This window comes from Aureitalea marina, from assembly GCF_002943755.1.
Lineage (GTDB): Bacteria > Bacteroidota > Bacteroidia > Flavobacteriales > Flavobacteriaceae > Aureitalea > Aureitalea marina.
Map to the genome: position 1 here is coordinate 230686 of NZ_MQUB01000001.1, position 57671 is coordinate 288356.

The following is a 57671-nucleotide window of genomic DNA, read 5'->3' on the forward strand; positions in this document are numbered from 1 at the left end:
AACCCGGATATCAATCATTTGATCATTGGCCACCCAACCGGTTTTATCCTGAGTTATAACCGAAAGACCTATGGTTATAATGATTGGGAGGGTCGTTATAATTACCCGGATTGGGGTATCACCTTTGCTTACCAGGACATGAAGAATCCGATCCTGGGTAAGAACTACGGACTTTACGGACATTATAACTTTTACTTCTTTAACAGAAATCTTCAACTTGGATTGGGGCAAGGATTGGCCTTCAACACCAATCCATACGACCCGGAGACCAACTTCGAGAACAATGCTTATGGGAGTACCTTACTCAGTACCACCTGGATAAGAGGAAACTATGTGCGTGAGAATCTCTTTGGTGGATTTGGGGTTAATGTGGGGCTAGGTTTCATTCACTATTCCAATGCGAATTTTAAGGCCCCTAACAACAGTACCAATACCATTTATTTCAGTGCCGGAGCCAGTTATCAGTTTGATCATATGGCCATGCCCTATCGCATCCCACCATCTGAGCGGATCAGTGGTGGTTCCGAATATGCGGAACGGATCAAGTACAATCTGGTCTTTAGGACTGGTATCAACGAGGCCGATGTCAATGGTCTGGGGCAACATCCGTTTTATGTGATCTCAGCATATGCAGACAAGCGGCTGAACTATAAGAGTAAGATACAGGCAGGTGCAGAAGTGTTCTGGTCGGAGTTCCTGATCGACCTGATCCGCTATCGATCCATAGCTTTTCCAACTGATGGACTCACCGGTGATGAGGATTACAGAAGGGTTGGAGTATTTGTAGGGCATGAGTTATTGCTGAACAAATTAGCGTTTGAAGTACAGGTGGGTTATTATGTGTATTGGCCTTACGAATTTGAGAATCGGGTGTATAACCGCCTGGGTATTAAATGGTATTTTTACGAGGATATTCTACATGCAGGAGTATCGGTCAAGGCCCACTACGCCAAGGCAGAAGCGGCAGAATTTAGCATAGGAGTACGATTGTGGTAAAGAATTGGATCAACATATTAGTATTAATAGCTGTCACAACTATCTACATAGGTTGTGACGTAGTGGAGGCGCCCGGTTGTCTCAGTACCGAGGGTGATCTGGTCGAAGTAGAAGTGGAAGTACCCGATTTTAAAAGTATCATGGTCTTTAAACGAGTCAAATTGTTCGTCTCCCAGGGACCAGAGACCAAAGTTGTTGTTCGCACGGGAGAGAACCTGATCGATGAGGTCAATGTGCGTGTAGAGGACAGCATACTGAAACTGAGTGATAGGAACAGCTGTAATTTGTTCAGGGATTACGATGTGACCCGGATCTATGTGACTGCGCCCAATGTAGAGGAGATCCGGAACAGTTCGGGTCTGACCATAGAGAATATAGGGCCTATCCGTTGGCCCAGGCTAACTTTATTAGCCGAGGATCGGGAAGCTGAAGATATCTTCCAGACCGATGGCGATTTTACCTTCACCGATCTGCAAGTCGTAACGTTCCGACTGGAAGCCAATGGGGTCTCAACTTTTCGTTTGGAGGGTGTGGCGGACAATGCAACTTTTATACTTGCCGATGGAGACGTTAGAGTTGAATCCCCGGATTTCCTGGTGGACAAGATCTTCTTTATTCACCGAGGGACCAATAAACTGATCATCCATCCAATCAGTTCTTTGAGGGGAAGCATACGGGGAATAGGTGATGTGATCTCCAAGAACGAACCGCCTATAGTAGAAGTGGAAGAACTCTTCCGAGGTCGGCTTATTTTCGACTAGTCAATTCTACGAAAAGCTTTTCCAACGACTGATGTTTTTGATGGAGTTCCAGGATCTTCAGACCATTTTCCTGGGCAAAGTCAAATACCCGAGACCGCATATCGGTGCCGGAATCGACAGTGAGTTGATACACAAAATCGTGGACGTTTTTAGCCTCTTTTACCCAGTCCATTCTGCTTAGAAGAACTTCTTCCACCCGGTAATCAAACTCGACCTCTATCACTTGGGTCTCACTTTCCCTTAGCTCACTCATGGGTTGATCCAGGACGATCTCTCCCTGGTGTATGATGATCACCCGGTCGCAAATGGCCTCTACTTCCTGCATGATATGCGTAGAGAGCAGCACCGTCTTTTTTTCTCCAACAGAGCGGATCAACTGGCGAATCTCCATCAGCTGATTCGGGTCCAGCCCGGTGGTGGGTTCATCGAGTATCAAAACCTCCGGATCGTGAAGCAGGGCTCCGGCCAAGCCAACCCGCTGTCTGTACCCTTTAGATAATTGGCCGATGCGCTTGAAGGACTGATCCTGCAGTCCGGTCTGATCAATGACCAATTGAATCCGGTCTCGGTCCGTATGGTAGATCCTGGCCTGAAATTCCAGGTACTCCCTTACGTACATATCCTCGTACAAGGGATTGTGCTCCGGCAGATATCCGATACTTTTTTGCACCTGTTTTTGTTGGGTCTCAGTAGAGAATCCGTTCACAAGTGCTTTTCCGGAACTAGGTGTCCAAAAGGTGGTCAGCATCTTCATGGTGGTCGATTTGCCAGCACCATTTGGGCCGAGGAAACCGACGATTTCACCTTTTTCAATTTCAAAGTTCAAATCGTTCACCACGACCTGATCCCCGAATTGCTTACTGATATGTTCTACCTGAATGGACATAGAGAGAAAGCATCAAATCTAATTAAATTAAAAGGAAAATATTTTGTTTTTTAAATCCTTTGCTTACTTTAGCCTCATAATCAGCAACGATGCAAAACGTATTTACTTATTCCTTTTTTTGGTTTTTCTATTTTACCGATAGGACCGGGAAGATTTTGTAGATATGTCAACATATTGAATTGAAGATCCCGGAATTGTTTTCCGGGATTTTTTTTAGGGTGAATTGTTAACACGACAAAAGAAAGAATTATGACTAAGGTAGCCATACAAGGGATAGAAGGTTCCTTTCACGCAGAAGCAGTCTCCAAGTTCTTCCCGGAGAGGGAAATCGAATTGCTCATGTGCGATTCCTTCGAGAAGGTGACCAACCAGGTAGGGGCTGGCAAAGCCGATTTTGGTGTCCTGGCCATTGAGAACAGTATCGCAGGCTCTATATTACCGAATTACAACCTGATCGATACAGGCGATTTTGAGATCTATGACGAAGTCTATCTGAATATCCAGATGTACCTGATGGCCCTGGAAAGTGAATCCATCATCGACATCTTTGAAGTGCATTCTCACCCGGTAGCCCTTTTGCAGTGTAGAGATTATCTCAAGCGGTTTCCGCCTCAGTTCAAAGTGATAGAAGGTAAGGATACGGCTTCGGAGGCTAAAAGGATCAGGGAGAATAATCTCAAGGGGGTGGCAGCCATCGCTGGCAAGCAGGTCGCAGAAATGTATCATCTGAAGATCTTGGATAGCCATATCCAGGATATCAAGGAGAATCAAACTCGCTTTGTGCTCTTTGGAATGAAGGGTTCTAATCTCAATTCCAAGACCACCAACAAGGCAACCATTAAATTTGTATTGGGAAGTGAGGTAGGAAGTTTGTCCGAGGCTCTGCAGGTATTGGCCGATCACAAGATCAACCTGACCAAGATACAGTCCTTACCCATAGTGGGCAGACCCTGGAAGTACGCCTTCTTTGTGGACGTCATCTTTAAGAAGCCTGACGACTTCTTCGACGCCATGGATGCCTTGCAGGACAAAGTAAAAGAGTTAAAACTGGTGGGAACCTACACCAGCAACAAAGAGAATGTACCAAGTAAACTAACAAATGTGATCAGCAATGGAGAATAAAAAAGAATTGCGTACCTGGCTCAACAAGATGGAGCTGGATCACCCATTGGTGATCGCGGGTCCCTGTAGTGCCGAAACAGAAGATCAATTACTCAATATAGCCCATCAATTAAAGGATTCTGACGCTACTGTCCTGCGGGCTGGTATCTGGAAACCCAGGACCCGACCCGGAAATTTTGAAGGTGTGGGTGCCCTTGGGTTGAAGTGGTTGCAGCGCGCTAAGGAAGAAACGGGGATGAAGACCACTACGGAAGTGGCTAATGCCAACCACGTGGACCTGGCCATGGAACACGATGTGGACATCCTATGGATAGGAGCCCGAACAACAGTGTCTCCATTCATTGTTCAGGAGATAGCCGAAGCATTGAGGGGAACGGACAAGCCTGTTCTGATCAAAAACCCGGTCAATCCTGATCTCTCACTTTGGTTGGGAGCGGTGGAACGCATGTACAAAGCGGATATCCCTAACCTGGGGGTGATCCACCGAGGCTTCTCTACTTACGAAAAGACACGCTACAGGAATAATCCGGAATGGCAGATCCCTATCGATCTGCAAAACCGATTCCCGGACCTGCCCCTTATCTTGGATCCTTCCCATATTGCCGGTAAGCGGGATATCATCTTTGACCTCTGTCAAACGGCATTGGATCTGAATTTTGATGGCCTGATGGTAGAAACACATCACGATCCGGAAAATGCATGGAGCGATGCCGCTCAGCAGATCACACCAGACAGTCTTAAGCAAATGACCATCGATCTGCGTATCCGAAAGCAGGAAGGCGATGAGGTCGAATTTAGAAACCGCTTGTCCACCCAACGGACCCAGATCGATGTGCTGGACCACAAATTGATCGAACTCTTGGGTAAAAGGATGAAGATCTCTGATGAGATCGGACGTTTAAAACGAGAGAACAATGTGGCAATTCTTCAGAGCCGACGATGGAACGAAATTTTGGGTAAAATGATACTCGAAGGGGAGGACCATAATCTCAGTGAGGAGTTCGTGCTCCGGATCTACAAAGCGATCCACCAGGAATCCATCAATCACCAGAAAAAGGTTGTGAATGAGGTCTAAGGGTTTATAGGTCGACGAAAAATAAATCGGGTAATAAATATCCCATTTCCATCTTTCTGACCCGCATCGCTTTCGACCGCACTAGTGACAAAAGCCAGGTCCCAGCCCTCTGCCAGCATGGCATTGATCTTTGATTCGATCACTGCGTCATTGGCCGCGATGTTTTGAAATCGAATACCACCAACATTATAGAAGTTAAGAAGCTTGGTTTCATCGAAATTCTTTAGTCGAATTTCACCGCGATCAGATTTGTTCCGATCCTTTCCTTCATCGGTTCGGGTAGTGGTGAATTCATTGTAATCACGTGTTTCGTTGGCATCGATCAGTCGAGATCGTCCAAGTCCGGCAGGGACTACAGATTCAACACTGGTTATCACTTTGACCTCATAGGTCTGAGCGGATAATTCGAATATGCAAATGAAGCAAACAGTACAGAAAAAGAATAGTGGTTTCATAGGATTAGATTGAATGATTAAAGTAGATAAAACCCTGTATTTTTGCAACATCAATGACAGGGGTTGTATACAAATCGACGGGTAGCTGGTATTCGGTCAAATCCGAAACCGGAGAATTCTATGAATGCCGTATAAAAGGCAAATTTCGCCTGGACGGTATTAAGAGTACCAATCCCGTGGCAGTTGGGGATCATGTTGAATTTGATATAGAGACTAAAGGCGATGAGACCATTGGAATCATCAGGGCGATAGCGGATCGGAAGAACTATATCGTCCGGCGTTCCGTCAAATTATCCAAGCAAACTCATATCATCGCAGCCAATATAGATCAGGCATTTTTATTGGTTACCTTGAATAACCCAACCACTTTTCCTGCCTTTATAGACCGCTTCCTGGTAACAGCAGAGGCCTATGATGTGCCTGCCGTACTGTTATTCAATAAGATGGATACCTATTCTGACCAGGACATGGAAGAGATGCAATACCTGATTGCCGTCTACCGGTCCATTGGTTACCTCTGCCTGGAGATCACCGCCAAGGATGGAACCGGCGTGGATCAGGTCAAAGATCTGATGCGAAATAAAGTGAGTATGTTTTCCGGCCATAGCGGGGTAGGCAAGAGTACTTTGATCAATACATTGGAACCCGGACTGGAGCTCAAGACCAAGGAGATCTCAGATCAGCACCAACAGGGACAGCATACGACCACCTTTGCCGAGATGTTTGACCTCTCATTTGATGCCAGGATCATTGATACTCCTGGTATCCGAGGATTTGGTGTAGTGGAGATGGAAAAGGAGGAAGTGGGAGATTATTTTCCGGAATTCTTCAAGCTGAAGTCCGAATGTAAATTCAACAATTGTCTCCACCTGGAAGAACCTAAATGTGCGGTTAAGGCTGCCCTGGAAGCAGGGGAGATCCCTTGGTCCCGGTATCGCAGTTATCTACAGATCCTGGAAGGGGAAGATGAAAGTTATAGGAAGGATATTTACGCCGAACCATGAGAGTTGTGATCCAACGAGTTAGTGAGGCCTCGGTCGAGGTGGATGGTAAGATCACCGGACAGATCGATCGGGGCTTGTTGGTTCTCTTAGGAATTGAAACCTCCGATACGGAGGAGGACGCGCTTTGGTTGGCCGGAAAGATTGTCCGGATGCGAATTTTTGGTGATGAATCAGGCCATATGAACTTGTCTGTTGCCGATGTACAGGGTAATATTTTAGTGGTTAGTCAATTTACTTTACACGCCCAGACCAAGAAAGGGAACAGGCCCTCTTTTATTAAAGCTGCCCGGCCGGAGCAAGCTAAACCTATTTATAACTATTTCATTCACAGATTGGAAGATCAAATGGGTAAAAAAATCTCCACGGGAGAGTTTGGAGCCATGATGAATGTTCAGTTGATCAACGACGGCCCGGTTACCATCACTATGGATTCCAAATTACGGGAATAGGGTTTTATTTTGTAAGAAAAAAGCCTAGATTGTTGGCCGTTTACCATTTAGTTTATTTCTCCATGAGAAAACATCTGCTATTGATGGCCCTACTTGTTGCGCTACCAAGTAAGGCTCAATCCGACTTCATCGTAGCCCTACTCGATCCTGTTCTCAAGGAGAAGTCCAACAGTGTTCTTCTTTACGAAAATACCCTGATCGATATCCCAAATCAAAATTCCATTACGATCAGAACGCAGAGAAAAATGATGGTTTTGAATAAAGCGGGTATGTCCGATCTCAAGGCTTTTGTCCATTACGATGATAGCAGAAAAGTGAAGGTGGCCGAAGCAATTGTTTATGACGCTCTCGGTAAGGAAATAGAGCGTTTCAGGCGGAAGGATTTCTTGGATATGAGTGCAGTAGATGGCGGAACACTCTATTCCGACGATCGGGTGATGGTCATGAACTATTCACCTAAAAGTTATCCTTTCTCAGTAGAATTTGTCTTCGAAGTGGTGAGTGATAACACGGCCTTTATTCCGCCTTGGTATTTACACACCTCGTATTACAGCAGTATCAAAAACAAGAGTCTTGAGATTCGCTATCAACAGGAGTTGGAATTGCGGAACAAAGTACATGATCCGGATGGCGTGATGAACATTACTGAGCAGCCCGGACTTTTTAAGATAGCCGTAGAACAGATCCCTTCAATTGAACCAGAACCCTATGGCCCTATTCTGGAAGAGATGGTGCCCAATGTCAAATTTGCCATGACTCGTTTTAACCTGGAAGGAATCCGAGGTGAAGCAGGAGACTGGAGTGCTTTTGGTGCCTGGGAATACGAAAACCTGCTAAAGGGTCTGGATGAGCTTCCGGATGATACCAGGCAAAAGATTGCGCAGCTGATCGCTGATGCTCCCTCCGAAAAGGAGAAGGTAAAGCGCATCTATCAATATGTGCAGGACAACACTCGCTATATCAGTGTTCAATTAGGAATAGGTGGTTTACGTCCTTACCCGGCCAGTGAGGTACAAGAAATGGGTTATGGAGATTGCAAGGGCCTGACCAATTACACCATGGCCTTGCTCAAGCTAGCTGGTATTAAGGCCTATTATGCTGAAGTTTATGCAGGCCCGGAAAAAAGGGACATCGATCCGGAATTTGCCTCGATTCAGGGAAACCACGTCATCTTGAATGTACCTTTGGAGGAAGAGGAGATCTGGTTGGAATGCACCAGTCAGACCATGCCGTTCAACTTCTTAGGAGACTTTACGGACGACCGCAATGTGCTGTTGTTGACCCCGGAAGGCGGCATCATGAAACGCACCCCGAAATATAGTGAAGCGGACAACGTACTGGTAACCAAAGGAGAGAGCTATCTGGCGGCCGATGGAGGGCTGCAAGGCGCTGTAAGCATGAGCGCAACGGGTATACAATACGACAGCCGACAAGGGATCGAACGGTTGGACATGGAGGATAAGATCAAGATGTATAAGCGTTATTGGGGCTACATCAACAACTTGAGCTTGCAGGATATTCAGGTTGAGAACAACCGGGATTCCATCCAATTTTCGGAAGACATGAAAGTGGCGGTGAGGGACTACGGCAGTTTTGCCGGCGACAAGATGATCGTTCCGCTCAACTCCTTTAACCGCTACACCAACAGCCCCAAGCGGGATAAGGACAGACAGCAGGATGTGGTCCGCGACCGCGGATTCCTGGATATCGACGAGTTTGTCTTGCACCTTCCAGAAGGGTATAAGATCGAATCTGTCCCAAATGACATTTCGGAAAAGACCACATATGGAATTTACGAAACGTCCGTTGAGGTGTCAGAAGATGGCGGTATCGTGACATTCCGAAGAAAGTTCCAGTTAAACCAGGGTAAGTACCCAGCGGCAGAATACAATGCCTACCGCAGCTTTATTCGGAAAGTGGCCCGGGGCGATAATCAGAAGATGGTACTCATTCCAAATTAGAACTTTATGCGCTCCTTACTGATCGTATTGTTACTGTTGTTGTGCTTTAAAGGCCAGGCTCAAAAGTTTAAGACTGACCTCATTCAGGATGATGAGGTTCGGATGACCACAGATCCCGATTTCCCCGATGCTTCGGCTGTCATCCTCTTCAAAGAGGTCATTACCAGCGTCACCTCTCACGTCGAAGTCTATCAGCGGATCAAGATATTGAATGAAGATGGCCTGGATTACGGAACCATCAGTATACCTTATCCGGAACCCTATAAGATCAGGGGGAAGATCCACAACTGGAACGGTACAGCAGTAGAGACCATCGAATTGGAAAAGGAATTCATCTTTGAAGAGGAGGTAATCGATGGGGTCGAATTTGTTACCCTGACCTTTCCCAAAGTACAGAGTGGCAGTGTGATCGAACTGAGTTACCGTTCCAAGTACGGGACCACCGCCGACATCGACCTGCAGCATGACATACCCGTTAAGAGAATAAGAGTAGAAGCGGTCAACGGTTCCGGGGCCAAACTCAAACTGGTACAAAACCCCATGGCCTATGTGCGTACCAAGCGGACTAACAACGACAACGCCACCGTGATAAAAGCCGAAAATCTTCCGGCATTAGAGTATGAGTCGCACGTCTACAATATGGAACTGTACCGGGCCAAATTGAAGTTTGTGTTTACTGGTTATGTGCGCTATTCTGGAAATTTTACGTGGAACGGTATCGTGAGAAACCTATACAAGGATCACGGATTTAACCCTCATCTACGCCCAAATCGGGTATACCAAGAAACCCTGACGGAACTCCTGGGCAATGAGAAGGATACACTTGCGCAGGCAAAATTGGTTTACGATTATGTCCAATCCACTATAAATTGGAACGATTATATTGGTTACTATCCGGATAACGGCACCAGAAAGACCTTTAAGGATCAGGAAGGAGACCTGGCAGATATCAATATCTTACTGGTTTCCATGCTGCGTAGCCTCGGAATCACGGCTTATCCAGTGGTTACCTCCACCAAGAACAATGGTTTGCATATAACACCCAGCCCCGAAGCATTCAACTATCTGATTGCTTGTGCCGAGATCAATGGTGAAAAGCACCTATTAGATGCGGCCAATGAAGAAGCTTCCTTTGAATTCCTCCCGGAGGTGCTGCTCAACGGATGGGGCCGGGCCGTAGACGAAGATAGGATCGGAAGTACCATTGACCTCACACATCCAAAAACCTCCTCTGAAACCTTACTGATCAAAGCCAGCTTAGATGATGACCTGGTGGTTAGCGGACAGGTTGATGGACGGTGTACCGGATATTTGGCATTTAGTCTAAATCAATACATAGAGGACAGGGGTGAGATTTCCATAGAGAACCTGGTTGATTTTGATCGCGGTGACGTAGAAGCACACGATCTCGAATTTGATGCCAATGAGGTGGCTTACGATCTCACATCCTTTAAGTATCAGTTTGAAATGGAAGACCTGGTAGAGACCATTGGGCAGGAGGTTTACATCAGCCCATTTCTCTTCTTTGACCTCCAGCAAAATCCTTTCGATGCCGAGGAACGCCGATTCCCCATCGACTTTGGATTTCCTAAAAAACTGACCAGAAGAGTGACCATAACCATTCCGGAAGGTTACAAGGTAAAATCGGTTCCGGATGCTGTAAGATTTAAGATGAACAACGACCGCGGGGCATATTACTTCCAGGCTCAGGAATACGCAAACACCCTGCAAATTGTCTTTACTCACGAAATCCGAAATTCCATGATTCCTACCCTGGAATACCCTGATCTGCAGGAGTTTTATAACCGCCGTATGGCGGTTGAGGATCAGCGGATCGTCCTAATCAAAACACAATAAAACAACTGAATCAACATGAACAAGAAGAACTTAGTTCCCACATTAGTATTTTGCTTGATCGGCTATCTGACGCTCAACGCCCAGGAGTACAAATTCGGAAAGGTAGATGACGAAACCGTTCTCAATTATACTTATGCCCAGGATACAACGGCCAGTGCCGTTGTCCTTCTGGAAGATCGCGAAACCTATTTCAACTACGAACATCCGGAAGGTTGGGTAGTGGTAACGGATATTCATCAGCGCATTAAGGTCCTGAATACAGATGGACTGGACTATGCCACCACTTCTTTTGTGTTATATAAGTCTGGTGGTGACAGGGAGCGTATAAGGACCATGAAGGGATATAGTTTTAGCCCGGACAATGGAAAGGTGGTCAAAGAGAAACTCAGGAACAATGGGATCTTTGAAAATAAACTGAACGATAACTACACCGAGACTACAGTCACCTTTCCCAATGTGAAAGTAGGTTCTGTGGTCGATCTGGAATACTCTATTGTTTCCCCATTCTGGGAGATTGAAGACCTGGTGATCCAACAAGACATCCCGGTAGCTCATTACAGGGCCTCTGTACGAACCCCCGGTTACTTTAAATACAAGCGGATCGTCCGCGGAAATGTCAATATCAGCCCGAATGAGTACACGAGAAGGCGGAACATGAACATAGCTTATGAGTCCGGTACCAAGAGCAATTTGACCCAGGCGACCAAGACGAGTAACATTCAGATCGAGGAATCGGTGAGTGAATACGATTTTAAACACATTCCTGCACTCAAAGAGGAGCCTTTTGTAGACAATATCGATAACTATCGGTTTTTGGTGACCTACGAACTGGCCCAGGTAGAGAATGCCGACGGAACCAAGAAGAGTTATGCTACATCCTGGGAAGAAGTAGTTAAAAGCATTTACGATTCAAAGTATTTTGGCGACCAGTTGGCTCGGAAAGGGTACCTCAAAGAACTGGTAGCTCAAATTAAATCCGAGCACACCGGTGCACTCGATCGGGCAGCCGCCGCCTTTGATGCCATTCAAAAACATATGACCTGGAATGGAGATTACTCCAAGTTTTCACGCAACATTTCGCAGGCATATAAGGAGAAGACGGGCAGTTCTGGCGATATTAATCTTATGCTGGTGGCCCTAATGCGTGAGTTAGGATTGAGTGCCAGCCCGGTATTGGTCAGTACACGGTCCCATGGGATCCCGGTATTTGCCACCGTGGACGGATTCAATTATGTGATCGCAGCGGTGAACATAAATGATCAACGTTTCTTAATGGATGCTACGGAGAAATGGAGTATCCCCAATGTATTACCTCCTCGGATCCTCAACTGGTACGGTACCATTGTGCGGGAAAGTGGGACTTCAAGCCAGATCTCCCTTTACCCGGAGCAAATATCCAAGCGCAACTACATCTTGAATGTGGAACTACTTGAGGACGGAACTATAGAGGGTGCACAACGAGGAAACAGTACTTTGTTGGATGCCTTGAGCTACAGAATAGAGTACAGTTCCACTCCCAAGGAACAGTTGGAGGAGGACATTCTGGATCGTTTCGGATTGACCGAGATCGAGGAATTGGAGGTCAAGGATTTGAAGGACCGCACTAAACCTGTAACCAGTTCATTTCATTTTGTAAAAGAAGATGCTGTGGAGTTTATCGGCAATGACATTTATTTGACCCCTATGTTCTGGTTAGCCATGGACAGCAATCCATTTACAAGGGATACTCGAAATTTTCCTGTTGACTATAATTACCCATTTAGTCATAGGAAGATCGTGAATATTAAGATACCGGAAGGCTACCAGGTGAGCTCGATGCCTGAGTCGGTCAGTATTTCTCTGCCTGATGGAATGGGATCGTTCAAGTATCGAATTTCTGAATCTTCCGGGACCATTGGGATACAGTGTAGTTTTGAGATCAATCAATCCGTTATCCCGGCCTTCAAATATGCCGATCTGAAAGAGTTCTACAATCAACGTTTGTCCAAAGAGATGGAGCAAGTAGTGTTATCTCCAATATAATATCGCCAAAGCCCATCTTTTATGAAAAAATTGAAGGTTCTGATTGTTGTACTTATTGTTTGCACCAGCCCGTTCTTAGCTCAAAACAAAGAATATGGTAAAGTTTCACTTTTGGAGGTAGCCTCTAAGCAAGATGCGGAGTTCCCTGAGGCGGACGCCGTTGTCCTGTCGAGGAGGGTAGTGGCCTATATTGGTAATTATGTAGAGGTCCAGGAGCGGATCAAGATCTACAATAAGGACGCTTTTGACTATGCAACTGTACATGTACCTTATCCTGATGCCACCAAGCTCAAAGCGTCTACCTATAATCTGGTAAACAACGAGATAGTTGCTACCAATTTGGACGACGACCTGGTCTTTACCGATGAGGTTGTCAAAGGAGTGGATCTGAAAAAATTCACCTTCCCGGATGTCAAAGCAGGATCGGTTCTAGAGTACACCTACCGAAGTCCCAATGGAACCACTTCCAATATCAACTTACAGTACGGTATCCCTATCAAGGACCTGGAAGTAAAGGTGACCAATAAGATGCAGATAGGGTTCGAAGTGATTCAGAATCCAAGAGCTTTTCTATTGATGAATAGAAAGGAGGAAGGGAAGTCTACTTACTTCACAGCCCAGAATGTGCAACCCCTAAAATCTGAGAGTTATGTCTACGACATGGATCTTTACCGGTCGTTCTTGAAGATCAACCTAACCGCTGTAGGCACCTATATGGATGTGAGCGACTGGAGGTCTTTGGCCGGAAGTATTGCGTCAGATCGAGGCTTTACCCGTCATATCACTGCTCGCCAATTGTCAAAGGAAGAGATTTCTGCCATTCTTGATGGTGAAACAGACCCTGTGAAGAAAGCCGAAAAGATCTACTGGTATGTCAAGAACAACACCGCTTGGAACGACTCTTACGATGTCTTCCCAGAACAGTCCGGAAAGCAACTGCTCAAAGGCGAAGAGGGAACCATGGCCGATATCAATGCCTTGTTGATCAGTGCCCTGCGTGATGCCGATCTGGAAGCCCAGCCAGTACTGTTGTCGACCCGCTTGAACGGAATTCCGCTCTCACCTAGTGTGGAAGCCTTCAATGCTATGGTGGCAGGAGTGCAGATAGGTGAGCAAGTTCGACTGTACGACGCGGCAGTTTCCCGTTCTACGGTCAACTATTTGGATCTGGGTCTGGTCAATTGGAAAGGAATGTATGTGGATCTGGACGATCGGGTATTTAAATGGGTAGAGATCCCCTTACCCAGTCGAACAGCTCGCACGGTTATGGGGCAGATCGAAATTCAAGATGATGGATTGCTCACCGGACAAGTCCAGGAGAGAAATTCGGGCTATTTGTCGGTCGGCCTCCGAGACGAATGGGAGAATGATGGGGTAGCAGACCAGGTGGACCGCCTGTCGTTTAATGCAAATGATGCGGAGATCTTCGATATTACTGCCAAATCTGACAATCCTGAAATTACCGATCAACGGTTTAGTTTTGAATGGGAAGAAGGTGTCGAAGAGGTTGGAGGCAAATTGTATGTGGATCCTTTACTATTTTATACGCTCAACAGCAATCCATTTACCGCAGAAACCCGTCAATTTCCCATCGATTTTGGATTTGCTCAAAAACAGCAGATCACCATGACCATGAAAATTCCGGAGGGGTATCAGGTGGAATCTGTACCCGAGCCACTACAGGCCGTTTTACCGGAAAAGATGGGTTCTTATGTGTTCCAGGTAACGCCTAAAGGACAGCAGGTTGTGGTCCGGGCCATTTTCAAAATCGACCAGCCCTTAGTATCTTTCGACCGCTACGAATTGATCAAGGAATTTTTTCGTGTCCGGGTAGCCAAGGAAACGGAGAAGATCGTATTGTCCAAACCATAATTAATGGATCTAAAACACGCACAACTGGTCGTAGATCAATGGATCAAGGAACACGGGGTTCGTTACTTCAACGAACTGACCAATATGGCCCAGTTGACCGAAGAAGTGGGAGAGGTTGCCCGTATCATTGCCCGTCGGTATGGGGAACAAAGCGAGAAAGAGTCGGACAAGGATAAGGATCTGGGTGAGGAACTGGCCGATGTGGTCTTTGTGGTCCTTTGCCTGGCCAATCAGACAGGTGTCGATCTGCAGGCGGCCTTTGACAGTAAGATGGATAAAAAGACCAAACGGGATCACGACAGGCACCACAACAATGAAAAACTCCGCTAATGTTTAAAAAGATACTTTCACATCCCGGGTTTTGGAAATCCGTGGCGTCTATGGCGCTAGCGTTCATCGTCCTGTTCCTGGTTTTCAAATGGGTCATTGAAGGCTTTAAGTGGAGTTTCTTCCAACGCCAAGATCCGCTACTGTTTTATGGCACGTTGATCGCTGCTGGTCTGGTTTATGGATTTATGGTCACCTATGGTAAATTCTGGAAGAGGTTCAAGGAAAGCGACCGTTAATGGATCTGCAGTTAATTCCTCCAAAGGAGCGCCCCTCAGCGCTAAGGGTTTCCATAACTGGTTCCAAGAGCGAATCCAACAGGATGTTGATCCTGCAGGCGCTCTATCCCCAACTTAGAATTTCCAATTTATCCAATAGCGATGATACACGAGTTCTAACCAAAGCTTTGTCTTGTTCTGAGGATGTCATCGATATTCATCATGCAGGGACAGCCATGCGATTTCTTACGGCTTATTTGGCCTCCAGACCAAACCGATCGGTGACTTTAACCGGTAGTGAGCGCATGCAGCAACGCCCAATCCGAATCCTTGTGGATGCCCTGAATTCGATGGGGGCCAATATCAGCTACAAAAAGAACGTCGGTTATCCTCCCCTGCGCATTGAGGGAGCCAATCTAAGCGGTAAGTCTGTTTCAATAGCCGCAAATACGAGCAGTCAATATTTATCTGCCCTGCTCTTAATCGGTCCATCTTTACCGCAAGGACTGATCTTGAACCTGGAAGGAGAGATTACCTCGAGGCCTTATTTGGAAATGACATTGTCCTTGTTACAGGAGATCGGTGTAGAGACCGCCTTTGAAGGGAATCAAATAAGAGTGAGTCCTTTTGAACTTGATCAACCACGAGATCTTATCGTGGAATCGGATTGGAGCTCTGCTTCCTATTTCTACAGCCTCGTCGCCCTATCGGCAGAGATGACTGTAACACTGACAAGCTATAAACCGGAAAGCTTACAAGGAGATGCGGCATTGACCAAAATTTATGCTGAACTCGGCGTGCAATCAAAGTTTGATCCGACTAATGCGTCACTAGTCCTAAGTAAAAGGCAGGGACATGAGCTGCCGGATCGTTTGGAGCTGAACCTGGCAGATACACCGGACCTAGCTCAAACCATTGCTGCCAGCTGTGCCGGGCTGGGGATAGGTTGCCACTTAACCGGGCTGCATACCCTAAAGATCAAGGAGACCGACAGACTGGAAGCCCTGAAGGCAGAGTTAGGGAAGTTGGGAGCTCTGATCAGTGTTGGTCAGGACTGGTTGACGTTAGATGCTGGAACTAAGTTGATACCAAATCAGTATATCGAAACCTATCACGATCATCGGATGGCCATGGCAATTGCACCACTTGCCCTATATGTTCCCATGACGGTATTAGATGCCGGAGTAGTTTCCAAGTCCTACCCTTCATTTTGGAGTGACCTGGCAATGACCGGGATTGGTCAGGTTGAGGGGTAAATAATCTCCAAATTACTTGACAACCCCTCTTTCGAGATTGTATATTTGCACCTTCGCTAAAAAATCACTTCGCTTATGGGAATGAAACTTTCCAATTTCAACTTCGAGCTGCCTATGGATCTGTTGGCAGAGTACCCCGCAACCAATCGGGATGAAGCCAGATTAATGGTGCTGAATCGTGCAGAAAAGACTATAGAGCATAAGATGTTCAAAGATTTGATCGATTATTTCGAGGAAGACGACGTACTGGTCCTTAATAACACTAAAGTTTTTCCCGCTCGACTTTTTGGAAACAAGGAAAAGACAGGTGCGCGCATCGAGGTATTTTTGCTACGCGAATTGAATCCTGAGACCAGGCTTTGGGATGTATTGGTAGATCCAGCTCGTAAGATCAGAATTGGGAATAAACTGTATTTCGGTGAGGACGAGTCCCTTGTGGCCGAGGTCATAGACAACACAACATCCCGGGGTAGAACGCTACGATTCTTATTCGATGGATCATACGAAGAGTTTAGAAACAAATTGAGCGAATTGGGAGAAACTCCCCTGCCAAAATACATCAAGCGTGAGGTGGAGCCTGAAGATGCCGAGCGCTATCAGACCATCTTTGCGAAAGAGGAAGGTGCCGTTGCGGCTCCAACAGCCGGATTACACTTTTCCAAGCACTTGATGAAGCGATTGGAGATCAAAGGAACCCGCTTTGCTGAGATCACCCTGCATGTTGGCCTGGGTACGTTCAACCCGGTAGAGGTAGAAGATCTGTCCAAGCATAAGATGGACTCTGAAGAGATCACCATTGCGTCAGATGCTGTTCATACCATCAATCAGGCACTGGTACAGAAAAGAAGGGTTTGCGCAGTGGGTACAACTGTGATGCGCGCATTGGAGAGTTCGGTATCGTCCAACAGTACCTTGAATGAATATCAAGGATGGACCAATAAGTTCATTTTTCCTCCATATGATTTTAGCATCGCCAATGCCATGGTAACCAATTTCCACACGCCAAAATCGACCCTGCTGATGATGGTTTCGGCTTTCGCCGGTCACGAATTCATCAAGGAGGCCTATGCCGAAGCGATCAAGGAAAAGTACAAGTTCTACTCCTATGGTGACGCCATGCTGATCCTCTAGATTAAAATACATTGAATAGTGAACCCCGGTTTTGACCGGGGTTTTTTTGTGCTCTTCTTCGAGATAAACCAATGGAAAACAGTATCTTTAAGTACTAACTAACCTTACTGCTCTCTTTTGAAAGCGCTAATATCATTGCTGGTCATTCTTCTAACTGTACCTTTTACTTGGGCGCAGACCACCACTGAAGAATTACCCTATTCCTGGAGGACGAATGGTGTTGAAACTGTAGACCCCATAGTTTTGCCTGCCTTGGACCTAGACGCGATTAGAGAGGAGGACCGCATAAACGATCTGGATAAAAGTATTCCTTGGCGTTACGGTGTGGAACGTCCGCTTTACGTCAACATGCAAACTCATGGCCAGTGGACGGAATTGGAGAATGGAGGACGATTGTGGCGAGTTGCTATTCGTTCTACAGGAGCACAGAACGTCAGTATCAATTTCGACCGCTTCAAATTACCTAAAGGATCTCGGCTCTATTTCTACAATCGGGAACGTTCCGACCTCAGTCCTACCTTCACAGCTGATACCAACCGAGAGAATCAATTATTCGGTTCGTGGTTTGTTTATGGGCAGGAGATCATCGTAGAGTATTACCAGGCCAAAAGACAAGCAGAGAACCCAATACTACAAATTGGCAGTGTGATCCATGGGTATCGTCTCAGTAGGCTTGAGGCGTTGGACTTTTCTGAAAGGGGTTTGAACGACTCCGGAGATTGTCAATATGACGTGAATTGCCCCATTGGTGCCGATTTCGACAATAAGAAGGATGTACTGAAAAAGGCAGTGGCCCTGCTTAATCTGGGTAATGGATATTTGTGCACCGCAACCTTGCTAAACAATACTGCCTCCGACAAAACACCTTTTTTGTTAACGGCTAACCACTGTCTGGAGAACTCCAATCCCGCTTTGTGGAGTGTTCGATTCAATTGGATGAGCCCGAATCCGATCTGTGGTGAATCATCGGCCAGCTCGGACATTCAGTCCAACTTTACCATGAGTGGATCGCAATTACGAGCAAGTTCTGAGCTCAGTGATTTCGCCTTGGTCGAATTGGTGAACAGTATCCCAGAACCATGGGATGTGGCATTTGCCGGTTGGGACAATCGCGATCTGTTGCCCGAGTTCGAGATCGGCATTCATCATCCCAAAGGAGATATCATGAAAGTGTGCCGGGACGATAGCGGCGCCGTGAGAGAAACGGCCGACGGAACCGAAGTATGGCTCATTGGCGGTGTTTCTGCCGGCAGTGGTGATGGTTGGGAAATAGGTACGACCGAAAGCGGCTCTTCCGGATCCCCGCTCTTTGATCAGGACGGACGTTTGATCGGTCAACTCTTTGCAGGACGATCGGCATGTGAAGGCAATACAAACAATAAAGATATTGATGTTTACGGTCGCTTTGGTGTTTCCTGGGCCACGGGTAATACTCCGGAAAGCAGATTAATGGATTGGCTGGACCCCTTGGATACCGGACAACCTACTACGGAGACCCTTCAGAATATTTTGAGTGTGCAGGACTTCGATTTAATTGGCGACTTGAGCATTTTCCCCAATCCAGCAACCAATTACCTGACGGTATTGAACTACAGATATCCCAATCTCTCTTACTCACTCTTCAATTTACTGGGACAGGAAGTAGGATCCGGATCCCTCTCTGACTCTCAGAATCTGATACCCCTTACCGATCTATCGGAGGGGATGTATTTACTTTATCTTATTGATGGTGATAGCGGTGAGACCCAGACCAAGAAAATAGTCGTTAGCCGATAAGGCCATTCTCCCTTTGTTATTCCGTATTTTTGCACTGTTTATGCAGTCAAAGAAAGATATTCGATCCCTAACTAAGGAGCAGTTGAGACAATTCTTCGTGGATCTAGGCGATAAGGCCTTCCGTGGGAACCAGGTCTATGAATGGTTATGGTCCAAAGGAGCACATAACTTCGAGGATATGACCAATCTTTCCAAAGAAATCAGGGCTCATCTGCAAGAGAACTTTGTGATCAATCACATTGCGGTGGACCAGATGCAACGCAGCACTGATGGAACAATTAAGAATGCTGTCAGGCTACATGATGGTTTGGTGGTAGAATCTGTACTCATTCCCACCGAGACCAGGACTACGGCCTGTGTCTCCTCCCAGGTTGGCTGCAGCCTGGATTGTAAATTCTGCGCAACAGCCAGACTTAAACGCATGAGAAACCTGAATCCCGATGAGATCTTTGACCAGGTTGTCGCCATAGATCGGGAAAGCAGACTGTATCACGGTCGGCCTTTAAGCAATATTGTATTCATGGGCATGGGAGAACCCCTGATGAACTACAAGAACGTGCTGAAGTCCATTGATAAGATCACCCAGGATGACGGTCTGGGTATGTCCCCAAAGCGGATCACCCTTTCTACCTCCGGTGTTCCTAAAATGATCCGTAAACTAGCAGACGATGAGGTTAGGTTCAATTTAGCCGTCTCTCTGCATTCTGCTATTCAGGAGACCCGGGAGAGCATCATGCCTTTTGCCAAGCAGTTCACTTTGGACGATCTGCTGGACTCCATTATCTACTGGTATGAGAAGACCAGGAAGATGGTGACCTATGAGTATGTGGTCTGGAAGGGAATAAACGATGGGGATGAGGACATCAAGGCCCTGGTCAGATTTTGTAGCCGAGTGCCATCCAAGGTCAACCTGATCGAATATAATCCCATTGATGATGGGCAGTTCCAACAAGCGCACGATAGCCGGATAGATGCTTATATCAAAGGCTTGGAGAAAGCCAGGATACCGGTTACGGTAAGGCGTTCCAGGGGGAAGGACATTGATGCTGCCTGTGGGCAGCTGGCCAATAAAAAAGCCTGAAGTGAGCTCAGCTCTACTTCAGGCTTGATTTTATGAGTTAGTCTTAGCTTATCGCTTGACGATCTTGAAGCTAGTAGCTTGTCCTTGAGCTACTACACGCACAACATACACTCCCTGGTTAAGGGCAGCAATGTCTACACGCTCGCTAGAAGCATTTAGACGTTGGCTTATTACTTGCTGTCCCAAGATATTGTAGATCTCAACATTCTCGAAAGGACGAGCAGCACGCAGGATCAGTTCGCTGGCAGTTACACTGTGCTCAACACTCTCCAATACGTTGTCTTCAACACTAAGTACATCGTCGGCACTAACCTCGAAGTCATCCATCTGTAATACGAAAGAATCTTGAGCTACATAATGGATAGCAATGTAAATCTGTTCTCCGTCGTAAGCAGAAAGATCGTAAGTGTACTCAGTATAATCAATGGGAGCCTGAAGCTCACCACCTCCCAGGTCAACTGTGAAGTCAGCTTCGTCAGTTCCAGTAGTAGAAAGCAATACCTCAAAACGCTCTAGACCAAAAGCGTCAGTAACACTCTTAGCGTAGAAAGTGATTGAAGAACCAGTAGCTCCGGCAAGGTCAATTTGCGGAGTAATGATGTAGTCATCGTTCAAAGGTGTACCACTCACGTCTCCCTGAGAAGCAATCATGTACATTCCTTTAGTTCCTGTTCTTACATCCCAGGCTGTACCTGTGGCATCAACTCCACCTCCATCGAAAGCACCTGTTGGGTTAAAGATGATGGCGGTTCCGGTATAATTTTCGTTCTCGAAGTCGTAAGTAGCAGAACCATAAGTCGCGTCTCCGTCATTATCTATGGAAGTCCAACCATTAAAGTCCCCGTTCGGCACTCCGATAAAGAAATCATCGAAAGATTCGAATCCTTCTTCCCAGATGGTAACTTGAGCGTTTAGTGAAAAAGCGGCGAAAATCATCGCCAGTAAAGTAATTTTCTTCATAGTTTATTGATTAAGAATAATAAGTTATGTACCTCAAATATAGCTAATTTCTTCGATTAGCTCTTATTTCGAGCCGAATTAACTTAATTTTACGGGCAAGCAATGAAGATCGTATCCCGCATAAAGGAGCCCATCGAAAAAGAAATGGAACTTTTTGATCAAAAGTTCTCCAAAACTGCCGCTTCCCATGTATCGCTTTTTAACCGGATCATGCATTATGTAGTGAACCGTAAGGGTAAGCAAATGCGACCCATGTTCGTGTTCCTTATTGCCAAAATGGTCGGGAAAGGACAAGTGAACGAACGTACCTATCGCGGTGCCTCGGTCATCGAGCTTATCCATACAGCTACCCTGGTGCATGACGACGTTGTTGACGACAGTGACAGAAGGCGAGGATTTTTTTCGGTCAATGCCCTGTGGAAGAACAAGATTGCTGTCTTGGTCGGGGACTATTTATTGTCGCGGGGCCTCCTGTTGTCCATAGATAATGGGGATTTTGATCTCTTAAGGCAGATTTCGGTAGCGGTAAGAGAGATGAGTGAAGGAGAGTTGCTGCAGATCGAAAAGGCCCGACGGTTGGACATAACGGAAGAGGTCTACTTTAATATTATCCGCCAAAAAACAGCTACCCTTATTGCAGCCTGCTGTGCGATCGGGGCCGAATCTGTTCACGCGCCGGAGGAAGAAGTGGAAAGGATGAGAGAGTTCGGGTCACTTATCGGTATCGCTTTCCAGATCAAAGATGACCTGTTCGATTATGGGGAGGAGCAGATCGGGAAACCAACGGGCATCGATATAAAAGAACAGAAAATGACCTTGCCGCTTATCCATGTGCTCAATCAGGCTAAGCCGGATAAAAGAAGGTGGCTGATCAATTCCATCAAGAATCACAATAAGGACAAGAAACGGGTCAAGGAGGTGATCAGTTATGTGAAGGAAGAGGGTGGTTTGGACTATGCCATTGGCCGAATGCGGGATTACCGGGAACGAGCTCTTGATATTCTGGGTCATTATCCAGATTCAGCATATAAGGATTCCTTGGAGTTGATGGTCAATTATGTGATCGACAGAAAAAAATAAGTCTCCCGGGCAACCTTTCTGTTCCCACCTGCGTCTTTCCAATAAAGCGTAGCCAGCTAAACAGTTAACAGCCGGATGAAAGTAGTCTCTTTACATAAGAATTATGCCAAACTGATCGACCGGTCTCTGAAGGGTGACCGACGGGCTCAGCATCAGCTTTATGAGCTCTTTGCTCCTAAGATGTTGAGTGTATGCCGGCAATATGTAAAGAACATGGATCAAGCTGAAGAGGTCATGCTTTCCGGTTTCTTAAAAGTCTTTGTCAACCTGGGGAGTTTCAGGTCGGAGGGCAGTTTCGAAGGGTGGATCCGTCGCATCATGGTTAACGAAGCCTTGTCTTTCTTGAGGAAACAGCAACGGCTAAAGTTCAGTGATCCGGAGGAGATGTCCAGTCACGAGTTGCCGGTGGCCTATGTGGAAAGCGAGTTGGAGGTAGAGGAGATCCAGCGGTTGATCGATCAACTGCCGGAAGGATACAAGACCGTTTTTGTGCTCTACGCTGTAGAAGGATATAAACACAGTGAAATTGCCGAGTTGCTGCAGATTAGTGAAAGCACCTCCAAAACGCAGCTATTTAAGGCCAGGAAACTGTTGCAGTCCAAAGTGGATCAAGTAAATAAATTGAGTTATGGCTCCAATTAAATTTGAAGACAACATTCGGGAAAAATTGCAGAACCGAGAGATCGAGCCAAGTTCCCATGCCTGGAATAAGTTAGACCAGGCCTTGGGGAAGCCGCCAAAGCGGAGGCTTGCTCCAAGGACCTGGTGGGCGATCGCCGCTTCGGTGATGATTCTCATCTTTCTGGGTAGTTCACTCTTGCAAGAGGAGTCTCCGGGGGAAGAAATAGCAGAAGAGACCATTGAGCAACCGGAGAAGAGGTCAGAAGCAGTGCAATCTGTAATCCAGATCGCAGAAAAGGATGAGACTTTTCTTGAATCCGAAACGGTCGTACCTGAAAAGGATGAAGCATTGGCGGTCGAGGAGACAGAGGCAGAACTGATCCAGGAAAAAGAGTACATCCAACAGCAAGTTTCGTCCAAACCGGAAGATGTGGTTGCCGTTATCCAACAAGAAGAGATTGCGCCTGAACCTACCTTAGTGGAAAGAACTGAAGAGACCTTCGTCAGTGGGAAGGTAGATGAGGTCGTAGCCCAGGTGCAGGCCTTGCAACTGGAGAACAAAGAGGTGAGTCCGGAAGAAGTAGAAGCCTTGCTAGATGCTGCTCAGCGCGAGATCGCTAACAGGAGGGTATTAGAGGAAGTCGGTGGTAAAGTGGATCCTATGGCTCTGCTCATGGATGTGGAGAGCGAGATGGAGCGAAGCTTCAGGGATAAGGTATTCGATGCTTTGGGCGACGGCTTCGATAAAGTCAGGACAGCCGTAGCCGAAAGAAACAACTAAACATTCATCAATAAGACCCCCGCGGGTCATAAATCACGAACATCATGAGATTAATTACTATTTACGCCGCCATGGTGGCCTGGGTTATTTTTGCCCCAACTCTCCTGGCACAGGAGACTACAAACACCAATAGTGTGGAGGTGTTAAAGTCTGCCCGTCAAGACATCATCAATGAAGAAAAGAATGCACTTAAGCGCGACGTAGAGGCGATCAACAAGCAATTGGAAGAGGGCATTATAACAGAAGAGGAAGCCGAAAAGAAAAAGTTGGAGGCAGCGGAGGTCAGGGCCCTAAACATAGAGAACCGAGTGGCCATCATCGATAACAAGATCGCTTTGATAGAGCGTAATCCGGACGGAAATTATGCGGATGATGACGACAGTATCAACATTTCAATTTTTTCTGAAGAAAGCGTTCTTGATATCACTACCAATCACCGTCGACGCAAATACGACAGAAGGACCACCAGTCACCTGGTCTTTGCCTTTGGACTCAATAACGTCATTACCGAAGGTGAATCCCTGGACGATTCAGAGTTCAAAGTAGGTGGAAGCCGGTTTGCTGAATTGGGATGGGCTTGGAGAACCCGGGTATTCAAGAACAGCAACTGGCTACGGATCAAATATGGATTTTCCTTTGTCTGGAATGGATTGAAGCCTATCGATAACCAGTACTATGTGGATACTGGGGACCAAACTGAACTACAGGTATTCCCAGAGAACCTGAATAAGTCCAAATTTCGGATCGATAACCTGGTCTTCCCGGTTCATTTTGAAGTAGGACCGTCCAGGAAGATAGAACGGGAGGACTATTTTCGATATTCCACGAGGAGAAAGTTCAAATTTGGATTTGGGGGCTATGCCGGTTTCAAGCTCGGTACCAGGCAAAAACTGAAGTACGAAATGAACGGGGAGAAGATCAAAGAAAAGCAAAAAGGAAGCTTCAACACCAACAATTTCATATACGGTATCAGTGGATATATGGGATGGTCCGGAATCTCCCTTTATTGCAAATACGACCTGAATCCGATATTTAAGGATAATCCGGTTGAGCAGCGAAACATCTCGCTGGGGCTCAGACTGGACGTAGATTAACACTAACTTTAATCATCAAAACAGACCTGCCAAGAGCGGGTCTTTTTTTTATAATTGTGCTACATTTACAGAGGTCCACGTTGGGCCTCTTTTCCAATCCATGATCAGCCGTCAGACCATAGATGCCGTATTTGATGCCGCCCGGGTAGAGGAGGTCATTGGTGATTTTGTCCAATTGAAGAAATCCGGTAGTAACTTCAAAGGTCTGAGTCCATTTACGGACGAGCGAACGCCCAGTTTCATGGTCTCGCCGGTAAAGCAGATCTGGAAAGATTTTTCCAGTGGTAAGGGAGGAAATGTGGTGTCTTTTGTGATGGAGCACGAGCATTTCAGTTATCCCGAGGCCATCCGATACCTAGCCAGGAAATACGGTATAGAGATAGAGGAGACCCAGCAAACCGACGAGCAGAAGGAGGAGGCATCTGAAAAAGAGAGCCTCTACCTGATAAGTGAATTTGCCAGAGATTATTTTCATCGGGTCTTGTTGGAGGAGGAAGAAGGAAAGGCCATAGGAGGGACCTACTTCAAAGAAAGAGGGTTCACCGCAGATACGATAGAAAAGTTTGCTCTTGGTTATTCTCCTCAGCAGTGGGATGCGTTCACCCTTGCTGCAAAGGAGAAAGGGTATCAGATTGACCTGTTAGAGAAGACCGGACTAACCATCGTCCGGGAGGACAAGCAATTTGATCGGTTCAAAGGGCGGGTCATGTTCCCCATTCGGAGCATGAGTGGCCGCGTCTTGGGATTTGGGGGCCGAATATTATCCAGCGAGAAAAAGGCTGCCAAGTACCTGAACTCCCCGGAAAGTCCGATCTATCAAAAGAGCAAGGTACTCTATGGGATCTACCAGGCCAAGCAGGCCATTGCGAAACAGGATAATTGTTACCTGGTAGAAGGATATACCGATGTGATCCAAATGAATCAGCGTGGACTGGAGCATGTGGTGGCTTCTTCGGGTACGGCACTTACTGTAGAGCAGATCCGTCTGGTCCGTCGACTAACCAATAATATCACCTTGTTGTTTGACGGAGATGCGGCAGGGATTAGAGCATCCCTAAGGGGGGTAGACCTCATCCTGGAACAAGGCATGAATGTGCGAATCTGTACATTCCCTGAAGGAGAGGATCCGGATAGTTTTGCAAGGAACAACACCCTGGATCAACTACAGGATTATCTCAGTGCGAATACCCAGGATTTCATACGGTTCAAGACTTCCTTGTTGTTACAGGATTCTGGGAACGATCCGCATAAACGGGGACAGACCATAAGAGACATTGTCCAAAGCATCTCCAAAGTACCTGATGCAATCCAGCGTGAAGTCTATATCCAGGAATGTGCCCGGCTGATGGATATCAGCGAAGAGGTGCTCTTCAACTCCCTGGCCCAGCAACTGGAGAAGAGCAGGCGTGATGCCAAAAAGGACAGATCCAGGCAAGAGGTAACTCAGCCCATGGAGGTCATTGCAGATAGGACCCCTGTAACAGCAAAGGTGGATGGTCTCTTTGAATTGGAGCGCAAACTGATCGAGTTGCTCTTACTGTACGGACACAAGCAAGAGGAGTTTGAAGACTTGGTCTTGGAATCGGACGCGGAAGGTGAGATCTCCTTCAGGCCGGATATTGTCGAAGCCAAAGTCTATGAGAAGATCTACCTGGATCTTCAAGAGGACGAGATCGAATTCACCAATCTGGGATTCCGCAAGTTGTACTCCCACATCATCGATTCACTGAATCAGGATCAGGAAATTCAGACGGAGGTGTTCGTGAGCCGCTTACCACAGGAGTTAGCAATCTTGGCCAGTGACCTGCTTATGGAAGAGGAAAAACACAAATTGCATGCCTGGCAGCGGAAGGAGATCTTTGTACGGGACAAGGACCACCAGATTGGTCAGGTGGTTTCAGAGACCATTCTCAATTTGAGGAGGCACCTGGTCAGTTTAAAGATCGATGAATTATCTACTGAGATCAAGGAGTCTGACGATGAGAATCAAAAGCAATCCAATATGCAGGATATAATCGATTATATCATGCTGAAAAAAGTACTTTCCGAAAAATTGAACCGGGTGGTGTGATCAGGTATCACCCAAACTGAAACATCCTGGACTGGTGGATAAGATCGGCCAGGTTGTCTACTTTGAGTTTCTTGAGCAGTCGCGTCTTATAAGTACTGACGGTTTTCTCGTTGATGTTAAGCGCGTTGGCAATGTCCTTGTTGCGCTTGCCGCGAGAGAGTAAGTTTAGAACTTCGATCTCACGGGAGGAAAGCTTTTTGTAACGGCTCAAGGCACTGCTTTCGCCCACATTCCTGCTGGTGAATGTGGAAGTAAGCTCTTCATTTAAGAAGATACCTCCTTTCGCTATTTGCTTTAAAGCTTTCATAAAGATCTTGGTAGATGCCGTTTTAGGCACATACCCAGCCGCTCCTGATTTAATCGATCTCAGCGCATAGATCTCTTCAGGGTGTGTAGAGAAGATAAGGACCCTAGTCTCCGGATATTGAGACTTGATCGCCCGAAGAGCATTGATCCCATTGATCTGCGGCATGTCGATCTCCATTATCAGGATATCGGGTTTCAGCTCTTCAAGACTTTTATATAACTCGTTACCGTTATTAGCGCGCCCAATGATTGAAAAATTTTCATTCTTTTTGAGCATACAGGATATACCCTTTCGGGTAATCGGGTGGTGATCCGCAATAACGATGTTTTTCATTCTAAATGGTCCTTAAAAGACACTTAAAACAAATGCGGTTGTGATAAGTGTGAGGTTTTTGTAATACTTCTACTACAAATCAAATCTATAAAAAAGGCTAAAAAACAGAAAGCAATTTCGTTAAACGTCAATAATACTCGACAAATAACAGAAGCCCGCCAGATTATTCCTTCAAATTTGTAGGAATTTCGCACACAGGTATTGGGACCATTTTGTGCTGGTTGGCGCGGTTAAGTCGTTGATATATAAGATATACCTCTTTTTGCCTGCCTTCAAAGGCTTCCGGGCCCTTCCCAGAATCCTGCATTTTCATGGCCCACTCCAATTCGTCGTAGGATGCCCCGATCTGGTCTTCGTCCGTCCGGTTATCGCCCCAAAGCCCATCTGTTGGAGCGGCTTGTTGAATGTCTTTATTGATACCTAGCAATCGGGCAATTTCATACACTTCGCTCTTCATCAGGTCGGCTATCGGGCTGAGGTCTACACCACCATCTCCATACTTGGTGAAGAAGCCAACACCAAAGTCTTCTACCTTATTTCCTGTCCCGGCAACAAGGTATCCGTTAAGGGCCGCGAAATAATAGAGAGTGGTCATACGGAGCCTGGCACGCGTATTGGCCAAGGCCATAAACCTGGACTCTTCTTCGGCTACTTCGGGCAGAGAATCGATGAGGCTGTCAAAGACCGGGGTCAGGTTGACCTGGATCATTCTTACCTTGGGGTGTTGCTCTTTAAGCCAATTGATATGATCGATGGCCCGGCTCACTTGAGAAGGAGCCTGGTGGATTGGCATTTCCAGACAAAGCACTTCCATTCCGGTCAAGGCACAGAGGGTAGAAGTGACCGCAGAGTCGATACCTCCGCTCACTCCTACAACAAAGCCTTTTATCCCAGCGTTTTCAGCATAGGATCTCATCCATTCCACAATGTGATCGACTACTTTCTGTGTTTGCATTTTTGTCCGGTTTTAACCGATTATAGTAATACCTTTGTCAAAAAATTTTCGGCTTCTCAAAATTAATAAATTCTCTGTTCGTTTGTCAGATAAATCTGAACTGTGAAAAATAGTTGGAATATCCTATTTCTGAGTTTCGTTCTCTTGCTTTCATGTGCCGATGAAAATCGATTAGAGGAAGAGATCTCGGCCATCCCTGTAGAGGTCGATCTAACCCGCTTCGAGCTATTGTTTGACCAGGCGAATGAGGCCACCTTACCCGGCCTGAAACGGCAATATCCTCAGTTCTTTCCGGAGCAATACGGAGATAGTCTTTGGGTGAGTATGATCAATGATACCTTACAAAAAGAGCTGCGGACGGAAGTTTTAAGTCAATACCCTCCAGGGGGTGGTTTAACAGTAGAGCTGGAGGATTTCTATCGGCATTTAGCTTATTATTTTCCAAATTTCGATGTTCCCCAGGTATTCACCATTACCACAGATGTAGATTATCAGAACCCCATCGTTTTGACGGATCAGATGCTGGTGTTGGGTCTGGATAATTACCTTGGGGAGGAACATCCTTTTTACCAGAATATTCCTCGCTATGTTGTTCAGAATATGAGACCTGGGCGGATTAAAGCTGACCTTGCTCAAATCTATGCACAGCGGGTGGTGCCTCCACCATCGGACAGAACTTTGTTGGGTCAGATGATCTATCACGGGAAGGTCCTTTATATTAAGTCGCTATTGTTGCCAGGCGTATCCGATAATACCCTTATTGGTTATTTGCCCGAGCAACTGCAATGGGCCCAGGAGAACGAGGTAGAGATCTGGAGGTACTTTATCGAAAAGGAGATGCTCTATCTGACCGACCCTAAATTGTCACCCAGGTTCATCAATCCGGCTCCGTTTTCCAAATTCTATTTGGAGATAGACAACGAATCCCCTGGTATGATAGGCCGTTATATTGGCTGGCAAATGGTCGGAGCATATGTTGCAAGACAAGATGGGGATTTGGAGCAACTACTGAGTAGCGATTACAAAACCATTTACGAACAATCCAAATACAAACCCAGCAAATAATGGCCGCACATCAATCTAAGATCGAGATCGAAGTCCAATTGGACGAGAATAAGATTCCGGAAAAACTAAACTGGTCTGCACCGGACGGTGGAGTGAATAATGAAGAATCCAAGGCGGTACTCTTATCGGTTTGGGATCACAAGGCCCAGGAAGCCCTTAGGATCGACCTCTGGACCAAGGATATGCCTCTGGACGAGATGAAGGTGTTCTTCCATCAGACCCTAACGGCCATGTCGGACACCTTTGAGCGTGCTACTGGCGATCAGAAGATGAGTGCCACTATGCGCGACTTCTGCGATTACTTTGCCGAAAAACTGGAGTTGGGACGCAAGTCGTGAAGCTGATCTTTGTCTACAACGCAGACTCGGGAGCTGTTAACGCCATGTTGGATAGCGCCCATAAAGCGATCAGCCCTTCTACCTATGATTGCGCACTTTGCTCCATTACTCATGGTGTTTTCAGTGAACGGGAACAGTGGAAGGCGTATCGAGAATCTTCAGAACACGAATTTCTATTTCTTCACCGGGATGAGTTCCAGCGGCAATTTCGATCCAAATGGTTGCCTAAATTTAGTTTCCCAATAGTGCTGGAGGCGGGTTCTGAAGGACTTCAGGTATTGATAAGTAATGAAGAATTAGCCGAGATGGCCCAGCCACAAGAGCTGATCGACCTGATCAACGGCCGGATACTTCCCGGTTAATACTATCGATATATTCCAATAGCTGATCTCGTCCTGTTCGTTTGCTGGAAGAGGTCACAAAATAAGGAGGGTGCTCCTCCCAATGCTCCAGCATTTTTTCCAGGTAGTTGTCGATCTGTTGCTGCAGGGCCTGAGGTTTTAACTTGTCCGCTTTGGTAAAGACCATGGAAAAAGGAATGCCGTTGGATCCCAGCCAATTCATGAATTCCATGTCAATAGGTTGCGGGTCGTGGCGGCAATCGATCAGCACAAACGCGGAAACCAACTGTTTGCGCTTTTCAAAATATTGAGTGATAAACTTTTGGAAGGTCTTTTTTGCCTTTTTGGAGACCCGGGCATAACCATATCCTGGAAGATCGACCAAGTACCACTCTTCGTTTACAATAAAATGATTGATCAACTGGGTCTTTCCAGGTCGTCCGGAAGTTTTGGCAAGGCTTTTTCGCTCCATCAACATATTGATCAAGGAGGATTTCCCCACATTGGACCGGCCGATAAAGGCGTACTCGGGCAGGCGATGGTCCGGGCATTTGGCCACATCGCTATTGCTCATCACAAAACGGGCTGAGCTGATCTTCATGTCGGTGAATTAAAATCCTCTTTTCTGTAACCAGCCGTAGAGTAGCTCATTGAAAAGATCAGGGTGCTCCATCATGGCTGCATGACCGCATTTGTCTATCCAGTACAGATCTGAATCCGGAAGCAATAAATGGAATTCGTCGGCTACTTCAGGTGGGGTCACCGTATCGTTCTTGCCCCAAATTATGCAGGTGGGATTCTTCATGTGTGGCAGGTCCTTGGCCATATTGTGCCGGATCGCGCTCTTGGCTATTGCCAGGGTGCGGATCAGTTTGTTCCTGTCATTAACCGAAGCGTAAACCTCGTCTACGATCTCCTTGGTGGCAACTACCGGATCATAGAAGACGGCTTCTGCCTTCTTCTGGATATAGTCGTAATCGCCACGTTTAGGATAGGTTTCTCCCATAGCGCTTTCGTACAATCCTGAGCTCCCGGTAATAACTAGTCCTTTCACCTTTTCCGGATATAATTTGGTGCACAACAAGCCGATGTGGCCTCCCAGGGAATTCCCCAGCAGTATTGCTTCCTCATATCCTTTATAGTCGATGAATTCTTTGACGTAGACGGCAATGCTCTTCACATTGGTTTTAAGTAAAGGCATAGTGTAAATGGGTAGTTCCGGGATCACAACCTTGTATCCTTTGGCCGGGAAAAAATCAACAACCCCGTCAAAGTTGCTTAGTCCTCCCATGAGGCCGTGCATGATTATGATCGGGGTTCCTTCTCCAAGTTCCAGGTAAGAGTATTTCCCTTCCTTCTTTAATGGATATGCCATATGCGCGTCAAAAAATGAACAGAGCAAAAGTAATCAAATTTTCATGAAAAGGTTTTGGCAAGAACTGCTTGCGGAGCTTGAGAATGACTTACTCAGAAACGGCATTCAAACGGATTAATACCAGCAATTTGAGTGGTTATGTCGCCGAGTGGGAAAACTTATCAACAAAGTGTCAAAAAGTGGGAAAAAGTGGGAAACTTTGGCTATATTTGAATCAATCATCCACTCTTTCATAGCGCGTAAATGCTCAACCTAATCGGGACATTTGAATGTAAGGCAGACAATAAAGGACGTCTTAAGGTGCCAGCCAGTTTGAAGAAACAACTGGATCCTGTGGCTTCTTCCGGTTTTGTGGTCAAGCGTGCTGTATTCCAGCCTTGCCTGGAATTGTATCCAATGGAAGAATGGAACAAGTTGATGGAAAAGGTTAGCGAGCTCAACCGCTTCAACCGCAAGAACAACGATTTCATACGACGGTTCACTGCCGGGGTAAGAACCCTGGAATTAGATGCTGCAGGACGCATTTTGATCCCTCGGGATCTGATAGCTGTGGCCGGCATCGAAAAAGAGGTCGTGCTCAATTCTGCCATCAACATTATCGAGATCTGGGATAAATCGAAATACGAACAAGCCATTGACGACGCAGCCAATGACTTTGCTGATTTGGCTGAGGAGGTGATGGGGGATGCGAATGATGCTGCTAATGGAATACCATAAGCCGGTTTTGCTTCAGGCAACCGTAGAGGGACTAAACATTCAACCCAATGGGGTTTATGTGGATGTGACCTTTGGCGGCGGCGGCCACTCGCGTGAAATTCTTAAATGCTTAGGTCCGGAAGGCAGATTGGTGGCCTTCGATCAGGACAAGGACGCTTTAGAAAATGCTATCGACGATCCGCGTTTCCTGCTCATCAATGAGAACTTTCGTCATCTCAAACGATTCCTGCGTTTTCATGGGTATCGGGAAGTAGATGGTATACTGGGAGATTTTGGAGTGTCCTCCCATCAATTCGATGAGCCGGAACGCGGGTTTTCTACTCGCTTCGATGGGCGTCTGGATATGCGGATGGATCAGGACAGTCCTGTGTCTGCTTACGAAGTGATCAATGAGTATACCGAGGCCCAGCTCCGGGACGTATTCTATCAATACGGAGAATTGCGGGCGGCAGCGGGAATGGCACGGGTTATAGTGTCCTTTAGACAACAGCATCCAATTGAGACTACTGCGCAATTAAAGCAAGCCTTAGGTCGTTTTTTACCTAGACACCGTGAGAATAAGATCCTTGCTCAGATCTACCAGGCTATTCGTATCGAAGTAAATGGCGAATTGGAGGCCTTGAAGGAGTTCTTGATCCAATCCCAGGATGTGTTGAAGCCCGGTGGCAGATTGAGTCTGATCTCATACCATTCGCTGGAAGATCGTCTGGTCAAGCGCTTCATGCGCAATGGACTATTTGAGGGAGAACCAGAGAAGGATGTTTTCGGTAGGGTGTCGGTTCCATTCAAGCCGGTGGGTAAGTTCATTATCCCTTCGGAGGATGAGATCCAAACTAATAACCGGGCCAGGAGCGCCAAACTCAGAATAGCCGAACGACTATGAAGCGGAATTTCTATAACCTTGTCAAGGGAAAATTTCTTATTTCCGACGATTCCTTAAAGAATTGGCGGTTCATCATCTTTTTGTCTGTATTGGCACTGATCATGGTGGCCAGTTCGCATAGCGCGGACAAGAAGGTGCATCGCATTGCTCAACTGAACAATGAGGTCAAGGAACTGAATAGTCAGTATGTGGATGTTCGGATGCAATTGATGCAGCTGCGTTTTGAAAGTCGGATCATCTCCGTTATGGCTAATAGGGGACTGGCTCCCAGCGAGACCCCTCCGCAAAAGATCTTAATTAACTCCGAAGACTGAATCATGGCGACAGAACCCAAGCATATCATGAATCGGTTGTACTTCGTTGCTGGGGGCATGTTCATCTTTGCCTTGGCCATCGTATTCAAGTTGGTCGATATTCAGTTCCTTCAGGGAGACCGCTACCGCGACCTGGCCAGGGAGAACACCATGCGAAACTATGTCATTGAGGCCAATCGTGGCAACATTTATGCAGACGATGGCAGCTTACTGGCTACCTCTGTTCCCAAATACGAGATTCGATTTGATGCCGTAACCGTCTCTCAGGCAGATTTCAATGCCCAGTTGGAGGATCTGTCCAAGGCACTGAGTCAGATGCTTGGAAGATCTGTTGCCTATCATTCGGACAGGCTCCGCAAGGCAAGGGCGGATCAGAACCGCTATCTCTTCATCGCAGAGGACCTGGGTTATTCGGATTATGTGAAGATCAAAGGCTTTCCATTGTTTAAGCTAGGACCGTACAGAGGTGGTTTTATAGTCAACCAACGCACCGTCAGGGAGCATCCTTTGGGTAAGGTTGGAGAGCGTATTGTGGGTAACGAAAGTCGTCAGCAACCCGGACATTATGACGTTGGTCTGGAAGGGGCTTTCAATGAGTATTTGACCGGCAAAGCCGGTAGACGCCTTCAGCAAAAGATCGCCAAGGGGCAATGGAAGCCTGTCTCTGACGAGAATGAAGTAGAGCCTCAAGATGGTCTAGACATCATCACCACCATCAATGTCAACATTCAGGATATTGCTCATCATGCCCTGCTCAAGCAATTGGAGTATTACGAAGCTGAGCACGGATCGGTCGTGGTCATGGATGTAAAGTCCGGAGAGATCAAGGCTGTTTCTAATTTGGGTCGAACCAAGAACGGAACCTACTACGAGCGCCTCAACTATGCCGTTGGCGAGAGCCATGAGCCGGGCTCTACCTTTAAGGTGATCGCTATGATGGCAGCCTTGGAGGACAAGGTTATCGATACCATGACCGTGGTCGACACCAAGGCAGGTTCAAAAAAATTCTACGGACGTTTGATCCACGATTCCCGTCGAGGCGGATACGGAAAAATATCGGCTGCCCGAGCATTGGAGGTGTCTTCCAATATTGGGTTGGCCACTATTATCGACAGCAATTACGCGGATCAGCCTCAAAAATTCATCGACCATTTGCTGGAGTGGAAACTGGATCAGCCAACCGGGATTCCTATTAAGGGAGAAGGCAATCCTTTAATTCCCGGTCCTGGGCATGACCGATGGAGCAAGAACGCTCTGCCATCTATCGCTTATGGCTACAACTTACAAATGACTCCCCTTCAAACCCTGACATTCTATAACGCAATCGCAAATGGCGGTGTCATGGTCAAACCTCGGTTTATTAAAGAGATCCGGGTCATGAACAAAGAAGTTCAGTATTTCGATACAGAGGTGATGCATCCCAAGATCTGTTCTGATGTGACTCTTTCAAAGATACAGGACATACTGAAGAATATTGTAATTAGAGGAACTGGAGAAGGGCTATACTCCGAGCATTTTTCCATGGCCGGTAAGACCGGAACGGCCAGGACAGAATATTGGTTCCCGGATTGGGAAGAGAACAAGCGCTATATCTCCTCCTTTGCCGGTTACTTCCCTGCCGAAGATCCGAAATACTCTTGCATAGTGGTCATCCATAAGCCGAGTATCAAGAAGGGCTATTATGGGGCGGATGTCTCCGGACCAGTCTTCAAGCGGATCGCTCAAAAAATATTTACCGATAGTCCTTTGATGGACGAGGTCCGTCAATTAGATGATGAAACCCAAGTTGTAAAGGACGATTACCTGGATTACTTCGCACAGGCACAAGCGGGACATACCCAGGTGCCTAATGTAGTTGGGATGGCTGGAATGGATGCTATTGCCTTGTTGGAGAATCTTGGGTTTGAAGTCAAAGTCATTGGTGCTGGAACAGTAAGTAAGCAATCTCTTTCCTCCGGAGGTAAACTGAATAAAGGCCAACTAATCGTACTTACGCTTTCATGAAGATTCTACGGGACATACTCTACGGTGTGACCATCGAAAAGGTGATCGGTAGTACTGCGGCCGCCATTCAGAATATTCATTTCGACTCCCGTAAGGTTCAACTGAACGATCTGTTTGTGGCAATAAGAGGTACGCAGGCAGATGGTCATGATTACATCCGTAAGGCTTGTGAACAAGGTGCATTAGTAGTAGTGTGCGAAGAGATTCCGGAGTTGGTCATCAACGGAGTGACCTATGTGGAGGTCAGTAACTCCCAGGACGCACTGTCAATTATGGCCTCCAATTATTACGACAATCCTTCGGCTTCCTTGACCCTGGTGGGTGTAACCGGGACCAATGGCAAGACCACAGTCACCACTTTGTTGTACCAATTATTTGGAGCTGCCGGTTACGCTACAGGTTTGCTATCTACGGTTCGAGTGATGGTTGGGAATCAGGAGTATGCCGCAACCCATACCACCCCGGATTCACTGACCATCAATTACTATCTGAGTCAGATGCTGGAAGCGGGAATTGAATATTGCTTTATGGAGGTTAGCTCCCATGGGATCGACCAGGGGCGTACTGCAGGTCTTAGCTTCGCCGGGGGTGTGTTTACCAATCTGAGTCACGATCATTTAGACTATCACGAGACTTTCAAGGCTTATCGGGATGTGAAGAAAAGCTTCTTCGACGGATTACCCAAATCTGCTTTCGCCCTGACCAATGTGGACGATAAGAATGGAGCCTATATGCTCCAGAATACGCGTGCAAAAAAGAAGACCTACTCCCTCAAGTCAGTCTCAGACTATTCTGCCCGCATATTGGAGAACCAATTCAATGGACTGCTGCTCAAGATCGAGAACAATGAGATCTGGGTCAAGTTGATCGGAGCCTTTAATGCCTACAACCTATTGGCCGTTTACGCAACCGCGGATCTCTTAGGCATGGATTGCTTGGAGAATTTGCAACTGCTGAGCACGCTGGAGAGTGTTGATGGGCGGTTTCAATACAATCTAACCGAGGGTCAGATCACCACCATAGTGGACTATGCGCATACTCCCGATGCCCTGGAGAATGTACTGTCTACCATCAATGCGATCCGTACTGGTAATGAGACCCTGATCACCGTGGTAGGTTGTGGAGGTGACAGAGACAGGGAAAAGCGCCCCAGGATGGGGGCCATAGCAGCGGCATCCAGTAATAAGGTCATATTTACCAGCGATAATCCCAGGTCTGAGGACCCGGAAGCCATTATTAAAGCCATGGTCGAGGGGGTCTCTCCGGAGCACTTTAACAGAATGCTTTCTATTACAGATAGGCGGCAAGCTATTCAAACAGCTTGCCAATTAGCCGATGCGGGGGACATTATCCTGGTAGCGGGAAAAGGCCATGAAACCTATCAAGAGATTGCTGGTAAGCGTCACGATTTTGATGATTTTGAAATAGTCAATGAATACCTAAACGCGCTCAATAAATAAGGATGCTGTACTATCTTTTCGAATATCTGGATAAAGCCTACGACCTGCCCGGTGCAGGACTGTTCCAATACATCACCTTCCGTGCGGCCATGTCTGTCATTCTCTCACTGACCATTGCTACGGTCTACGGTAAGAAGATCATCAGTTATCTGCAACGCAAACAGGTGGGCGAGACCATTCGTGATCTCGGGCTAGAAGGGCAGCAGCAGAAAGCCGGCACTCCAACCATGGGAGGAATAATCATAATCCTTGCTACCATTGTTCCTGTCCTCTTGTTCGCAAAATTGGAGAACATCTATGTAATCCTGCTAATCGTAACTACCTTATGGATGGGAACCATTGGTTTTATAGACGATTATATCAAGAAATTCAAGCAGGATAAGGCAGGCTTACCTGGCAAGTTCAAGGTAGTTGGTCAGGTAGGTCTTGGGGTCATCGTAGGTGCAACTATGTATTTCCATCCGGGAGTAACCGTACAGCGTCAAAAGTCGGATACGGTTCAGGTTGAACAGACAGAGAATCTCACCTCCAAGGATAAGTTCTACCCGGAAGAGAAGACCTTGTTGACCACCATCCCTTTTGTGAAGGACAATGAGATAAACTATGAGAAACTGGTGACCTGGGCAGGAGAAGAATATCGCTCTTATGCCTGGATTTTGTTCATACCTATTGTGATCTTTATCATTACGGCGGTCTCCAATGGTGCCAACCTAACGGACGGAATTGACGGGCTGGCGGCAGGAAGCTCGGCTATAATTGGGGTCACACTGGCCATTTTTGCTTGGGTTTCCGGCAATTTCATCTTTGCCGATTATCTCAACATCATGTATCTGCCCAATACGGGTGAGATCACCATCTTCATTACAGCATTTGTCGGAGCCTTGATCGGTTTCCTGTGGTACAATGCCTACCCGGCCCAAGTTTTTATGGGGGACACCGGTAGCCTGACCATAGGAGGAATCATCGCGGTGATAGCTATTGCCATTCGGAAAGAGTGGTTGATCCCCATACTCTGTGGGATCTTCCTGATGGAGAACCTATCGGTGGTGCTGCAGGTTAGCTGGTTCAAGTTCACCAAGAAGAAATATGGAGAGGGTAGACGAATTTTCAAAATGTCACCCTTGCATCATCATTACCAGATGAAGGGATATCACGAGAGCAAGATCGTGACCCGATTCTGGATTGTAGGTATTGTCCTGGCCATACTGACCATAGTTACACTTAAGATCAGGTAGTGTGAATGTTAAACTGGTCGTTCTTGGAGGGGGAGAAAGTGGAACCGGTGCGGCAGTGCTGGGGAAGAAAGAGAATTTCGAAGTCTTTTTATCAGACTTTGGCCAAATAGAAAAAAAGTACAAACAAGTTCTTTTACATCATGAGATCGAGTGGGAGGAAAACGGGCATAGCGATGCTCGAATTCTCCAGGCGGAATTAGTCGTTAAAAGCCCGGGTATCCCCGATACGGCACCGATTGTACGGCAATTGAACGAAGCCGGCATCCCGGTTATATCGGAGGTGGAATTTGCCTCCCGGTTTACGGATGCTCAATTGGTGGCTATTACTGGTAGTAATGGTAAGACCACTACCGCTACTCTGACCAATTATCTGCTGGATAAAGGTGGGTTGGATGTCAGTTTAGCCGGTAATATCGGTGACAGCTTCGCCCTGGATGTAGCCAACAGGACGGTTAAAAATTACGTGCTGGAGGTGAGTTCATTCCAGTTGGATGGTATAGCAGATTTTAAGCCGCATATAGCGGTGTTGACCAATATCACACCAGATCATCTGGATCGGTATGATTATCAACTGGAAAACTATGTGGCATCCAAATTTAGAATTGCCATGAATCAGTCTGCGGATGACTATTTCATTTATGATGCAGATGATCCTATCATTCGGAAGGGAATGGAAGTCCACCCGGTTCGAGCTCGATTGATCCCGTTCTCCTTGGAGAGAATCTTGGAAGAAGGGGCCTATGTAAAAGACGAAAACATAATAGTGAATATAAACAATACCCAATTTATCATGCCAGTTGCAACACTTAACCTTCAGGGAAAACACAACATCAAGAATGCCATGGCGGCCTCTACCGTGGCCACCTTGGTCCAGATCAGGAAAGAGACCATTCGGGCCTGCCTGGAGAATTTCCAGGCTGTTGAGCATCGGCTGGAGAAGGTCTTGAAGATCAACCAGGTCAACTATATCAACGATTCCAAGGCGACCAATGTCAACGCTACTTTCTATGCCTTGGAAAGTATGACCAGTCCAACTGTATGGATCGTAGGTGGGGTGGACAAAGGCAATGATTACAGTGAACTGCTGCCGCTTGTCAATGAGAAGGTGAAGGCTATTATCTGTCTCGGGTTGGAAAATGATAAGATCATCTCGGCCTTTGGGAATGTGGTCGATCTGATGATAGAAGCTCATTCCATGTCGGATGCCGTTCAGGTAGCCTACAGACTGGCGAAAAAAGGAGATACGGTCTTGCTTTCACCGGCCTGTGCCAGCTTCGATCTGTTTGAGAATTACGAAGACCGAGGAAAACAATTTAAAGAAGCAGTAAGAAACCTGTAAGGATGAAGACTCTGTTCCAGCATATTAGTGGAGACCGAACCATTTGGGCTGTTTTGGCCCTGTTGGCCTTGTTTTCCTTTTTGCCGGTCTACAGCGCCAGTAGTAACCTGGCATATCTATACGGGGACGGGGATACCTTCAGATATCTCATCAAGCATGCGGCCCATTTGCTACTGGGATTTGCCATACTCTATGGGGTGCATCGGATACCTTATCGCTATTTCAAGGGTCTATCCGTTATTGCATTGCCGGTGGTCATCGTGTTGCTGGTCATCACCCTGAGCCAGGGAACAACCATAGACGGGGCTAATGCCAGCCGTTGGATCCGTGTTCCCTTTGTTGGGGTTACTTTTCAAACCTCGACACTTGCGGCTGTTGTATTACTGACCTATGTGGCCCGTTATTTGTCCCGCATAAAGGACAAGACGGTTACCTTCAAAGAAACAATCCTACCCTTATGGGTTCCCGTTTTTATAGTGCTGGCCCTGATCTTACCAGCCAATTTCTCGACCGCTGCAATCATTTTTGCCATGGTGGTTGTGCTGGTTTTCATAGGGGGTTATCCGCTGCGCTACCTGGGTGTAGTCCTAGGCGCAGGTTTGATCTTGCTCACCTTCTTTATCCTGATGGCCAAGGCCTTTCCCGATGTGTTCCCCAATAGGGTGGATACCTGGATATCCCGGATAGAGAATTTTACGGATAAGCAAGATACCGAAGCCGATTATCAGATCGAAAAAGCCAAGATCGCCATCGCCTCAGGAGGGCTCACGGGTTTAGGCCCAGGGAAGAGCGTGCAAAAGAATTTTCTGCCTCAATCGTCCTCCGACTTTATCTACGCCATCATCGTGGAGGAGTTTGGACTGGGAGGAGCCCTAACCCTTATGTTCCTGTATTTATTGTTGCTGTTCAGGTTGGTTATTGTGGCTCATAAGGCGGATTCGGTTTTCGGGAAACTGTTGGTGGTAGGCGTGGGCTTGCCCATGATCTTCCAGGCTATGATCAACATGGCCGTGGCTGTAGAACTGTTTCCAGTTACCGGTCAGACCTTACCACTGATCAGTAGTGGAGGAACCTCCATCTGGATGACCTGTCTGGCTATGGGAATGGTGTTAAGCGTCAGCGCAAAAAGAGCAGTTAAAGCGAATACAGAACAAGAAGAAAATCCACTGGATATATTAAGTGAGGCCTTATAGATTCGTCATATCAGGAGGAGGAACGGGTGGGCACATCTACCCGGCAGTCGCTATTGCCAGAGGTTTGCAAGCCCGATTCCCGGAAGCGGAGTTCCTATTTGTGGGAGCATTGGGTAGAATGGAAATGGAGAAGGTGCCCCAAGCTGGTTATAAGATTGTGGGATTGCCCATTGCAGGAATACAAAGAAGATTGACGCTGAAGAATTTATCTGTACCGTTCAAGCTACTCAGTAGTCTGATGAAATCCCGGAAGATCATCAGGGAATTTAAGCCGGATGTGGCCATTGGCACCGGGGTTATGCGAGTGCCCCATTGCTGAAGGCCGCTACACGAGCTGGCCTACCCAGTTTGATACAGGAACAGAACAGTCATGCGGGAATTACCAACAAATGGTTGAGCAAAGGAGCTTCCAAAATATGTGTGGCCTATCCTGGAATGGAAAGTCAGTTTCCCGCGGAGAAGATCGTCTATACAGGAAACCCGGTCCGCTCGGACTTGATAGGAGTATCCGAGAATAAGCATGCTGGACTGGCTCATTTCAAACTGGATGAACAGAAAACAACACTCTTGGTCTTGGGCGGAAGTTTAGGAGCTGCTCGTGTCAATCAATTGATCATGGACAACCTAGGGCTGTTTGATAAGCTGGGAATACAACTGATCTGGCAATGTGGTAAGGGGTACTATGAAAGTTACCGACAATACGACAGTACATCTGTTCGTGTAGTGGCCTTTATCGATAGGATGGATCTGGCCTATTCGGTGGCAGACCTGATCATTTCAAGATCCGGGGCTCTCTCGGTTTCAGAATTATGCCTGGTGGGCAAACCAGTGATCTTCATTCCATCACCCAATGTGGCGGAAGATCATCAGACCAAGAACGCCAAGTCCATAGCCGAACAGGGAGGTGCCATACTTATACCAGAGTCGGAACTGGAAGCACAATTTGCCCAAAAGCTTGGGTCTTTACTGTCCGATGCTGGAGGGATGAAAGCATTGGGGAAGAAGATCAAGGCCTTATCCAGGCCAAATGCAACTTCTGATATTGTTGATGAAGTCGTAAAACTGTTGCCAACTGAATGAAGGGTCTGAAGCACATAGATGAGTTGTTCTTTATCGGCATAGGCGGAATAGGAATGAGCGCTTTAGCCCGATATTTCAATGCGCGTGGATACGCTGTTAGCGGATATGACAGGACCAGAAGTCCAATAACTGAACAGTTAGAGGAGGAGGGAATTACAATCAATTATCTGGACATAGTAAGCCCTGAAATGCATGGATGGAGGCCAGAGAATGTTAGGGTGATATACACTCCTGCCATACCTACCAGTAATACCATTTTCACCCATTTTGAAAATTCTGGATTTGAGCTGTTAAAGCGGGCAGACCTGCTGCAGCTAGTTACTGCTCAAACTAATTGTCTTGCCGTTGCCGGTACCCACGGCAAGACCACGACCTCTGCAATCTTAGGCCATTTAATGGCGGCGTGTGACATGCCGGTTACTGCTTTCCTGGGTGGTATACTGGAGAACTACCAGTCCAATTTTATCGATCAGGGAGATAGCTGGACGGTCGTTGAGGCGGATGAGTTTGACCGGTCATTCCTAAAACTCAGTCCTTGGGCGGCATGTATTACTACTGTCGATGCAGACCATTTAGACATTTACGGTTCGGCCGACGAACTGACCAATACCTTCCGGCAGTTCTCAGCTCTGATCACAGAGAATGACAGGCTGCTGGTGGGACTTGATTCAGGACTTGACGGAAGTACGGTTGCTGTAGATCAACCCGCCGATTATTACGCAACGAACATACGGATCAGTAAAGGGAGCTATCTCTTCGATCTGATCACTCCCCATACAAAACTGGAAGATTTGGTGTTTCACCTACCCGGACATCATAACCTACACAATGCGGTAAACGCTTTGGGCCTGGCGATTTTAGCAGGTGCCCCGACCGATCGCCTGCCCGAAGCGTTATTTAATTTCAAGGGAGTTCACAGAAGATTCAGTTATCGGATCAGGCGTGAAGACCTTATACTGATCGATGATTATGCTCATCACCCAACGGAGATCAATGCGCTGTTCCAGGCCGTCGATGAAATGTACCCCGGAGAACGAAAACTGATCGTTTTCCAACCTCATCTGTATAGTCGAACACGGGATTTTGCTGCTGGTTTTGCCAATAGCTTAAACCAATTTGATCAGGTCGTTCTATTGGATATCTATCCAGCTAGAGAAGAGCCGATCGAAGGGGTCACTTCAGACTGGTTAATGGGGCTGATGAAGCATCCGGATGCGGCATTGGTCCGCAAGGAGGAATTACCGGAAACCATCTCCAATTCCAATTGCATGATCAAGCTTATGGTTGGTGCTGGAGATATCGGAGAAGAAGTGTCTAAAATAACCCAGGTTTTGAGTTATGCGAGTTAATTGGAAGATATTCGGCATGTTGTTGGTCATCGTGGTGTTGGCTGGCTTGTATGGTTTTAGTAATCAGCGAAATAGCATTCGTAATTTGACTGATATTTCTGTACAATTCACCGACGAAAACCCTCCATTTATCAGCCGAAATGCGGTTAATAAATTGTTAATACAAAATGAAGATAGCCTTTCGGGCATGCACAAAGATGAGTTAGTTTTGAGAGTAATGGAGCAGAGGTTGCAGGCACATCCAATGGTCCAGAACGCTCAGGTTTTTCTTACAGTTGACGGGCAGGTTGGAGCTCGGATCGAGCAGCGAAAGCCATTGGCCAGAGTTGTTGGATCACCATCCTTTTATCTGGACGACCAGGGGGAGAAAATGCCCCTGTCTGAAGTCTATTCGGCAAGGGTACCACTGGTTTCGGGAATACAACCGGATCAGTATCAGGTGATACTTCCTTTTTTACGGGAATTGGACCAAGACGAATTTTTAAAACAGATGGTAGTCGGTGTCCAGATCGATTCCAATGACGAATTAGCCTTGCATCTGAGAAAGCATGATCTGGTGGTCCAGTTTGGGAAACCGACCTCCCTGGCACAAAAGATTCGGAATTTTAAAGCGTTTTATCAGAAAACAAGAAAAGATAACACGCTGGTCAATTACGAAAGTGTCGATTTGAAATTCGGAAATCAGGTAGTGGCCACAAAAAAATAAGCCATGGAACAGGAACAAAAAGCGGTTGGGTTAGACATCGGAACGACAAAGATCGTTGCCATGATTGGGCGGCGTAATGAGTACGGGAAGATGGAAATACTAGGCATTGGAAAGTCCAAAAGTCTGGGAGTCCACAGAGGCGTTGTCAACAATATCACGCAAACCATTCAATCCATACAGCAGGCCGTTCAGGATGCTGAAGCCTCCTCTGGGTATTCGATCTCAGAAGTGGTGGTTGGAATTGCTGGTCAACACATTCGCAGCTTACAGCATTCGGATTATATCACCCGTTCCAATTCTGACGAAGTTATCGACGAGGAGGATATAGATCGACTCTGTAACCAGGTTCACAAGTTGGTGATGTTACCAGGAGAGGAGATCATTCACGTATTACCCCAGGATTTCAAAGTAGATGGCCAGGCTGAGATCAAGGAACCCATTGGTATGTACGGGGGCCGCTTGGAAGCCAATTTCCATGTGGTTGTTGGTCAAGTATCCTCCATCCGAAATATCGGTCGATGTGTTAAGAGTGCTGGCTTGGAATTGTCCGGAATAACCCTGGAGCCGTTGGCATCGGCCAATGCTGTTTTGAGCCAGGAAGAGAAGGAGGCAGGAGTTGCCCTGATCGACATAGGAGGCGGAACAACGGATCTGGCCATTTTCAAGGATGGTATTATCCGGCATACGGCAGTAATTCCATTTGGAGGTAATGTGATCACCGAAGACATCAAGGAAGGCTGTAGCATCATTGAGAAACAAGCGGAACTGCTCAAGATCAAATTTGGTTCGGCATGGCCTGGAGAGAATAAGGACAATGAAATCGTTTCCATACCAGGTCTCAGAGGCCGCGAACCCAAGGAGATCACCTTGAAGAATCTCTCCAAGATCATTCACGCCAGAGTGGTGGAGATCATCGAGCAGGTCTACCTGGAGATAAAGAATTACGGTCACGAAGAACAAAAGAAGAAGCTGATCGCAGGTATCGTATTGACCGGTGGTGGATCACAATTACGTCACCTCAAACAGTTGGTGGAGTACATCACTGGAATGGATACTCGAGTGGGATATCCTAATGAGCATTTAGCGGGGGATTCCGATAGCGAAACAACATCGCCCATGTATGCCACAGCTGTTGGGTTGGTACTCAACAGCCTGGAAACCAGCGAGCGTGTTCCACAGATGAAACCGGCCGGATCACTGGCCGAGCATGCAGAAGAAGAAATAACCGAACCGGAAATTCAGGAAGAAGGTCCGGAACCTCAGAAAAAGACCCGCTTCTTTGACAAGTGGGCCGAGAAGTTCAAGGATTTCCTGGATAACGCAGAATAATTAGAAAAGGTAACAAACTAAATAAGACAATCTCACAAAAAAAATACTTATGCCCAAGAAAGCCGAATTTGAGAATATCGCTTTTGATCTACCCAAGAATCAATCCAATGTGATCAAGGTTATAGGTGTTGGTGGAGGTGGTAGCAATGCCATTAACCACATGTTCAGCCAGGGGATCAAGGGAGTGGATTTCGTGATCTGCAATACCGATGCCCAGGCCTTGGAAAACAGCCCTGTCCCTATCAAGATCCAACTGGGTGTTTCCCTGACCGAAGGATTGGGCGCCGGTGCCAACCCAAAGATCGGAGAACAGTCCGCCATGGAGAGCCTGGAGGAGATCAAAGCCATGCTGTCTACTCATACTAAGATGGTCTTCATCACAGCCGGAATGGGAGGTGGAACCGGTACAGGGGCAGCTCCGATCATTGCCCGCATGGCCAAAGAGCTCGATATACTAACGGTTGGGATCGTAACCAGTCCTTTCTTGTTTGAAGGTAAGTTGCGCAATGAACAAGCCCAACTCGGTGTGGAGAACTTGAGAAATAATGTTGACTCGCTCATCGTGATCAACAACAACAAACTGAGAGAGGTTTACGGTAATTTGGGCTTTAAAGCAGGCTTTTCCAAGGCTGACGAGGTATTGGCAACTGCCGCGCGCGGGATAGCCGAAGTCATCACCCATCACTACACTCAGAACATTGACCTTAGAGATGCGAAGACCGTCCTGGCGGATAGCGGAACGGCCATTATGGGAAGTGCTCATGCCACTGGAGCAAACCGAGCTAAAGAGGCCATTTCCAAAGCCTTGGATTCTCCATTGCTCAACGATAATAAGATCAATGGGGCCAAGAATGTATTATTGTTGATCGTCTCTGGATCTGAAGAGATCACCATCGATGAGATCGGTGAGATTAGTGATCACATCCAGGACGAGGCTGGTCACAGCGCCAATATCATCATGGGGGTTGGAGAAGATTCTTCTCTTGAAGGTGCAATCTCCATCACGGTCATTGCAACTGGATTTGACGCCGAGCAGCAGAATGAGATCGTCAATGCAGAGACCACTCGCATCATCCATACCCTGGAAGACGAGCAGCGGGCAGAACATGACTTGACTGCCACTCCTATGCGTTCTACTGTTGAAGTTCCATTGAATACGACTACTCAGGAATCTCAATCTGAGGAACCTGAAGTGATCCGACACGAGTTGTTTGAAGATGAACCCATGACGGAGGTTAAGGATGGAGGCCCTTTTGAAGGCTATGTGAAGACCACTGAGCTAATCAAGGATATCGAAGTGGAGTCTACCCTGATCGATATTCATTACCTGGCAGAGTTCGAACAGATACAGATCAATGAGATCGATGTGAACCAATTCACTATTGTGGAGGCCGAAGAAGAGGCGGTCAAGGATGATCGTCAGGAGGTAGAGGAGCAGATGTTGATGTTCGATTTACCGATCAATCAACCAACACAAGCTGAGCCGGTAAAAATGCCGGAGAGCCAGCCTGTAGCAGAAGAACCTGAATTACTGGTCCACAATTTGGAGGAGATCGAAGTAAAGGATGCGGTAGAGATCGTGCCCATTACCGAAGTGTCAGACGAGGGGGTTAAGCGATACAGCCTGGACGATTACGAGGAGATCGAGAATCACCTCAATAGTGCCAAACCATCTGAAGAGGAAGTAGAATTCACCACTCGGACTGAAGAAGCTCCTGTAGAGGAAGAGGTGGATGAGGAAAATGCTGACCCATTGAATTCGCCCATCTCCAAATTACTTCGGGATAGAACGGACGAGCGAAGAAGGAAGATGAAGGAATTCAATTATAAATTCCGCAATAGTCCTTCCAAGATAGACGAGATCGAAAAACAACCTGCTTACAAGCGGATGGGAATAGAATTGGACGAAAGTGATCCGAGCGAATCGAATATTTCGAGAACCTCGATCAACACAGACGATGATGATATTGATCTGCGTTCCAACAATTCTTTCTTGCACGACAACGTCGATTAATACGCCCAACTGCTCATTTTTGAGTTTCTATAGCGGGCCTGCACAGGATTTATTTGTGCAGGCCTTTTCTTTGTTAAACAGATTAAATAGCTATCTTTGCGACCTGTTTTAAACAAGTTGAAATGAGTCTTCAAAAGCAGATAATGGACGCCATGAAAACGGCTATGAAAGAGAAAAATGCGGTGGCATTGGAATCTCTTCGTGCGGTTAAATCGGCCATACTGCTAGCCCAGACAGAAAGCGGTGCCAAAGCCGAATTGTCCGAGGATCAGGAAATGAAGATCTTGCAAAAACTGGTCAAGCAACGCAAGGATAGTGCTGCTATCTTTACAGAACAGGGCAGGGATGACCTGGCTCAACCAGAATTGGCCCAGGCTGCTGTGATCGAACAGTTCTTACCCGAGCAATTGGGAGAGGAGGAGATCGCAGCTGTCGTTGACCAGATCATTGCCCAGACCGGTGCCTCCAGTATGAAGGACATGGGAAAGGTAATGGGAATGGCCTCCGGAAAATTAGCCGGAAAAGCCGATGGCAAGACCATTTCGACCATAGTAAAGCAAAGACTCAGTTCTTAACCATATTGGCCGCGTAGTTCAACTGGATAGAATATCAGATTTCGGCTCTGAGGGTTGGGGTTCGAATCCTCCCGCGGTCACATCAAGCGCAAAAACCTGCAACGATAGTTGCGGGTTTTTTGTTTTTAAAGGCCACAGAAAACTTGTTTTCGAGTGGCCGCAAAAACAAAAAACTCAAGGCCTATGGCCTTGCAGGTTTTTGCATTTGCAGCGGTGAGCGTTTTGAGGATCACGAGTAATCCTTCTAACTTACTTTGCAGCAGCGAGCGCAGCAAGTAACCCGTTCTCGATACAATTTTGCTTCGCAAAACCACTCGAACTGACGTAAAGCTTGCTTTTAGGGGTGCAAGAAACAAAAAAGCACATGGTGTTCCACCATGCAGCTTTTGCACTTGCAGCAGTGAGCGTTTTGAGGATCACGGAGTAATCCTTCTAAAATTAAGAGAATGACGTTCGGTCCGGATCACCTAGAAATCCTTCCAGCTTACTTCACTCCATACACTCACTCAAACGCCATATAAGTAAGGGGAATCATAACCCATTTATCAGAAGGCTTAAATAATGCAGACCGCATTTTTTGTTCGGTTCCGTCTTCGTTTAAGTATTGGATAGCGTATAATTTGATGTCTTTCTTAAGTTGATTAGCCAATACCAGATACTCTCTGGGAAAGCCGTTAGTTACTCCTTGTTGAAGGTCATTTTTGGAGACTACCAATATTTTCAGCTCGGCATCTTCGGTCACAGGCTTTACTATATTGGGCGGGATCTTATCTGGTTCACCCCATTTCAGGTTGCAGTATGCCATCACGCGGGCAACAGCTATTTCCCCCTCAAAAATCTGCCTGATATCATTCGCAGATGGCTTCAAGGTGAGCAAAATTTCATGATTTTGATCGGCCTTTAATTGATCGACAAGCCCGACTAGCTCAGCCATTTCATCCTGCTTGTCTTCCTGGCAAGAAATAAATAAGCAAGTAATTAGTCCTAAGGTGAGTGTTATTCTGTTCATGATAATGTTTCTCTAATACTTATATATATCAAATGCCTGCTCATAGACCTCACCATCTTCATGCTGTCTGAGGATAACAATCTTTTTCTGTTCAGTATCGATCTTTTTGATACGATTACCTCCGGCATAGAAATCGAAACTTTCCTGGGTACTTAACATGAGGCCATTGTTGTAACTCCAAATACCATTGTGCATTTTGGTGACAAAGACTTGGCCCTCTTCACTTAAGTCTACCAAGTAAAGCAATTCTCGGATAACAGTATAAACACTTGCAAAATCATTCTGATCCTTAAACACCTGGGTAACTACCACAAATTGTTTTTCGTCTTCATCCTCAAAGATTTCAAAGAAGTGATCATAGATCTGCTTGAGTGGAGGTTGGAACATCAACTTACCGCTTGAATATACATCTCCATCTTTGATTTTTACAGTATGGTCAGGATAATACCGACCTTCCTTTTTGTAACTCTTTTCTACATTTTCATGAATATAGTAGAGGTTTTGACCTGTAAGGTGCTGACCGAAAATTGTTATTAGAAAGACGAGAAGAAAGTTCCTATTATTTCTAGTCATGCATACATATTTTGAGATACTGATGGTGTCATGATCCAATAAAAAGGGATATACTAAAGAAAAACCCGATAATTATTTCGATAATATTCAGAATCAGTTTGTTTTTCCGCAAAAGACATAGTAAAAAATCTACACCAACCAAGACCAGGCCAACAAAACCAAGTCCGACCATGTACACTACACCCCAACCCTCTCCTTTGGATAGTATGTCCCACCTGATTATGGTAAAGATAAAAAGCACAAGGTAGTAAATGACCATATAGATCTTTAGAAAACTAAGTTGAAGTGCCGGTTTTAGATTCATAATCTGTCTATTCATTGCTTGAATTCGGTGTAGTTATTCAAGAATTCAAAGTAGTGATCTTTGGATAAATTGACAGGTACAAATGGAATAATTAACTTGTCTCGGGAGGGGAACAGCGCCCCAAGGTAGAACCTTTACATCACCACATTTTCTGGGTCTTGACCACCTTCAATAGGGTATACTTAAGACTACTTCCATCGGCAGGCGGATTATAAACAGTGTCCACACGGACCCTGATAAGTTGTCGCACCCCTTGTTTAATTTCGAAACCGTCAATAGAAGAATAGAAGTATTCCCATTCGCCTGTGTTCGGATCCTTGGATCTATTGATCAAATAGCACTGTATTTTAGCCGCCCCGGCATCACATGTTTCACCTGTTCCTTCTACCCAGAATAGTTCTCCATCATTCAGAGAGGTACATCCTGTGAATGTGCTAAGAGTGATAAGTGTGATGGCCATAAAGATCCAATGACCAAAGATTTGCTGGACGATCTTTCTCACTGTTTTGGTTCGATAATTAAAAATTGGGCTGTGCTGTCGCCAACATTCAATGCCTCATGCCATTCTACGCCTTCACTGTAGTAGTGAAGCCCTGTTGGCACTTCCAATGTTCTTACACCAGTTGTGTCTGTCATCTGGAAGGTACTCCCGGCCAATGTGTAGGCAACATGTGGAGGGTGATAATGACGTTCATGGCCAACTCCAGGCGGAAAGGTACAACGCAGTACGCGTATCTCGTCGTTCTCTTCGATCACCTCGCACACCTTGTTTCCTTTCCAGCCCGCTGCAAGGGGGTCAGGCAAAGAACTTTCCTTTTTGCAGGATGCAAGCAGGAGGATGCAGAATAAAGGAATTACAAAGGCTCTCAAGAGATAAACTATGCGTTCACCTCCCTAAGTTACAGAATTGTAGGAGTGCAGAAAAGTGCTTTAGTTATTGGCAGGTGCAAAAAGCTCATGTACGGCCTCATTATCGATCTGAAGCCGACCGATCTCTTCACCATTCTCTTGGTGAGTTATCGCCATTCGGTCCTCTTCGAAACTGATATATAATTCAGCCTTGCCAACTTCGATCTCTGATGTTTGGCCGGTACCAATTTGCTCGAAGATCCATTCTCTCAATTGATCGTAATCATCTGTACCGTAAAAGGTAATGGACTCGTATTTGGCTTTGGAGGTTTCGCTTTCGTTCTTGTAGGTCCAGTAGAATTTTTCCTTACCGGAATGGTAGTTGATAAAGGCTGTTTTACCTTCTTTACAACTTAGGCTGCCAATTTCCTTTAATTCGACAATCTTAGTTTCATCCAACTTGATCTGGGCCATCAAAAAGGTGCTCGTCAAGAGAGCAACCATCATCATCAATACACGCATAAATTCTGTTAAAATGTTATCGAATCTAAATTAGCTGAGTGAAGATAATAAATTCCCGACAGAAGATGTCGGGTTGGATTTAGGTTTTCATATTTTAGTCTACTCAACTAGATGTATTCCAGAAGTCCTGCTACGACGGATAACTTAGTCGTTAGTATGGTCGACCACATTATGCTTCCCCGATCGAAGTCTTTTCCGTTACGAAGATTACCTATGGTCTTATTTTGCTTGCTTGGACTGGCGGAAATAGAGGATTCACAGGCCCAGACGGATAATCAGATATGGTCCAATTTTGCTATAAAGGCCCCTTTGGACGAGAAGTTTTCCATTGGAGGGGATGCGGGTATCAGGGGATTGATCTCTGGTAGGGAATGGAGTCAGATATTGATCCGGCCTACAGCAACTTACCGGGCCCATAAATTGCTCAAAGTATCGGCGGGCCTTGCCTTATTCTCTACCTTCAATGTGAACACCTACAATGTCAATGAATTTAGATTGAACCAGGATTTCAATCTTACCTGGCCGGATCTGGGTTGGTCCAAGCTGTTTTTCAGGCTGCGTTTTGAAGAACGTTGGTTCTACTATCAGGACCGAGTCAATAACTTTAGTCTCAGGGGCAGGATACTGGGTGGAATCCAGTCAAGGGATCTCACTTTCCTGGGAGAGAAGCGGCCCATTTACCTCAAGATGATGTTGGAAGGTTTCATTCCTTTTGAACGGGATATCGAAGAGGTCTTTGTCAATAACTTTCGTTGGTACTTCGCATTAGGACACAGGCTGTCCAAGGATTGGCGCTACGAGGTCCATTACATCCGGCAGATATCCAAACTTTTTGACAGTTCAGGGTCTACTACTCCACAGAATATCTTTCGGCTAAGAGTCTTTTATTCCTTAGATCCCAAAGAAGAACAGATCGACGACGATGTGATCAACCCGGATGGAGATTAAATCTGGATAAACACAATTCTTTGGCAAGATAATCGGTCCTGTATAACTGATACACCTTGCAGCTTTCTAGATTAGGATGATCTTTCAGCTTAGGGTGTGAAAAATCGGTCAGGTAGTCCAAACCTATCTTCCTCATAACGGCAATCGATGCCTTGTTGATCTTGGGGGCAATGGAAAAAATCCGATCCAATCCGATTTCCTGAAAACCATACTGAAGAACACGATTGGCACCCTCGCTGGCCAGTCCTTGGCCCCAAAATTCTTTCTTTAATCGCCAACCAATATCCACTCCAGGTGTAAATGGTGCTGGGTAGTCCTGGTCTGCTATACCGATGAATCCTACAAATTGACCCGAGCTTAACTTTTCCACAGGGAAGTAGCAATATTCATTGGTTTCATAAAGATCAATCATCCGGAGTAACAGACTCTTATTTTGTTCCCTGTTAGGAATTGAGGGAAAGTAACGCATTACCTCATGGTCCGAATTGAGCTCATCAATGAAATGCAGATCCTCCGGTTTCCACGCTCGGAAACCCAGTCGCTCACTGGTAAACAAATAACGCTCCAAATAGTTTAGATTAAAAGGCTTGATTTACCCCAAAGTAGAAGCCGCTGTTACCGGATTCGCCATATCCCAGGTCTAGGCGTACCAAGGTGTTCTGTTCTTTCAATATTTTGAAACGGATTCCACCACCAGCACTAAATTTCGGATCCTGGAAAAAGTCCTGGTTCAGACTGGAAACTTCTCCCACCAGGCCAAAAGCAGCAAGGCTCCATCTTGGTAAGAATCGCCAGCGGTATTCGGCCGTGAGTACATACATTTGATCATCGATGAACCGCCCTTTAAAATATCCACGTGCAATGTCTCCACCCCCAAATTGTGATTTCGCCTGAAAGGGAACGTCTCCAAAATTGTTCTCCACATACAACCGGGCAGCCAATAAACTGTTCTCGTTTAAGGGCCGATAGGCACGCATGTCAGTAATAAATCGATTAAATCCATGAGTTGAACCCAGGTTTTCACTGGAAAATTGTGCGTTAAAGCTTACGTAATATCCCCCATGCGGATCTTCAATCTGGTCACGGGTATCCAGGTTAAATATGGCTCCAAGGCCCACAATTACAGCCCGATCACTACCTAACACCTCACCGGAATCCAAAATACCACCTTCGGCAACCTCGGTTACCTCGTGATTTTCAAAATTGAAGCGGAATCCGAAATTCAATGAAGGAGGGAGTCGCTTTAGGAAGTCCACATTGAACTTATGGCTGGTCATGTCGTAGTTCTCCTCGTTACTATCTGGCGTGTCATTCCCAATTCCCCAGAATTTATTGGGATAGATCCTAAATTCGTAGGTGCCATCCAGGTAATAGTTTCCGGCTCCAAAATAGACCTGTGGGCTGGCTTCTATCACTATCTGAGAATTGGCGGTATAAATTCCGGTAAACAGAATGTTAGACTGTCTTGCCAGAAAGGTGTTTTGTTCCCTGGTGATAAACAACTGACCCCCTCCACCAAATCCAAATCCGGTCTCCGGTGTACTGAAAATGACAGGTATGCCAATCAACTTGAAGCTCTTTCCTTTTCCCAAGGTGTCGGAGCGAACAATGCCTTGATCGTCCCCGGTTTGTGCCATAGAGCCAGAGATGAAAACCAGGAATAATATAATAGACAGCCTTGCTTTCATCAGAAAAAGAATTCGTCTAGTATGACATTAAAACCAAAGGAGAAGAAAGTGGAATTGTTGAAGATGGAATCACTCCGATCTGCTCCCAGTGCTTCTGAGGTTAGATCAATATCTAACCAAGCCAGGCTCGTTCCAACGCCTACGTCCAGAACTACCCTGTCCGATATTACATATGCATATCCCAAGCGAGTTCGAAGCGCAAATCCTGGACCCTCCACAGTTTGCTGTACCAGTCTCCTTTCCAGATCGACGCTGCTGGTCTCTCGTATTCGAATATATCCAGGAAGCACGCTGAGATAGAGCGAGCCATACGATTCCTTCAGGAAATAATAGCCTATGGAAGGACCGAGCAAGAATGTTTCTGACTCTCTTTCAACAAGGCCACTACCTTCTGATCTCCCCGCCAAAATGTTCGCTCCAACAAACCAGCGGTCCTTGAAGAAAGTACCTGTGAAGACTTCCAGGGAATAAGCATTAGAGGAGACCAATTCATCAGAACCACTGATCTCCAAAGCGCTAGAACTAAATGAACCGCTCAGACCACTTAACCATCTCCCTTTCCTGAAGGGAGTGGTAACGCTATCCTGGGTTACTTCTTGAGCCGAGGCCAAAAGAATCGGGAGCAACAAAAATCCGATCACAAGGATGGATTTCAGCTGGTCCCGATTGATTACTGTAAAAGTCATTAGTGTAAAACTAAGTAACTTTTCTTTAAGAGGATAAGAGTTTTAGAAGGGATTAAACTTTAATTTTTGCCCGCCTACAGAAGCCTCATACATCAACCCGCCTTTGGCCATGGTGAATACCATTACTCCGTCCGTATAGCTGGCATCCGCCGATGCACCTGCTGTTGCGGCAACAGCCGAAACCTGGGCCGCAACCTCAAATTTATTCTCTTTAAAACGATCCATGGCGGCCTTGTCTTTAAAAAATATCACTTCTCTAAAAGCTTGACCACCGGCCTGAAATCCAATACTTACTTGTGTCAACTTGGCCATGCCTATTTCGGCACCACCCTGATAAACGACACCATTTCCAGCTGCTCCTCCAATACCTAATCCTCCCTTACCAACATTAGGGAAAATCACGTAGCCATGAGCGGAGGAGAAATGTTTCTCCATCTGATAGTCCGCTTCAAGAAATTCTTTTTTGGCCTCTTGAGCGTCCACCTTCAGTTCCGTCACCTTCTTTTGGGACTGGGCTTGCGCACTCGGGGCAACTAAAAATGCCAGGATCAGTAATCCACTTAATAAAGAAATGAATTTTCCACGATTCATAATGCTTTGATTTAAAGGTTAATGTTAGTTGAATAGTAGCAAGTAAGGTACAAAAGTTTTCAGAGTTTAAAGCTTACTTTTCGTGAGAAAATCCTTGGGTCGAATGACCGTTGTCATAGTTTAAAACAGTCGGATAACTGGTATATCAGGGACCAGGTACATTGTGTTTTTCTATCAGGGAAGAAGTTAATATGCTCATATGTTGTTCAAAAATAATAGGAGGTCCAAGGGGTAAAAATGATATCGATCAGACTCGAGCTTTAATTTTCATTATTAACTTAGTATTCGGAAAATTTAGAACCATGAGCAGACCAATATTGGGAATAGGATCCCGCATCAACCATCCTCAATACGGAAAAGGAGTAGTGACCAATGTGACTTCCAAAATGTATTGGGTAACATTTATCGACAAAGGATTAGAGACTATCGATGTAGAAGATGAATTCGAATTGATCGAACTTTCAGAAGACGAGGTCGACTCCGTGAGTCTGTATGAGGTGGAAAAAAGTCTGAGGAATATACTCAAAAAGTGGAGTGATATCAGTGAGGTGGTGCCTATTGCGGATAGGTACAAGGGTGGAAAGTTGATCTTGGAGCCCAAGGATACCAATCTTTCAAGCAAGGAGATCCCAATCAATACTTTCTTTCATAAGATCGTTATGCTGCGAGACCGTTTGAGGGTGATGGAACAAAAGATCAACAGCAACAAGGCTTTGGAAGAACAAGATAAGATCGACTTGCAACAGTATATCACCCGTTGTTATGGGAGTCTTACAACCTTCAACGTACTGTTTAAGAATAGCTCTCAGAATTTTAAGGGAGAGGGCGGGAAGTCCTGAGACAACTGCTTTGTTAAGAGCTAATTAGAGTAAATAGGGGATTTATCGCTATCTTCAACATCCCAAATCCCTCTTTGTGCTCCTTTTTCAGACAGACGAGAATTTCACATGGCTGGCGCCTTACGCCTATGTCATTGTTCTGCTAGGTTTTGGATTTGTCCTGTTTCGTCTCTTCGAGTCCTGGTATGCGGCTTATTATCAGAGGCCCCTTTACCGGCATTGGCGGGTGTTTAGAACCTTGAATCCCGATCAGTTGGCCATCATCAAAAAAGAAGTTCTATTCTTTGGTCAACTAAGCAAGCAAGAACAACGTCAGTTTGAACATCGCGTGGCTACTTTCCTGCAGGAAAAGGAGTTTGTAGGACGTGATGGTCTAGATGTGACTCCGCGAATGAAGGTGCTGATATCTTCACTGGCGATACTTCTGAGTTTTGGGCGTAAGAACTATCTCTATAACCTGATCTCCTTTATTTTGATCTATCCTGGAGAGTTTTACAGCAATATTAATGAGACCTATCATCTGGGTGAGTTCAATCCTCGGGAAAAGGCCTTGGTACTTTCCTGGACAGATTTCGAGAAGGGCATTTCAGATACTTCAGACAATCGGAATTTAGGGATACATGAATTTATGCATGCCATGCAATTGGAGGCCCGGAGCAGCAAGGATCTGGATGCGTCCCGATTTGCCAGACAATTTCAGAACATTCTGAAGTACCTAACCCAGACAGATGTCAGGGATCGGCTTAACAGCATGGCCTATTTCAGGGATTATGCCTTTACCAATCAGTATGAATTCATGGCCGTTCTGGCGGAATACTTTATTGAATCTCCAAAGGAATTTGAACGGGAATTCCCTGAACTCTATGACTATACCAGGAAGCTATTGAACTTCCACTATGCCCATTATCGGGATGATCGCAGTTGATCGACGATCAATTTGGCATGGATTCGCGAGTTCTCAATAAACCACTTATGGGTTTCCATTCCACCACAGATCACCCCAGCCAAATAGATACCTTTCACGTTGGATTCCATGGTCTCAGTATCGTGTTCCGGGATCTGTTTTTCGTCCTCGGATAAACGAATACCCATGGCCTGCAAAAAGTCAAAATTAGGCCGATAACCAGTCAGGGCTAGAACATAATCGTTTTCCAGAGCTATTTCACCCTGCGGTGTTCTCACTAGAATTTGGTCCTGCTGGATCTCCGTGATCTCAGAATTGTAATAGGCTTTTATACTGCCCTCGGCGATCCGGTTGATGATATCTGGCCGAACCCAGTATTTTACCCGATCTCCAATATCGGGTCCTCTTACGATCATGCTAACTCGTCCTCCTTTTCTCCAGATCTCCAGGGCGGCATCTACAGCCGAATTGCTGGCACCAACTACAGCGACATCCTGCAAGGTATAGGAGTGAGCCTCTTTGTAATAATGACTCACTTTTTGTAGATCCTCTCCTGGCACTTCAAGGAGCTTAGGGATGTCATAAAAACCTGTACAGACGATGGCATAGCTCGTTCTATAATCTGCTTTGTTGGTCTTTATCCGAAAACCTTCATCCTCTTTGGAAACGGTTTGAACCTCCTCGTAAAGCCGGATATTGAGTTTGTTCGAAGTTGCTACCCGTCTGTAGTATTCTAATGCTTCGTCACGGTCGGGTTTTGCTTGATTGGAAATGAAAGGGATCTGGTCTATCTCCAATTTTTCCGAGGTGGAGAAGAAGGTCATGTTCAGTGGGTAGTTGAACAAGGAATTGGTCAGGGCTCCTTTTTCGATGACCACATAAGACAAACCGGCCTTTTTGCACTCCAATGCACAGGCAATACCTATAGGTCCTGCCCCCACGATGAGTACATCAAAGGTTGGGTTGGTATCAGGGTTCATCTTCAAGTTT

The 57671-nt window shown here is 46.2% G+C and carries 58 protein-coding genes, 1 tRNA gene and 1 pseudogene (1 of these 60 running past the window's edge); 42 read left to right on the forward strand and 18 right to left on the reverse strand.

The window, feature by feature from the left end:
* Positions 1-996, forward strand: partial view of an acyloxyacyl hydrolase gene (locus BST85_RS01085; protein WP_104811571.1) — the 3' portion only. The gene continues 120 nt to the left of window position 1, outside the view; 996 of the gene's 1116 nt are visible here — the last part of the coding sequence; the start codon falls outside the window, past its left edge; it ends in the stop codon at positions 994-996.
* Positions 990-1757, forward strand: coding sequence for a head GIN domain-containing protein (locus tag BST85_RS01090; RefSeq protein ID WP_104811572.1), 768 nt, complete (start codon positions 990-992; stop codon positions 1755-1757). Before BST85_RS01085 ends, BST85_RS01090 begins: the two co-directional genes overlap by 7 nt.
* On the opposite strand, the gene gldA is transcribed toward BST85_RS01090, so the two are convergent.
* Positions 1744-2643 carry a gliding motility-associated ABC transporter ATP-binding subunit GldA gene (gldA, locus tag BST85_RS01095; protein WP_104811573.1) on the reverse strand — a complete coding sequence of 300 codons (900 nt, stop codon included), beginning with the start codon at positions 2641-2643 and terminating at the stop codon, positions 1744-1746. The genes BST85_RS01090 and gldA overlap by 14 nt on opposite strands.
* Positions 2644-2892: 249 nt before the next feature.
* Here gldA and BST85_RS01100 point away from each other — a divergent pair, with 249 nt between their 5' ends.
* Together BST85_RS01100 and BST85_RS01105 are read left to right on the forward strand one after the other, a co-directional pair.
* Positions 2893-3765 carry a prephenate dehydratase gene (locus BST85_RS01100; RefSeq protein WP_104811574.1) on the forward strand — a complete coding sequence of 291 codons (873 nt, stop codon included), beginning with the start codon at positions 2893-2895 and terminating at the stop codon, positions 3763-3765.
* Positions 3755-4840 (forward strand): chorismate mutase, encoded by a 1086-nt coding sequence (locus BST85_RS01105; protein ID WP_104811575.1) that lies wholly within the window; start codon positions 3755-3757, stop codon positions 4838-4840. Before BST85_RS01100 ends, BST85_RS01105 begins: the two co-directional genes overlap by 11 nt.
* On the opposite strand, the gene BST85_RS01110 is transcribed toward BST85_RS01105, so the two are convergent.
* A complete protein-coding gene (locus tag BST85_RS01110) occupies positions 4837-5295 on the reverse strand; it encodes a hypothetical protein (protein WP_104813846.1) in 459 nt (152 codons plus the stop codon). The two genes, BST85_RS01105 and BST85_RS01110, sit on opposite strands and share 4 nt — an antisense overlap.
* Positions 5296-5348: 53 nt before the next feature.
* Here BST85_RS01110 and rsgA point away from each other — a divergent pair, with 53 nt between their 5' ends.
* From rsgA to rlmN, 12 genes are all read left to right on the forward strand, one after another.
* On the forward strand, positions 5349-6299 hold the full coding sequence (gene rsgA, locus BST85_RS01115) for a ribosome small subunit-dependent GTPase A (protein WP_104811576.1): 951 nt from the start codon (positions 5349-5351) through the stop codon (positions 6297-6299).
* Positions 6296-6748 carry a D-aminoacyl-tRNA deacylase gene (gene dtd / locus BST85_RS01120; protein WP_104811577.1) on the forward strand — a complete coding sequence of 151 codons (453 nt, stop codon included), beginning with the start codon at positions 6296-6298 and terminating at the stop codon, positions 6746-6748. Before rsgA ends, dtd begins: the two co-directional genes overlap by 4 nt.
* A 62-nt stretch (positions 6749-6810) precedes the next feature.
* Positions 6811-8709: a DUF3857 domain-containing protein gene (locus BST85_RS01125; RefSeq protein WP_146090614.1), complete on the forward strand. Its 1899-nt coding sequence runs from the start codon at positions 6811-6813 to the stop codon at positions 8707-8709.
* Between the two features lie 6 nt (positions 8710-8715).
* The gene (locus BST85_RS01130; RefSeq protein ID WP_104811579.1) at positions 8716-10566 is read left to right on the forward strand and encodes a DUF3857 domain-containing protein; all 1851 of its coding nucleotides are present in this window, start codon (positions 8716-8718) and stop codon (positions 10564-10566) included.
* Positions 10567-10581: 15 nt separating this feature from the next.
* Entirely contained in the window at positions 10582-12588 is a 2007-nt protein-coding gene (locus BST85_RS01135) for a DUF3857 domain-containing protein (RefSeq protein WP_104811580.1), read from the forward strand.
* A 21-nt stretch (positions 12589-12609) separates the two neighbouring features.
* Positions 12610-14460, forward strand: a complete 1851-nt coding sequence (locus BST85_RS01140; RefSeq protein WP_104811581.1) for a transglutaminase domain-containing protein — start codon at positions 12610-12612, stop codon at positions 14458-14460.
* Between the two features lie 3 nt (positions 14461-14463).
* Positions 14464-14790, forward strand: a complete 327-nt coding sequence (locus BST85_RS01145; RefSeq protein WP_104811582.1) for a nucleotide pyrophosphohydrolase — start codon at positions 14464-14466, stop codon at positions 14788-14790.
* Positions 14790-15026 carry a hypothetical protein gene (locus BST85_RS01150; RefSeq protein ID WP_146090615.1) on the forward strand — a complete coding sequence of 79 codons (237 nt, stop codon included), beginning with the start codon at positions 14790-14792 and terminating at the stop codon, positions 15024-15026. The genes BST85_RS01145 and BST85_RS01150 overlap by 1 nt, the downstream gene beginning before the upstream one ends.
* The gene (locus BST85_RS01155; RefSeq protein ID WP_104811584.1) at positions 15026-16261 is read left to right on the forward strand and encodes a 3-phosphoshikimate 1-carboxyvinyltransferase; all 1236 of its coding nucleotides are present in this window, start codon (positions 15026-15028) and stop codon (positions 16259-16261) included. Before BST85_RS01150 ends, BST85_RS01155 begins: the two co-directional genes overlap by 1 nt.
* Before the next feature lie 81 nt (positions 16262-16342).
* On the forward strand, positions 16343-17392 hold the full coding sequence (gene queA / locus BST85_RS01160; protein WP_104813847.1) for a tRNA preQ1(34) S-adenosylmethionine ribosyltransferase-isomerase QueA: 1050 nt from the start codon (positions 16343-16345) through the stop codon (positions 17390-17392).
* A 117-nt stretch (positions 17393-17509) separates the two neighbouring features.
* Positions 17510-19168, forward strand: coding sequence for a T9SS type A sorting domain-containing protein (locus tag BST85_RS01165; protein WP_146090616.1), 1659 nt, complete (start codon positions 17510-17512; stop codon positions 19166-19168).
* 40 nt (positions 19169-19208) lie between these two features.
* Positions 19209-20249 carry a dual-specificity RNA methyltransferase RlmN gene (rlmN, locus tag BST85_RS01170; RefSeq protein ID WP_104811586.1) on the forward strand — a complete coding sequence of 347 codons (1041 nt, stop codon included), beginning with the start codon at positions 19209-19211 and terminating at the stop codon, positions 20247-20249.
* Between the two features lie 48 nt (positions 20250-20297).
* Here rlmN and BST85_RS01175 read toward each other — a convergent pair whose 3' ends face one another.
* Positions 20298-21209 (reverse strand): T9SS-dependent choice-of-anchor J family protein, encoded by a 912-nt coding sequence (locus BST85_RS01175; RefSeq protein WP_104811587.1) that lies wholly within the window; start codon positions 21207-21209, stop codon positions 20298-20300.
* 102 nt (positions 21210-21311) lie between these two features.
* On the opposite strand from BST85_RS01175, the gene BST85_RS01180 reads away from it, so the two are divergent.
* The 5 genes from BST85_RS01180 (at position 21312) to dnaG (ending at position 26856) form a co-directional block, all read left to right on the forward strand.
* Complete coding sequence (locus BST85_RS01180) at positions 21312-22289, forward strand: polyprenyl synthetase family protein (protein WP_104811588.1); 978 nt, start codon at positions 21312-21314, stop codon at positions 22287-22289.
* A gap of 75 nt (positions 22290-22364) precedes the next feature.
* Positions 22365-22931, forward strand: coding sequence for an RNA polymerase sigma factor (locus BST85_RS01185; protein ID WP_104811589.1), 567 nt, complete (start codon positions 22365-22367; stop codon positions 22929-22931).
* The gene (locus tag BST85_RS01190; RefSeq protein ID WP_104811590.1) at positions 22918-23691 is read left to right on the forward strand and encodes a hypothetical protein; all 774 of its coding nucleotides are present in this window, start codon (positions 22918-22920) and stop codon (positions 23689-23691) included. Before BST85_RS01185 ends, BST85_RS01190 begins: the two co-directional genes overlap by 14 nt.
* 44 nt (positions 23692-23735) lie before the next feature.
* Complete coding sequence (locus tag BST85_RS01195; RefSeq protein ID WP_104811591.1) at positions 23736-24785, forward strand: hypothetical protein; 1050 nt, start codon at positions 23736-23738, stop codon at positions 24783-24785.
* Positions 24786-24885: 100 nt separating this feature from the next.
* Positions 24886-26856 (forward strand): DNA primase, encoded by a 1971-nt coding sequence (gene dnaG, locus BST85_RS01200; RefSeq protein ID WP_104811592.1) that lies wholly within the window; start codon positions 24886-24888, stop codon positions 26854-26856.
* Between the two features lie 7 nt (positions 26857-26863).
* Here dnaG and BST85_RS01205 read toward each other — a convergent pair whose 3' ends face one another.
* The gene (locus BST85_RS01205) at positions 26864-27496 is read right to left on the reverse strand and encodes a response regulator (RefSeq protein ID WP_104811593.1); all 633 of its coding nucleotides are present in this window, start codon (positions 27494-27496) and stop codon (positions 26864-26866) included.
* 163 nt (positions 27497-27659) lie between these two features.
* Positions 27660-28451 (reverse strand): NAD(+) synthase, encoded by a 792-nt coding sequence (gene nadE, locus BST85_RS01210; protein ID WP_104811594.1) that lies wholly within the window; start codon positions 28449-28451, stop codon positions 27660-27662.
* Between the two features lie 102 nt (positions 28452-28553).
* Here nadE and gldB point away from each other — a divergent pair, with 102 nt between their 5' ends.
* The 3 genes from gldB to BST85_RS01225 are packed head-to-tail and all read left to right on the forward strand — an operon-like array spanning position 28554 to position 30216.
* Entirely contained in the window at positions 28554-29516 is a 963-nt protein-coding gene (gene gldB / locus BST85_RS01215; protein WP_104811595.1) for a gliding motility lipoprotein GldB, read from the forward strand.
* A complete protein-coding gene (gene gldC, locus BST85_RS01220) occupies positions 29516-29854 on the forward strand; it encodes a gliding motility protein GldC (RefSeq protein ID WP_181039930.1) in 339 nt (112 codons plus the stop codon). Before gldB ends, gldC begins: the two co-directional genes overlap by 1 nt.
* Positions 29851-30216, forward strand: a complete 366-nt coding sequence (locus tag BST85_RS01225) for a GTPase (RefSeq protein WP_245917607.1) — start codon at positions 29851-29853, stop codon at positions 30214-30216. Before gldC ends, BST85_RS01225 begins: the two co-directional genes overlap by 4 nt.
* On the opposite strand, the gene yihA is transcribed toward BST85_RS01225, so the two are convergent.
* Positions 30191-30796 carry a ribosome biogenesis GTP-binding protein YihA/YsxC gene (gene yihA / locus BST85_RS01230; protein ID WP_104811597.1) on the reverse strand — a complete coding sequence of 202 codons (606 nt, stop codon included), beginning with the start codon at positions 30794-30796 and terminating at the stop codon, positions 30191-30193. The two genes, BST85_RS01225 and yihA, sit on opposite strands and share 26 nt — an antisense overlap.
* Positions 30797-30805: 9 nt before the next feature.
* Positions 30806-31570 carry an alpha/beta fold hydrolase gene (locus BST85_RS01235; RefSeq protein ID WP_104811598.1) on the reverse strand — a complete coding sequence of 255 codons (765 nt, stop codon included), beginning with the start codon at positions 31568-31570 and terminating at the stop codon, positions 30806-30808.
* A gap of 243 nt (positions 31571-31813) precedes the next feature.
* On the opposite strand from BST85_RS01235, the gene mraZ reads away from it, so the two are divergent.
* The 15 genes and pseudogenes from mraZ to BST85_RS01310 all read left to right on the forward strand — a co-directional run bounded on the left by mraZ (position 31814) and on the right by BST85_RS01310 (position 47848).
* On the forward strand, positions 31814-32287 hold the full coding sequence (gene mraZ, locus BST85_RS01240; RefSeq protein WP_104811599.1) for a division/cell wall cluster transcriptional repressor MraZ: 474 nt from the start codon (positions 31814-31816) through the stop codon (positions 32285-32287).
* A complete protein-coding gene (gene rsmH / locus BST85_RS01245; protein WP_104813849.1) occupies positions 32274-33170 on the forward strand; it encodes a 16S rRNA (cytosine(1402)-N(4))-methyltransferase RsmH in 897 nt (298 codons plus the stop codon). The genes mraZ and rsmH overlap by 14 nt, the downstream gene beginning before the upstream one ends.
* Entirely contained in the window at positions 33167-33484 is a 318-nt protein-coding gene (locus BST85_RS01250) for an FtsL-like putative cell division protein (protein WP_104811600.1), read from the forward strand. Before rsmH ends, BST85_RS01250 begins: the two co-directional genes overlap by 4 nt.
* 3 nt (positions 33485-33487) lie before the next feature.
* The gene (locus BST85_RS01255) at positions 33488-35488 is read left to right on the forward strand and encodes a penicillin-binding protein (protein WP_104811601.1); all 2001 of its coding nucleotides are present in this window, start codon (positions 33488-33490) and stop codon (positions 35486-35488) included.
* Positions 35485-36948, forward strand: a complete 1464-nt coding sequence (locus tag BST85_RS01260; RefSeq protein ID WP_104811602.1) for a UDP-N-acetylmuramoyl-L-alanyl-D-glutamate--2,6-diaminopimelate ligase — start codon at positions 35485-35487, stop codon at positions 36946-36948. Before BST85_RS01255 ends, BST85_RS01260 begins: the two co-directional genes overlap by 4 nt.
* A 2-nt stretch (positions 36949-36950) precedes the next feature.
* The gene (mraY, locus tag BST85_RS01265) at positions 36951-38183 is read left to right on the forward strand and encodes a phospho-N-acetylmuramoyl-pentapeptide-transferase (protein ID WP_104811603.1); all 1233 of its coding nucleotides are present in this window, start codon (positions 36951-36953) and stop codon (positions 38181-38183) included.
* A 1-nt stretch (position 38184) separates the two neighbouring features.
* Positions 38185-39522 carry a UDP-N-acetylmuramoyl-L-alanine--D-glutamate ligase gene (murD, locus tag BST85_RS01270; protein WP_104811604.1) on the forward strand — a complete coding sequence of 446 codons (1338 nt, stop codon included), beginning with the start codon at positions 38185-38187 and terminating at the stop codon, positions 39520-39522.
* A gap of 2 nt (positions 39523-39524) precedes the next feature.
* On the forward strand, positions 39525-40715 hold the full coding sequence (locus BST85_RS01275) for an FtsW/RodA/SpoVE family cell cycle protein (protein ID WP_104811605.1): 1191 nt from the start codon (positions 39525-39527) through the stop codon (positions 40713-40715).
* Positions 40702-41795, forward strand: a pseudogene (gene murG / locus BST85_RS01280) (undecaprenyldiphospho-muramoylpentapeptide beta-N-acetylglucosaminyltransferase). The gene BST85_RS01275 and the pseudogene murG overlap by 14 nt, the downstream one beginning before the upstream one ends.
* Entirely contained in the window at positions 41792-43144 is a 1353-nt protein-coding gene (locus tag BST85_RS01285; RefSeq protein WP_104811606.1) for a UDP-N-acetylmuramate--L-alanine ligase, read from the forward strand. The pseudogene murG and the gene BST85_RS01285 overlap by 4 nt, the downstream one beginning before the upstream one ends.
* A complete protein-coding gene (locus BST85_RS01290; RefSeq protein ID WP_104811607.1) occupies positions 43134-43850 on the forward strand; it encodes a cell division protein FtsQ/DivIB in 717 nt (238 codons plus the stop codon). The genes BST85_RS01285 and BST85_RS01290 overlap by 11 nt, the downstream gene beginning before the upstream one ends.
* 3 nt (positions 43851-43853) lie before the next feature.
* Positions 43854-45179 (forward strand): cell division protein FtsA, encoded by a 1326-nt coding sequence (ftsA, locus tag BST85_RS01295; protein WP_104811608.1) that lies wholly within the window; start codon positions 43854-43856, stop codon positions 45177-45179.
* 49 nt (positions 45180-45228) lie between these two features.
* Positions 45229-47193, forward strand: a complete 1965-nt coding sequence (ftsZ, locus tag BST85_RS01300) for a cell division protein FtsZ (protein ID WP_104811609.1) — start codon at positions 45229-45231, stop codon at positions 47191-47193.
* Positions 47194-47315: 122 nt separating this feature from the next.
* Positions 47316-47768 carry a GatB/YqeY domain-containing protein gene (locus tag BST85_RS01305; RefSeq protein ID WP_104811610.1) on the forward strand — a complete coding sequence of 151 codons (453 nt, stop codon included), beginning with the start codon at positions 47316-47318 and terminating at the stop codon, positions 47766-47768.
* A 7-nt stretch (positions 47769-47775) separates the two neighbouring features.
* Positions 47776-47848: transfer RNA gene (locus tag BST85_RS01310), tRNA-Arg, on the forward strand.
* A gap of 422 nt (positions 47849-48270) precedes the next feature.
* Here BST85_RS01310 and BST85_RS01315 read toward each other — a convergent pair.
* From BST85_RS01315 to BST85_RS01340, 6 genes are all read right to left on the reverse strand, one after another.
* Entirely contained in the window at positions 48271-48777 is a 507-nt protein-coding gene (locus BST85_RS01315) for a hypothetical protein (RefSeq protein WP_104811611.1), read from the reverse strand.
* A gap of 12 nt (positions 48778-48789) precedes the next feature.
* On the reverse strand, positions 48790-49350 hold the full coding sequence (locus tag BST85_RS01320) for a hypothetical protein (protein ID WP_146090617.1): 561 nt from the start codon (positions 49348-49350) through the stop codon (positions 48790-48792).
* Positions 49351-49378: 28 nt separating this feature from the next.
* Positions 49379-49669: a hypothetical protein gene (locus BST85_RS01325; protein WP_104811613.1), complete on the reverse strand. Its 291-nt coding sequence runs from the start codon at positions 49667-49669 to the stop codon at positions 49379-49381.
* A 124-nt stretch (positions 49670-49793) separates the two neighbouring features.
* The gene (locus BST85_RS01330) at positions 49794-50156 is read right to left on the reverse strand and encodes a DUF4377 domain-containing protein (protein ID WP_104811614.1); all 363 of its coding nucleotides are present in this window, start codon (positions 50154-50156) and stop codon (positions 49794-49796) included.
* Entirely contained in the window at positions 50153-50458 is a 306-nt protein-coding gene (locus BST85_RS01335; protein ID WP_245917608.1) for a cupin domain-containing protein, read from the reverse strand. The genes BST85_RS01330 and BST85_RS01335 overlap by 4 nt, the downstream gene beginning before the upstream one ends.
* 126 nt (positions 50459-50584) lie before the next feature.
* Positions 50585-51025, reverse strand: coding sequence for a M14 family metallopeptidase (locus tag BST85_RS01340; protein WP_104811616.1), 441 nt, complete (start codon positions 51023-51025; stop codon positions 50585-50587).
* Positions 51026-51238: 213 nt separating this feature from the next.
* Here BST85_RS01340 and BST85_RS01345 point away from each other — a divergent pair, with 213 nt between their 5' ends.
* Entirely contained in the window at positions 51239-51973 is a 735-nt protein-coding gene (locus BST85_RS01345; RefSeq protein WP_181039931.1) for a DUF2490 domain-containing protein, read from the forward strand.
* Here BST85_RS01345 and BST85_RS01350 read toward each other — a convergent pair.
* Genes BST85_RS01350 through BST85_RS01365 form a run of 4 tightly spaced genes read right to left on the reverse strand, consistent with a single transcriptional unit; the run spans position 51954 to position 54938 of the window.
* On the reverse strand, positions 51954-52541 hold the full coding sequence (locus BST85_RS01350; RefSeq protein WP_104811618.1) for a GNAT family N-acetyltransferase: 588 nt from the start codon (positions 52539-52541) through the stop codon (positions 51954-51956). The two genes, BST85_RS01345 and BST85_RS01350, sit on opposite strands and share 20 nt — an antisense overlap.
* Before the next feature lie 10 nt (positions 52542-52551).
* Positions 52552-53661, reverse strand: coding sequence for a BamA/TamA family outer membrane protein (locus tag BST85_RS01355; protein WP_104811619.1), 1110 nt, complete (start codon positions 53659-53661; stop codon positions 52552-52554).
* Positions 53661-54347 carry a hypothetical protein gene (locus tag BST85_RS01360; protein ID WP_104811620.1) on the reverse strand — a complete coding sequence of 229 codons (687 nt, stop codon included), beginning with the start codon at positions 54345-54347 and terminating at the stop codon, positions 53661-53663. Before BST85_RS01360 ends, BST85_RS01355 begins: the two co-directional genes overlap by 1 nt.
* A gap of 42 nt (positions 54348-54389) precedes the next feature.
* Positions 54390-54938 carry a YSC84-related protein gene (locus tag BST85_RS01365; protein ID WP_104811621.1) on the reverse strand — a complete coding sequence of 183 codons (549 nt, stop codon included), beginning with the start codon at positions 54936-54938 and terminating at the stop codon, positions 54390-54392.
* A gap of 302 nt (positions 54939-55240) precedes the next feature.
* Between BST85_RS01365 and BST85_RS01370 the strand changes: the two genes are divergently transcribed.
* Positions 55241-55777 carry a hypothetical protein gene (locus tag BST85_RS01370; protein ID WP_104811622.1) on the forward strand — a complete coding sequence of 179 codons (537 nt, stop codon included), beginning with the start codon at positions 55241-55243 and terminating at the stop codon, positions 55775-55777.
* 76 nt (positions 55778-55853) lie between these two features.
* Positions 55854-56702 carry a zinc-dependent peptidase gene (locus tag BST85_RS01375; RefSeq protein ID WP_181039932.1) on the forward strand — a complete coding sequence of 283 codons (849 nt, stop codon included), beginning with the start codon at positions 55854-55856 and terminating at the stop codon, positions 56700-56702.
* Here the strand turns inward: BST85_RS01375 and BST85_RS01380 are convergent.
* A complete protein-coding gene (locus tag BST85_RS01380; RefSeq protein ID WP_104811624.1) occupies positions 56681-57661 on the reverse strand; it encodes a YpdA family putative bacillithiol disulfide reductase in 981 nt (326 codons plus the stop codon). The two genes, BST85_RS01375 and BST85_RS01380, sit on opposite strands and share 22 nt — an antisense overlap.
* Positions 57662-57671 lie beyond the last annotated feature (10 nt).

Excerpts from the sequence above, each read along its gene's own strand:
- gldA (WP_104811573.1), bottom strand. The coding sequence starts at position 2,643 with ATGTCCATTCAGGTAGAACATATCAGTAAGCAATTCGGGGATCAGGTC.
- BST85_RS01100 (WP_104811574.1), top strand. The coding sequence starts at position 2,893 with ATGACTAAGGTAGCCATACAAGGGATAGAAGGTTCCTTTCACGCAGAA.
- BST85_RS01105 (WP_104811575.1), top strand. The coding sequence starts at position 3,755 with ATGGAGAATAAAAAAGAATTGCGTACCTGGCTCAACAAGATGGAGCTG.
- BST85_RS01110 (WP_104813846.1), bottom strand. The coding sequence starts at position 5,295 with ATGAAACCACTATTCTTTTTCTGTACTGTTTGCTTCATTTGCATATTC.
- rsgA (WP_104811576.1), top strand. The coding sequence starts at position 5,349 with ATGACAGGGGTTGTATACAAATCGACGGGTAGCTGGTATTCGGTCAAA.
- dtd (WP_104811577.1), top strand. The coding sequence starts at position 6,296 with ATGAGAGTTGTGATCCAACGAGTTAGTGAGGCCTCGGTCGAGGTGGAT.
- BST85_RS01125 (WP_146090614.1), top strand. The coding sequence starts at position 6,811 with ATGAGAAAACATCTGCTATTGATGGCCCTACTTGTTGCGCTACCAAGT.
- BST85_RS01130 (WP_104811579.1), top strand. The coding sequence starts at position 8,716 with ATGCGCTCCTTACTGATCGTATTGTTACTGTTGTTGTGCTTTAAAGGC.
- BST85_RS01135 (WP_104811580.1), top strand. The coding sequence starts at position 10,582 with ATGAACAAGAAGAACTTAGTTCCCACATTAGTATTTTGCTTGATCGGC.
- BST85_RS01140 (WP_104811581.1), top strand. The coding sequence starts at position 12,610 with ATGAAAAAATTGAAGGTTCTGATTGTTGTACTTATTGTTTGCACCAGC.
- BST85_RS01145 (WP_104811582.1), top strand. The coding sequence starts at position 14,464 with ATGGATCTAAAACACGCACAACTGGTCGTAGATCAATGGATCAAGGAA.
- BST85_RS01150 (WP_146090615.1), top strand. The coding sequence starts at position 14,790 with ATGTTTAAAAAGATACTTTCACATCCCGGGTTTTGGAAATCCGTGGCG.
- BST85_RS01155 (WP_104811584.1), top strand. The coding sequence starts at position 15,026 with ATGGATCTGCAGTTAATTCCTCCAAAGGAGCGCCCCTCAGCGCTAAGG.
- queA (WP_104813847.1), top strand. The coding sequence starts at position 16,343 with ATGAAACTTTCCAATTTCAACTTCGAGCTGCCTATGGATCTGTTGGCA.
- rlmN (WP_104811586.1), top strand. The coding sequence starts at position 19,209 with ATGCAGTCAAAGAAAGATATTCGATCCCTAACTAAGGAGCAGTTGAGA.
- BST85_RS01175 (WP_104811587.1), bottom strand. The coding sequence starts at position 21,209 with ATGAAGAAAATTACTTTACTGGCGATGATTTTCGCCGCTTTTTCACTA.
- BST85_RS01180 (WP_104811588.1), top strand. The coding sequence starts at position 21,312 with ATGAAGATCGTATCCCGCATAAAGGAGCCCATCGAAAAAGAAATGGAA.
- BST85_RS01185 (WP_104811589.1), top strand. The coding sequence starts at position 22,365 with ATGAAAGTAGTCTCTTTACATAAGAATTATGCCAAACTGATCGACCGG.
- BST85_RS01190 (WP_104811590.1), top strand. The coding sequence starts at position 22,918 with ATGGCTCCAATTAAATTTGAAGACAACATTCGGGAAAAATTGCAGAAC.
- BST85_RS01195 (WP_104811591.1), top strand. The coding sequence starts at position 23,736 with ATGAGATTAATTACTATTTACGCCGCCATGGTGGCCTGGGTTATTTTT.
- dnaG (WP_104811592.1), top strand. The coding sequence starts at position 24,886 with ATGATCAGCCGTCAGACCATAGATGCCGTATTTGATGCCGCCCGGGTA.
- BST85_RS01205 (WP_104811593.1), bottom strand. The coding sequence starts at position 27,496 with ATGAAAAACATCGTTATTGCGGATCACCACCCGATTACCCGAAAGGGT.
- nadE (WP_104811594.1), bottom strand. The coding sequence starts at position 28,451 with ATGCAAACACAGAAAGTAGTCGATCACATTGTGGAATGGATGAGATCC.
- gldC (WP_181039930.1), top strand. The coding sequence starts at position 29,516 with ATGGCCGCACATCAATCTAAGATCGAGATCGAAGTCCAATTGGACGAG.
- yihA (WP_104811597.1), bottom strand. The coding sequence starts at position 30,796 with ATGAAGATCAGCTCAGCCCGTTTTGTGATGAGCAATAGCGATGTGGCC.
- BST85_RS01235 (WP_104811598.1), bottom strand. The coding sequence starts at position 31,570 with ATGGCATATCCATTAAAGAAGGAAGGGAAATACTCTTACCTGGAACTT.
- mraZ (WP_104811599.1), top strand. The coding sequence starts at position 31,814 with ATGCTCAACCTAATCGGGACATTTGAATGTAAGGCAGACAATAAAGGA.
- rsmH (WP_104813849.1), top strand. The coding sequence starts at position 32,274 with ATGGAATACCATAAGCCGGTTTTGCTTCAGGCAACCGTAGAGGGACTA.
- BST85_RS01250 (WP_104811600.1), top strand. The coding sequence starts at position 33,167 with ATGAAGCGGAATTTCTATAACCTTGTCAAGGGAAAATTTCTTATTTCC.
- BST85_RS01255 (WP_104811601.1), top strand. The coding sequence starts at position 33,488 with ATGGCGACAGAACCCAAGCATATCATGAATCGGTTGTACTTCGTTGCT.
- BST85_RS01260 (WP_104811602.1), top strand. The coding sequence starts at position 35,485 with ATGAAGATTCTACGGGACATACTCTACGGTGTGACCATCGAAAAGGTG.
- mraY (WP_104811603.1), top strand. The coding sequence starts at position 36,951 with ATGCTGTACTATCTTTTCGAATATCTGGATAAAGCCTACGACCTGCCC.
- BST85_RS01275 (WP_104811605.1), top strand. The coding sequence starts at position 39,525 with ATGAAGACTCTGTTCCAGCATATTAGTGGAGACCGAACCATTTGGGCT.
- BST85_RS01285 (WP_104811606.1), top strand. The coding sequence starts at position 41,792 with ATGAAGGGTCTGAAGCACATAGATGAGTTGTTCTTTATCGGCATAGGC.
- BST85_RS01290 (WP_104811607.1), top strand. The coding sequence starts at position 43,134 with ATGCGAGTTAATTGGAAGATATTCGGCATGTTGTTGGTCATCGTGGTG.
- ftsA (WP_104811608.1), top strand. The coding sequence starts at position 43,854 with ATGGAACAGGAACAAAAAGCGGTTGGGTTAGACATCGGAACGACAAAG.
- ftsZ (WP_104811609.1), top strand. The coding sequence starts at position 45,229 with ATGCCCAAGAAAGCCGAATTTGAGAATATCGCTTTTGATCTACCCAAG.
- BST85_RS01305 (WP_104811610.1), top strand. The coding sequence starts at position 47,316 with ATGAGTCTTCAAAAGCAGATAATGGACGCCATGAAAACGGCTATGAAA.
- BST85_RS01315 (WP_104811611.1), bottom strand. The coding sequence starts at position 48,777 with ATGAACAGAATAACACTCACCTTAGGACTAATTACTTGCTTATTTATT.
- BST85_RS01320 (WP_146090617.1), bottom strand. The coding sequence starts at position 49,350 with ATGACTAGAAATAATAGGAACTTTCTTCTCGTCTTTCTAATAACAATT.
- BST85_RS01325 (WP_104811613.1), bottom strand. The coding sequence starts at position 49,669 with ATGAATAGACAGATTATGAATCTAAAACCGGCACTTCAACTTAGTTTT.
- BST85_RS01340 (WP_104811616.1), bottom strand. The coding sequence starts at position 51,025 with ATGCGTGTATTGATGATGATGGTTGCTCTCTTGACGAGCACCTTTTTG.
- BST85_RS01345 (WP_181039931.1), top strand. The coding sequence starts at position 51,239 with ATGGTCTTATTTTGCTTGCTTGGACTGGCGGAAATAGAGGATTCACAG.
- BST85_RS01355 (WP_104811619.1), bottom strand. The coding sequence starts at position 53,661 with ATGAAAGCAAGGCTGTCTATTATATTATTCCTGGTTTTCATCTCTGGC.
- BST85_RS01360 (WP_104811620.1), bottom strand. The coding sequence starts at position 54,347 with ATGACTTTTACAGTAATCAATCGGGACCAGCTGAAATCCATCCTTGTG.
- BST85_RS01365 (WP_104811621.1), bottom strand. The coding sequence starts at position 54,938 with ATGAATCGTGGAAAATTCATTTCTTTATTAAGTGGATTACTGATCCTG.
- BST85_RS01370 (WP_104811622.1), top strand. The coding sequence starts at position 55,241 with ATGAGCAGACCAATATTGGGAATAGGATCCCGCATCAACCATCCTCAA.
- BST85_RS01380 (WP_104811624.1), bottom strand. The coding sequence starts at position 57,661 with ATGAACCCTGATACCAACCCAACCTTTGATGTACTCATCGTGGGGGCA.